Below are 57,671 nucleotides of genomic sequence, written 5' to 3'. Positions count from 1 at the left end.
AGCAACTTCAACTACCCGTTGCTGATCGGTGCCAAGGCCTTGCGCGAGTTCGGCGCGGCGGTGAACCCGGCACGACGCTTCACCGCTGACAAACCTGATTGCTGATCGAGCGTCGTGTCTCGCAAATGCTGTTCCTTTTTGACGGTGTCTGTTGCCGTCATGCTGCGTTGCCGCTCCTCGCCATAGCGGGCTATGACTCGTCGCGGCGCCTTGCCTGACGACAACAGCCACTCGTCAAAAAAGGAACGCATTTGTGAGACGCGACGCTGGTGGTCTCATTGACGTAACGCCGGGCTTGGGGCACCGTTCGCGCACTTAACCCACAGGCTCGGACGCCATGCCTCATATCCTGATTGTCGAAGACGAAGCGGCGATTGCCGACACGCTGATTTTTGCCTTGCAGGGCGAGGGATTCACCACGACCTGGCTGAGCCTGGGCGCGGCGGCGCTGGAGCATCAGCGCCAGACCCCGGCGGATCTGATCATCCTCGACATCGGCTTGCCGGACATCAGCGGCTTCGAGACCTGCAAACAGTTGCGTCGCTTTAGCGAAGTGCCGGTACTGTTCCTCAGCGCGCGCAATGCCGAAATCGATCGCGTGGTGGGCCTGGAGATTGGTGCCGATGATTATGTGGTCAAACCGTTCAGCCCACGGGAAGTGGCGGCGCGGGTCCGGGCGATTCTCAAGCGCATGGCGCCACGTCCGGTCATTGAGGCGTCCTCGGCGCTGTTTCGCATCGATCCCGAACGTGTGCAGATCAGCTATCGCGGCCAGCCCCTGAGCCTGACTCGCCACGAATTCCGTCTGCTGCAATGCCTGCTCGAACAACCCGAGCGCGTGTTCAGCCGCGAGCAATTGCTCGATGCGCTGGGCGTGGCGGCGGATGCCGGTTACGAGCGCAGCATCGACAGCCATATCAAAAGCGTGCGCGCCAAATTGCGTCTGGTGCGTGCCGAGGCCGAGCCGATCCAGACCCATCGCGGCCTCGGCTACAGCTACAGCCCGGGGCACAGCTGATGTCGCTGGGGCTGCGGATTTTCCTGGTGTACGTGCTGTTCATCGGCCTCACCGGGTATTTCGTGCTCAACACCGTGATGGAAGAAATCCGCCCCGGCGTGCGCCAGTCCACCGAAGAAACCCTGGTCGACACCGCCAACCTGATGGCGGAAATCCTGCGGGACGATTTCAAGGCCGGCACCCTCAACCAGAATCGATGGCCGGAATTGCTCCGCGCCTATGGCGAACGCCAGCCGAAGGCAACGATCTGGGGCCTGGCGAAAAACCAGGTCAACCATCGCATCTATGTCACCAACGCCAAGGGCATCGTGGTGCTGGATTCCAGCGGTGTCGCGGTCGGTCAGGACTATTCGCGCTGGAATGACGTCTACCTGACCCTGCGCGGCGAATACGGCGCACGCTCCAGCCGCAGTGACCCGAATGACCCGAACTCCTCGGTGATGCATGTCGGCGCGCCGATTCGCGACAACGGCGCGATCATCGGCGTGGTCACCGTGGCCAAACCCAACAGTTCACTGCAGCCCTATGTCGATCGCACCGAACGCCGCTTGCTCGGTTACGGCGCCGGATTGATCGGCCTCGGCCTGTTGCTTGGCGCCGTGCTGTCGTGGTGGCTCAGTCGCGCGCTGCACCGCTTGACCGTGTACGCCCAGGCCGTGAGCGAGGGCCGTCGGGTGGCGGTGCCGCACTATCGCGGCGGCGAGCTGGAGCAGTTGGCGACCGCCGTGGAACAGATGCGCACCCAGCTCGAAGGCAAAGCCTACGTCGAGCGCTATGTGCACACCCTGACCCACGAACTGAAAAGCCCGCTGGCCGCCATTCGCGGTGCCGCCGAGTTGTTGCAGGGCGAGATGCCGGCGGATCAGCGCCTACGTTTTGTCGGCAACATCGACAGTGAAAGTGCTCGGATGCAGCAGTTGATCGAACGCCTGCTCAATCTGGCTCAGGTCGAACAGCGGCAGGGTCTTGAGGAACGCGTCGCAGTGCCATTGGCGGCGCTGGTGGATGAGCTGTTACAGGCTCAAATGGCACGCATCGAAGGTCGGCAACTGCGGATCGAGCAAACCATCGCGCCGGATCTGGCGTTGATAGGCGAGCCGTTTCTGTTGCGTCAGGCGCTGGGCAATTTGCTGGAGAACGCACTGGATTTCACTCCGTCGCACGGTCTGCTGCGCTTCGGCGCCGAGAAAATCGGTGAGCGGGTCGAGCTTCGCCTGTTCAACGAAACCACGCCGATTCCCGACTACGCCTTGCCGCGCTTGAGCGAGCGCTTCTACTCCCTGCCACGCCCGGACAGCGGACGTAAAAGCACTGGTCTCGGGCTCAATTTTGTCGAAGAGGTGGTCAAGTTGCACGGTGGTTCGATGCGCATCGGCAACGTCGAAGCCGGGGTGGAAGTCGTTCTGCAGTTGTAGTCTCCACACAAACTCCACAGTCCTCCCACAAAACCCCCACATCCCCTTTGCAGACTCTGCCCACTGAAACAGGGAGAGTCCCATGAACAAAAGTCTGACGATAAAACTCGGGGCCATTGCCCTGCTGATCCTGGTGTTGCTGGTGCCGCTGTTGATGATCGACGGCATCATCGATGATCGCCAGCAACTGCGTGACGGCGTGCTGGAAGACATCGCCAGAAGCTCAAGCTACAGCCAGCAACTCAGCGGGCCGGTGATGGTTGTGCCGTATCGCAAAGTGGTACGCACCTGGAAAACCAAAGAGAAGAGTGACGAGCGATACCAGGAAATCGGTGAGGAACGTGGACGCCTGTATTTCCTCCCGGAGCGCTTTGAGCTCGACGGCCAGGTGCAGACCGAACTGCGGGCCCGGGGCATTTACGAAGCGCGGCTGTTCCATGCCGACAACCGCATCAGTGGGCATTTCTCGCTGCCGGCGCAGTTGGGGATCAAGGAAGACTTTGTCGATTACACCTTCGATGCGCCGTTCCTGGCGGTCGGCATCAGTGACATTCGCGGGATCGAAAATGCCCTGAAGCTGGAACTCGGCGCGCAACGCCTGGACTTCGTGCCCGGTACTCAGGTCGGCTGGCTGGGCGAGGGTGTGCGAGTGACGCTGCCGGCGCTGGACACCAGCAAAACCACGGAGCTGGCCTTCGGCTTCGACCTGCGCCTGCAAGGCACCGGTTCGTTGCAGGTGCTGCCGGTGGGCAAGACCAGCCGCGTGAACCTCGCCGCCAACTGGCCGCACCCAAGCTTCATCGGCAACTTCCTGCCGGCCAAACGCGAGATCAACGATCAGGGTTTCACCGCCGATTGGCAGACCTCGTTTTTCTCCACTAATTTGCAAGAAGCGATGAGCCGTTGTGTGTCGGGCAATGATTGCGAGGCGTTCAACGGGCGCAGTTTCGGCGTGAGCTTCATCGATCCGGTGGATCAATATCTGAAGAGTGACCGGGCGATCAAATATGCGCTGCTGTTCATCGTCCTGACGTTCGCCGGTTTCTTCCTGTTCGAAGTGCTGAAAAGCCTGGCGGTGCACCCGGTGCAATACGCGCTGGTGGGTGTGGCGCTGGCGTTCTTTTATCTGTTGCTGCTGTCGTTGTCGGAGCACATCGGGTTTGCCCTGGCGTATCTGTTGTCGGCCAGCGGTTGTGTGGTGTTGATCGGGTTCTATGTCTGCCACGTGCTGCGCAGCGTGCGCCACGGCTTGAGTTTTTCGGCGGGGCTGGCGGCGTTGTACGGCTTGCTTTACGGCTTGCTGAGCGCCGAGGATTACGCGCTGCTGATGGGTTCGCTGCTGCTGTTCGGTCTGCTCGGTGTGTTCATGGTGCTGACCCGCAATCTGGACTGGTACGGGATCGGGCAGAAACCGGCCAAATCGCTGGAGTTCGATATCGGAGCGGTGCAATGAGCCGGTTCGTTGGGTTGCGTGAGGAGCAGCGGGAGGCCGAGGTGTTGATGACGCTGATCTTTGCCTCGTTACCTCCCGCCCGGTGCGTCAAGCCTTCGGCATCGTCGCAATCATCGACGGCCGCTGGCTCACTTCAAAGAACCAGTTGGCCAGTTGCGGGTTGGCGTCACGCCAGGCTAGATCCGGAAAGCGCAGATCCAGATAACCCAGCGCACAGGCCACGCTGATCGAAGCGACGTCGAAGTGGCAGGTCAGTTCGGCAATCGCGTCGCGCTCCAGCAAGGCGAGGGCGCGGCGGATCTTCTCGCGCTGGGCCTCGAGCCATTCGTCCCAGTGCTTTTCCGGGGCGCGCAGCACTTGCTCGTAACGCACCATGACCGAGGCGTCCATGATCCCGTCGGCCATCGAGGCCAGGGTCAGGCGCCGCCAGCGGGCCGAGCCGTCGCGGGGGATCAGCGGGTTGCCGACGTGCTGGTGGTCGAGGTAGTCGAGGATCACCCGGCTGTCATGGATGACATTGCCGTCGGCCAGGCGCAGGGCCGGGATCTTGCCCAGCGGGTTGTCTGCGTTGAGGGCGGCGTCCGGGCTGACAGGGCTGAGTACGCAGTCCTGCAGCGCGACGCGATCCTGTTGGCCGGTCTCGTGCAGCAGCACCATGACTTTGCGCACGAACGGGGACAGGGTGTTGTGGAACAGGGTCATGCTGGGAGCGGACATCGGCAGGGTCTCGGTCAGGGGCAATGACGGGCAGCATAGCGCGTTGCCCGTCAGGCTCAAGCCGTTCAGCGATGTTGCAGCAATCCGCGCAGGGCAAGGGCTGCCGGAATGCCCAGACCAATCCAGCTCAAACCATCCCAGATCCCGTCGCCCAGCAACGCCGCGAACAGGCCCGCCGCACTCAGCAGCGCGATCACCAGCGGCGTGCTGAAGACTTTCCAGAAATTCGACTGACGCGGCTTCATGCAGAGGCCTCCGCCGGTTCCAGTACCGGTTTCGCGGCCTTGCGCCGCACCACCCACAGGTACACGCCGCTGGCGAGGACGATGATGGTCAGCACGTCCAGCGTGGCCCAGAGGATTTTCATCGGCATGCCGCCGTAGTCACCGAAGTGCAGCGGCTGCGACATGCCCATGGCGTCCATGTACCACGGTCGTTCTGCCACCGCCGTGACTTGCAGGGTGCTGGCGTCGATCAGCACCGGGGTCAGCAGGTGCGAGGTCAGGTGGGTGCCGCCCTTCATGAACACCGAGTAGTGGTGCTCGCTGGAGAAACGGGTCCCGGGGAAGGCGATGAAGTCCGGTTTCATGCCCGGTGCGACTTCGTTGGCGATATCCAGCAGTCGCGTGGCCGGGGCGAGGTGGATCAGCGGCGGGACATCGCGGTAGGGCGCGATCATGGCGTTGAGCGAATCGTTGCGCCATGCAGCGATGATCAAATCGGCGCAGGCGCTGATCACCCCGGTCACGCCGACCACCAGTGCCCAGGTCAGGGTGACCACACCGATCAGGTTATGCAGGTCGAGCCAGCGCAGGCGGGTGGATTTGTCCTGGCGCACCGTGCCGAACTTCAAGCGGCGCATGAACGGCAGGTACAACACCGTGCCGGACACGATCGCGACCACGAACAGCAAACCCATGAACGCCAGCAGCAGCTTGCCCGGCAGCCCGGCGAACATGTCGACGTGCAGGCGCAGGATAAACAGCATCAGCCCGCCGTTGGCCGACGGCATTTCCAGGGCTTCGCCGGTGCGCGCGTCGAGCATGAAGGTGTGCGAGGAGTTGGGCTCGGTGCCGGCGGTCCTGGCCATGATTGTCAGCACGGCATTCGGCTCGTCGTCTTCGAAGCCGAAATATTGCACGACTTCGCCGGGCCGATGCTTTTCCGCCGCTTCGACCAGTTGCGCCAGGTTCAGATGCGGCGTGTCCGCCGGCATCACCCGCAACTGGGGCGCATCGCCCAGCAGGTGGTCGATCTCGTGATGGAAAATCAGCGGCAGGCCGGTCAGGGCCAGCAGCAGCAAAAACACGGTGCAGATCAGGCTGGTCCAGGTGTGGACGAAGGACCAGCGGCGAATGGTTTTACTTTTCATTTCATGACCTTCAAAAACACCCAAGCCGTCCACGAGGGACGGCCTGGTTGCAGGGCCTGTTCAGCTCAGGCGCTTACCACTTGTAAGTGGCGCTGGCGACGACGCTGCGCTGGTCGCCGTAGTAGCAGTAGAAGCTGTCGCAGGTGGAAATGTAATCCTTGTCCAGCAGGTTGGTGGCGTTGAGTGCCAGCGACGCGCCTTTGAGGCTGTTGTCCAGACGGCCGAGGTCGTAATGCACGGCGGCGTCGAACACGGTGTACGCGTCCGCCTTACCCAGCCAGGTGTTGGCTTTGTCGCCGTAGGTGTTGCCGGTGTAGCGCGCGCCGGCACCGATGCCGAAGCCGTCGAGCACACCGCTGTGCCAGGTGTAATCGGTCCACAGCGACGCTTGCTGATTCGGCATCAGTTGCAGGCGGTTGCCCTTGTCGGCGCCGTTTTGCACTTCGGACTTGGCCAGGGTGTACGCGGCGATGACCTTCAGGTTGTCGGTAACGTCGGAGACGGCTTCCAGCTCCAGGCCTTTGACTTTGACTTCACCGGTCTGGCTGGTGATCGATACGCCGTTGACGAACGAGCTGACCGAGACATTTTTCTGGGTCAGGTCATACACGGCCGCAGTCAGCAGGGTCTTGCTGCCCGGTGGCTGGTACTTGATGCCCAGTTCCCACTGCTTGCCTTCGGTGGGTTTGAGTGATTCGGTCGACGAGGCGTCGGCGCCGGTGGTCGGCTGGAACGATTCGGCGTAGGACAGGTACGGCACGAAACCGGAATCGAACACGTAGCTGATCGCCGCGTTACCGCTGAACGCCTTGTCACGCTGGGTGTTGGTGGCGTCGCCCTTGTTGATGAATTGAGTGCTGGTGTGCACCCAGTCTTCACGACCGCCGAGGGTCAGGCGCCATTGGTCCAGGGCCATCTGGTCCTGAACGTAGAGGCCGGTCTGGTAGGTCTTCTGGTTATAGTCATAGAACGCGGTGGAGCGCGCCGGACGCACGATCGGCTGACCATGGATCGGATTGTTCACGTTGATCTCCGGCGCGCTGCCGAAGATCGAGGTGTAGTTGGTGTTGCTGCGCTGGTGATCCAGACCCAGCAGCAGGGTGTGGCGGATGTCGCCGGTGGCGAAGTCGGCCTGGAAGTTGTTGTCCACGGCGAACTGGCTGATGTCTTCGTCGACGATGGTCGTGGTACGGCCGACGTTACCGTCATTGTCCACTTGAGTGAACGGATACGAGCCGACGGTGATGCCCTGGAACGACAGATCCGACTTGGTGTAGCGCAGGTTCTGCTTGAACTGCCACACATCGTTCAGGCGATGTTCGAAGGCATAGCCCAGCGCGTAGTAGGTGCGGTCGTAATATTCCCAGTCCGGATCGCCCAGATTCTTGTGGTGGGAAACCTTGCCGAACGGCATGTCGATCTTGGTGCCCTGCACCGGCAGGAACTGGCTGGTGATGCCGGTATCGTCGCGGGTGAACTGGGTCAGCAGGGTGAATTTGGTGTCGTCGTCGATGTTCCAGGTCAGGCTCGGCGCGATGTTGTAGCGCTTGTTGTCGACGTGGTCGATCTGCGTGCCGCTGTCACGTACCACACCGCTGAGGCCGTAGAGAAACTGGCCGGCGTCGTCGATCTTGCCGGTGCTGGCGAAGTTGATCTGGCGGTGGTTGTCGCTGCCGTATTGCAGCTGGATTTCGCTGCTCTGCACATCGCTCGGGCGACGGCTGACCATGTCCAGCAGGCCGCCCGGCGGGGTCTGGCCGTAGACGGAAGAGGCCGGGCCGCGCAGCAGGGCGAGGCGGTCGAGGTTCCAGGTTTCCTGTTTCGGGTTGGCGTACACGCCTTTTGGCAGGGGCAGGCCGTCGAGGAACTGGGTCGGTTCGAAGCCGCGCACGCGCAGCCAGTCGGCGCGGGTGTCGCTGCCGTAGCTGCTGGCGGTAATGCCCGGCATGTAGCGCACGGCGTCATCTAGGCTGTGCACGCCTCGGTCTTCCATTTGCTGGCGCGTGGCGACCGAAATCGAACGCGGCGCTTCGACCAGTGCGGTGTCGGTCTTGGTGCCGGCGGCGGTGCGGGTGGCGGTGTAGCCTTCGACCGGGCCCCAGGCGCTTTCGAAGTTTTCCACGCCGATTACCGAGGTTTCCGGCAGGGCCATCGCGCCTTCCGGCACGGCGACCAGGGTGTAGGTGCCGGCGCCGCTCTGTTCCAGTTGCAGACCGGTGCCACGCAGCGCCGCGCGCAGGGCGCCGGCCGCGTCATATTGGCCGTTGACCGGCGCCGAGGTCTTGCCCGCCGCCAGCGACGGGTTCAGCGACAGCGTCAGGCCGCCCTGGCTGGCGATCTGGTTCAGGGTGGTCGACAACGGAGCCGGCGGCAGGTTGTAGGCGCGCACGCTCGATGCCTGTTCAGCGGCGATCAGTTGGCTGCTGGCCAGCGGAGTGCAGAGGGCAATGGCGACCGCCAGCAAACTGGGGCGCAACAAGGTGTCTAGCGAACGGGACATACGGCGGCTCCTGAATGGAAATATTTCTCAATTGCCTGTGTGCCGGACGAGATTCGAAAAGTGATAGGGCTGGATGAAAATAATTTCGATTAACGAACGACATCGCTGCGCAAGTCAGCAGAAAGTCCGTTTTCAGGGGTGTGGCAGGCGGCCTGTCGTGGGCAGGCAGTGCTGAATGTCAGGGCTTCGGATCCGCCTTGGCCACGGTCACCCACCATGGCGTGTGCTGCTCGATCTGCACCGGCAGGGTTGGCAGCAGGGCGTTCAGCGCCTTGTCGGTGTCGTGCAGCGGGAAGCTGCCGGTGATGCGCAGGTCGGCGACTTCCGGCGCGATGCCCAGATGGCCGCGACGATAGCGGCCAAGTTCATGCACCAGGTCTTCCAGGCGCGCGTTGTCCACCACCAGCATGCCGCGGGTCCAGGCATCGGCGCCGGGGTTGAGCGCCACCACCGAATCCAGACCGTTGTGGCGGATCAGCACTTGCTGGCCTTCGCGCAGGATCTGTTCCTGCGGATCGGATTGCGGATGAGCCGCCACCGCCGACTGCAACACGCTCAGACGCGTGCCGGCGTCTTCGCGTTTGACCAGGAACCGCGTGCCCAGGGCGCGCATGCTGCCCTCGGCGGTTTCGACGATGAACGGCCGCGCATCGCCGTGACCGGTTTCGACGAGGATTTCGCCTTCCTGCAGGACGATCAGCCGCTGCTTCTCATCGAAGCGGACATCCACCGCGCTGTGGGTATTGAGGTTGAGCACGGTGCCATCGGCCAGACGCACCGTACGCTGTTCGCCGGTGGCGGTGCGTTGGTCGGCGAGCCAGTAATCCAGCGGCAGATAACGTTCGCCGGCAAACAACGCCAGACCGACCACCGCCACGACACTGGCCAGCCCGCTGCCGAGCTTGCGCACCCGGCGGCGGATGCCTTCGCGCGATTGCAGCAACGCGCTGCGTGCCGGGCCGTTGGCCACGCTGAAACGCTGGTCGAGCATGCCCAACTGGCGCCAGGCGCGGGCGTGTTCTTCGTTGGCCGCGTGCCACTTGGCGAACTCTTCGCGCTCCAGTGGGGTGCTGGAATCGAGGGTCAATTGCCAGGCAATCGCCGCGTCCAGCACATGGGCCGGGACCGGTCTAGAACTGGCCGGGCTCATGTTGGCTCACCGTACAGCGCGATGTAGCACTGTCGAATACCCTGGGCCAGATACTGGCGTACGCGCGGGACCGACACGCCGAGTTTGTCGGCGATCTCGGCGTGGGTCAGGCCATCGAGGCGGTTATAGAGGAAAGCGGCGCGGGCCTTGGTCGACAGCTTGCCGAGCATGCGGTCGATGGCCTTGAGGTCTTCGAGGATCAGTTGCTGTTCTTCGACCGAGGGTTGTTCGCCCTCGGGGATCAGCATCAGTTCGGTCAGATACGCCTGTTCCAGCGCGGCCCGGCGGAAGTAGTCGAACAACAAGCCTTTGGCGATCGCCACCAGAAACGCCCGGGGTTCGCGGGGCGTCAGCAGTTCGTCGCGGCCGAGCAGGCGGACGAAGGTGTCCTGGCTCAGGTCTTCGGCGCGTTGCGGGCAAGCCACGTTGCGCCGCAGCCAGGTCAGCAGCCAGCCGCGGTGGTCGCGATACAACGCACCGACGAGCTCACTGTGAGGGCTTTGGGCTGAAGACACGACGACACCGACTGGGAAGTGTTAACTAACGAGAATTGTTCGCGATTGTGGCAGAGGTGGGAATGGTTAGCAATTGGCCACCGGTCGGGTTGTCGGGCGACAACCCGGATTCAGAACGAATGCGTCTGCTGTCGGCGCTTCCACTGACTCAGGCGTTGCTGCAGATTCAGCGGACTGTGGATCTGCTGCTGGCGTGCCCGGCTGAACAGGATCAGCGCCAGTTCCGCGGTAGCCAGAGCATCGGCGCTCGCATGGTGACGTTCGAACACTTCAAGCTTGAACCAGTCGATCCACTCGTCCAGCCCCGCCTCGCGAATGTGTGCCTGCGGGCAAACCAGCGGGGCGATCTGCGCCACATCGAGGAACACCGTCTGCAACTTGTGCCCCAGATGTTCTTTCAGCGCGCGGCCGAGCATGTGCTGGTCGAACGAGGCGTGAAACGCCAGCACCGGACTGTCGCCGATAAACTCCAGCAGCTCGACCAGGGCTTCGGTGGGCTCGCTGCCGGCGGCAATCGCGCTCGGTGCCAGACCGTGAATCAACACGCTCGGGCCGAGTTTCAGCTCGCGGCATTGCAGGGTGCGTTCGAATTGCTGGCTGAAGTCAATCGCACCGTCCTCGATCACCACCGCGCCGATCGACAGCACCCGGTCCTTGTTCAGGTTCAGCCCGGTGGTTTCCAGGTCCAGCACCACCCAACGTTGTTCGCGCAGACTGCACTCGCGCAGCTCGCCGATGGCCGGCAGTGTCGTCAGGCGCTGTTGCAGGTCGTCCGGCACAACGGGGCTGGCCGGACGCAGCCACGAAAACAGGCTCATAGCTGATACCGCAGGGTCAGGCTGCTTTGCAGGCGCTGGGCCTGGCGCAGGGATTCACGCAGGATGCGCCGGTCCAGATGATTGAGGCTGTCGGGATCGACCCGGTTCGAGTACGGCTGGTTTTCCCGGGTCTGCAGTTGATGCTGCTGCATGCGCGTCTGCTGGATGAAGTGGTAGGCCTCTTCGTACGCGGCGCCATCCAGCCGGTCGATGACTTCTTTATCCACCAGTTGGCGAAAGCGTTCGAGGGTGTTGTTGGCGTCGATGCCATGGGCCAGTGCGAGCAAACGCGCGCCGTCGACAAAGGGTGTCAGGCCCTGGATTTTCAGGTCCAGCGTGGCTTTCTCGCCGTTCTTGCGGGTCAGCACGAACTCACGGAATCGCCCAACCGGCGGACGGTTGCGCAAGGCGTTCTCGGCCATCATCCGCTGGAACAGACGATTGTCGCCGACCTGATCGAGAATCCCCCGGCGCAATTGCTCGCAACCCTGTTCATCACCCCAGACCACGCGCAGGTCGAAATAAATGCTGGAGCCCAACAGGTTCTCCGGCGTCGCCTCGCGAATGAACGCGGCAAAGCGACGGGCCCATTCGGCGCGGGACAGGCACAGCTGAGGATTGCCGGCCATGACGTTGCCCTTGCACAGGGTGAAACCGCATTGCGCCAGGCTGGTATTGATCTGCTGGGCGATGGGCAGCAGCTTGCCGCGAATCTCCGCCGCATGGGCCGCATCCCGCGCGTCGAACAGAATGCCGTTGTCCTGATCGGTGTGCAGGGTCTGCTCGCGTCGGCCTTCGCTGCCGAAGCACAACCAACTGAACGGTACGCCGGGGTCGCCTTTTTCGGCGAGGGTCAGTTCGATTACCCGGCACACGGTGTGATCGTTGAGCAGGGTGATGATGTGGGTGATCTGGGTCGACGAGGCACCGTGAGCCAGCATGCGCTCCACCAGTTGGCCGATCTCGCCGCGCAGGGTCACCAGCTGTTCGACCCGTTGGGCGCTGCGAATGGTCCGCGCCAGGTGTACCAGATCGACCCGTTGCAGCGAGAACAGATCCCGCTCGGAAACCACGCCGCACAGGCGTCGATCCTTGACCAGACACACGTGGGCGATGTGCCGTTCGGTCATGGCAATCGCCGCGTCGAAGGCGCTGTGATCCGGCGAAAGATAGAACGGCGAGTGCGTCATGTGGCGTTCGATCGGCTCGCTGAAATCGCCAGCCCCTTCAGCCACGACATGCCGCAGGTCGCGCAGGGTGAAAATCCCCAGCGGTGCCTTGTGCTCGTCCACCGCGACGATGCTGCCGACCTGTTGTTCGTGCATCAACTTCACCGCTTCGCGCAGTGGGGTGGAGGGGCTGCAGGTCACCGGATGGCGCATGGCCAATTCGCCGAGACGGGTGTTCAGCGAGTATTGGGTGCCGAGGGTTTCCACGGCTTTCTGCTGGACTTGCTGATTGACCTGATCGAGCAGGCTGCTGACCCCGCGCAGGGCGAAATCACGGAAGGTGTTGGAGAGGGCGAACAACTTGATGAACGCCAGTTTGTTCAGTTGCAGGCAGAAGGTGTCTTCGCCGGCCAGGTGTTCGGTGCGAGTCGCCCGTTCGCCGAGCAGCGCGGCGAGGGGAAAACACTCGCCGGTTGTGATTTCAAATGTGGTTTCGGTGCCGCCCTTGGCCGTGTGCGGCCGCTCGCCGACCACCCGGCCCTGCTTGACGATGTAGAAGTGTTCGACCGGCCCGTCGGCGGGTTTGATGATGCTTTCGCCCTGACCGTAGAAGCGCAGCTGGCATTGCTCCACCAGGTAGGCCAGGTGGGCGTGTTCCATTTGATTGAAAGGGGGGAAGCGCTGGAGGAATTGCAAAGTGCCCTGAATGTTCTGCAACACCGCGGTTTTCCCTGCCTGGGTGAAGGCGTCCGCTTTACTCATAACCATTACCGCAGTCTTTTTCGAATTGTTGTTGTCGGATCGTTGCAGCCATGGTCGACCCCATCGCGCGGGGTGCCCATTGGACGTAAGTCTAGGTTGGGCATGCCGTTGGGGAATTTTCGGATATGCCCTACAAAATCAGTCGGAAATTCTTCGGTTCGCCCCTTGGAAAAAAATCCGACGAAGTGCACATTGAAGCTCTGCCCAGCGATGTCTGACCACTGTGCCAGGGGATCGAATTGAAAACGTAGAGAACGCCATGTCCGACCACGATATTTTGAGCGACGCCGAGCGCGAAGCGCTCAGCGCTGTAATGCTCGAACCCGATCTGCCACCGCAGCGCGTATTGATCGTCGATGACGACAAGGACGCCCGGGAGCTGTTGTCGGAGATTCTCGGGTTGGACGGTATTCGTTGCATGACCGCGGCCAGCGGTGAGTCTGCGCTGAAGATGCTCGAGGAAAGGCCCTCCATCGGCCTGGTGATCACCGATCTGCGGATGGGCAATGTCGATGGCCTGGACCTGATTCGTCAGGTGCGTGAATCGGTACGGGCGGCGATGCCGATCATCATTGTTTCGGGCGATGCCGACGTGAAGGACGCGATTGCGGCGATGCATCTGAGCGTGGTGGACTTTTTGCTCAAGCCGATTGATACCGCCAAATTGCTTGGACTGGTCAAGCATGAGCTGGGCATCGAGCCTTAACGCCAAAGCCCCCTCACCCTAACCCTCTCCCGAAGGGAGAGGGGACTGACCGAAGTGAATGTTAGAGATACGCCGACCTGAAATATTGAGTCGAACTCAGGTTCTGAAAAGTCCCCTATCTGCTCCCTTTCCCCCTCTACCCCTTGGGGAGAGGGTTGGGGTGAGGGGTCGATCCAAAGCCCTTCACCAATCTCAAATTCACGAGCACAAAAAAAGCCCTGATCAAAAGATCAGGGCTTTTTCATGTCCGGCATCCGCGCAGGTTACAGGCCGTTGGCAGCCTTGAACTCGCGACGACGACGGTGCAGGACCGGCTCGGTGTAGCCGTTCGGCTGTTTGGTGCCCTCGATCACCAGTTCGACCGCCGCCTGGAAGGCGATGTTGCTGTCGAAGTTCGGGGCCAGCGGACGGTACAGCGGGTCGTTGGCGTTCTGACGGTCCACCACCGGCGCCATGCGCTTGAGGCTTTCCATCACTTGCGCTTCGGTGACCACGCCGTGGCGCAGCCAGTTGGCGATGTGCTGGCTGGAGATACGCAGCGTTGCACGGTCTTCCATCAGGCCGACGTCGTTGATGTCCGGCACTTTCGAGCAGCCCACGCCCTGATCGATCCAGCGCACCACGTAACCGAGAATGCCCTGGGCGTTGTTGTCCAGTTCGTTCTTGATCTGCTCCGGGGTCCAGTTCGGGTTGACCGCCAGCGGGATGGTCAGGATGTCATCGACCGAAGCGCGCGCGCGTTTGGCCAGCTCGGCCTGACGGGCGAACACGTCGACCTTGTGGTAGTGCAGCGCGTGCAGCGCAGCGGCGGTCGGCGACGGAACCCAGGCGGTGTTGGCGCCGGCCAGCGGGTGAGCGATTTTCTGTTCGAGCATCGCCGCCATCAGGTCGGGCATCGCCCACATGCCTTTACCGATTTGCGCACGACCTTGCAGGCCAGTGCTCAGACCGATATCGACGTTCCAGTTTTCGTAGGCGCCGATCCACTTCTCGGCCTTCATGTCAGCCTTGCGAACCACCGGGCCGGCTTCCATGGAGGTGTGGATTTCGTCGCCGGTGCGGTCGAGGAAACCGGTGTTGATGAACACCACGCGCTCGCTGGCCGCCTGGATGCAGGCCTTGAGGTTGACCGTGGTGCGGCGTTCCTCGTCCATGATCCCGACTTTCAGGGTGTTGCGTTTGAGGCCCAGCACGTCTTCGATGCGACCGAACAGTTCGTTGGTGAACGCCGCTTCTTCCGGGCCGTGCATCTTCGGTTTAACGATATACACGGAACCGGTGCGGGTGTTCTTGCGCGAAGTGTTGCCGCTCAGGTTGTGCATCGCCGCGAGGCAAGTTACCAGACCGTCGAGGATGCCTTCCGGCACTTCGTTGCCGTGCTTGTCGAGGATCGCGTCGATGGTCATCAGGTGACCGACGTTACGCACGAACAACAGCGAGCGGCCGTGCAGGGTCAGTTCGCTGCCGTCGACCTTGGTGTAGGTACGATCCGGGTTCATGGTGCGGGTGAAGGTCTGGCCGCCCTTGGACACGGATTCCGCCAGGTCGCCCTTCATCAGGCCGAGCCAGTTGCGGTAGATCACTACCTTGTCGTCGGCATCGACGGCAGCCACGGAGTCTTCGCAATCCATGATGGTGGTCAGCGCCGCTTCCATCAGGATGTCTTTGACGCCGGCCGCATCGGTCTGGCCGACCGGGGTGCTGGCGTCGATCTGGATTTCGAAATGCAGGCCGTTGTTTTTCAGCAGGATCGCGATCGGCGCATTGGCGTCACCCTGGAAACCGATCAGCTGTGCGTCGTTGCGCAGGCCGCTGGTGCTGCCGCCCTTGAGGGTGACGACCAGTTTGCCGTCAGCGATCTTGTAGCCGGTGGAATCGACGTGGGAGCCGGTCGCCAGTGGCGCGGCTTCGTCGAGAAACGCACGGGCGAAGGCGATGACTTTGTCGCCACGCACCTTGTTGTAGCCTTTGCCTTTTTCCGCGCCGCCGGCTTCGCTGATGGCATCGGTGCCATACAGCGCGTCGTACAGCGAACCCCAGCGGGCGTTCGAGGCGTTGAGGGCGAAGCGGGCGTTCATCACCGGGACCACGAGTTGCGGGCCGGCGGTACGGGCGATTTCGTCATCGACGTTTTGCGTCGTTGCCTGGAAATCAGCCGCTTCTGGCAGCAGATAACCGATCTCTTGCAGGAAGGCTTTATAGGCCACGGCGTCGTGCGGCTGACCGGCACGGCTCTGGTGCCAGCCATCGATACGAGCCTGGAAGTCATCGCGTTTGGCGAGTAGGGCTTTGTTCTTCGGCGCCAGGTCGTGAATGACCTTGTCGGCACCTTCCCAGAATTTGTCGGCGGTGAGGCCGGTACCGGGAATGGCTTCGTTGTTCACGAAGTCGAACAGGACTTTGGCGACCTGCAGGCCACCGACTTGAACGTGTTCAGTCATTGCTTGCCTCACTCTGCTCAGCTATTTCGCTTTTCAGCTCTTCAATTTAACAATGAAGCCTCTGGCCATTTAAACCACAAACCCCTCGACCAGTACATGCCATCGCTGGCGGCTGGGCTGGGACCAATCAACGGCTCGGGGGCCTTGCTGACGGGGCTTTCAGGGTTGCGAACGTGCCTTGGGCAGACATCGATCCAGCGTTATGTAGTGCGCGCTGCGGCATACTACATGATGAGTTGCGGTTGTGAAAATCAGACTAATTACGTCGTTCTGCGACCCCATGACGCATTGCGGTCACGGCGCGGAACGGGATGTTCTCAAAAAACCAATGGATTGTTCCAGTTAAATATAAAAAGTTGTACACGATTTGTGACTTCGAGCGTCTGAGGCGTCTGGGGAACGCTTGCCTATACTTGCTTTTCTATAACAAAAGTCATGACAAGAGGGCTGCGCCATGGATCACCTCGTACTCACCGTCTTCGCACCGGACAAGCCCGGGCAGGTCGAGCGCATCGCCCAATGCATCGCCGAACACGGCGGCAACTGGCTGGAAAGCCGCATGTCGCGCATGGCCGGGCAGTTCGCCGGGATCCTGCGGGTCGGCGTGCCGGCGGAGGCTTACGACGAATTAGTCGATGCCTTACAAGCTTTGTCGGCTCAGGGGATTCGCGTGCTGGTGGCGGAAAGCGGTATCGAACAGGCCTGCACCTGGAAACCGATCGCCATGGAACTGGTGGGCAATGATCGTCCGGGGATCGTGCGTGACATCACCCGGCTGCTGAGCGAGCAGGGCGTCAACCTCGAACGGCTGGTGACCGAAGTGCGCCCGGCACCGATGAGCAGTGAACCGCTGTTTCACGCCGAGGCGATTCTGGCGGTGCCGCTGACCCTGTCGCTGGACGTGCTGCAATCGCGCCTGGAAACCCTGGCCGATGACTTGATGGTCGAACTGGTGCTGCGCACTGATCCATGAGAGCGGAATGGGTTATCCAGTTTTAGCGTGCACCTGCCTGTGGATAACCTGTAGAGACTGAGCGCCAGGCCACGTCCGCCGTGGCTTGGCGAAGATTGATCAAAAAACCGCCAGCATTCAGTGACTTGCGCACAAACGGCGGGGATCACGCTGTGGATAACCTTGGGAAGGAACGATACAGGCCACGAGAACCGTGGCCTGTGGAGGTTTGTGCGTTTTTTGATCAGCTGCGCCGGCGCAAGCTCAGCCACGCATCGACGCTGTACACCGCCAGACCGGCCCAGATAAACATGAAGGCGATCAGCGTGCTGGACGACAAGTGCTCGCCGAACAGCAGCACGGCTTGCAGCAGTACCAACGTCGGCGCCAGGTATTGCAGGAAACCGAGGGTGGTGTAGGGCAGATGCCGTGCGGCCGCGTTGAAGCACACCAGCGGCACCAGCGTCACCGGGCCGGCCGCCACCAGCCACCAGGCTTCGGAGGTGGTCCAGAACTCGGCCTGGGCGCTGGTGGCGGTCGGATTGAACAGCAGCCACGCGAGGGCGATCGGCACCAGCATCCAGGTTTCCACTACCAGTCCAGGGAGTGCCTTGACCGGCGCCTGCTTGCGGATCAGCCCGTAGAAACCGAAGGTCAGCGCCAGCACCAGCGATACCCACGGCAGACTGCCGACCTGCCACACCTGCTGCGCAACACCGACCGCCGCCAGCCCAACCGCCAGCCACTGCATGCGCCGCAAGCGTTCGCCGAGGATCAGCATGCCCAGCAGCACGTTCACCAGTGGGTTGATGTAGTAACCGAGGCTCGCTTCCAGCATCCGGCCGTTGTTCACCGACCACACGTAGGTCAGCCAGTTGGCCGCGATCAAGGTGCCGCTGAGCGCAAGAATCGCCAGGCGTTTCGGGTTGTCGCGCAGTTCCTGCCACCAGCCGGGATGCTTCCACACCATCAACAGCAGCGCGCCGAACAGCGCCGACCACAGCACCCGGTGAATGATGATTTCCACCGCCGGCACTTCGGCGATGGCTTTGAAGTACAGCGGGAACAGTCCCCAGATGATGTAGGCGCTCAGGCCCAGAATGTACCCGCGACGCGGGTTGGCGGCTTGCATGCAGAATCCTTGCTTAGGCAGCTAACAAAGCAGCGATTGTACGGGCAGTTGTATAGACGTGTCGTGTCAGAAAAGCTTCAACGGCTCTTCGTTCAGCGCCGCCAGTTGCTCGCGCAACGCCAGCACCTGATCGCCCCAATACCGCTCGCTGCCGAACCATGGAAAGCTGCGGGGGAACGCCGGATCGTCCCAGCGCCGGGCCAGCCAGGCGCTGTAATGCATCAGGCGCAGGGCGCGCAGCGGTTCGATCAGCGCCAGTTCGCGCGGGTCGAAGTCATGGAATTCGTTGTAGCCGTCCATCAATTCCGACAGCTGCCCGAGACAATCCTGACGGTCGCCGGCGAGCATCATCCAGATGTCCTGCACCGCCGGGCCCATGCGGCAGTCGTCGAGGTCGACGATGTGGAACATCTCGTCGCGGCACATCATGTTGCCGGGGTGGCAGTCGCCGTGCATGCGGATGTTCTGGTGCGGCGTGTTGGCGTAGACGTCTTCCACACGCTTGAGCAGGTCGCGGGCGACGGACTCGTAGGCCGGCAGCAGGCTCTTGGGAATGAAGTTGCCTTCCAGCAGGGTGGTCAGCGAGTCATGGCCGAAGTTCTTCACGGCCAACGCTTCGCGGTGCTCGAACGGTTTGGTGCCGCCGACCGCGTGCATGCGCCCGAGCAACTGGCCGAGGCGATACAACTGATCGAGATTGCCCGGCTCCGGCGCCCGGCCACCACGACGGGGAAACAGGGTGAAACGAAAGCCGGCGTGTTCGTGCAGGGTTTCGCCGTTGTGGATAAGTGGCGCCACCACCGGGATCTCGACGTCTGCCAGTTCGAAGGTGAACTGGTGTTCTTCGAGAATGGCTTCGTTGGTCCAGCGCTGCGGGCGATAGAACTTGGCGATCAGCGGTTCCGAGTCTTCGATGCCGACCTGATAGACGCGGTTTTCATAACTGTTGAGCGCCAGAATGCGCGCGTCGCTCAGGAAGCCGATGCTTTCGACTGCATCGAGCACGAGGTCTGGGGTGAGGGTTTCAAACGGGTGGGCCATGCTGACTCCTGCGCGCAGCAGGCTGCCGCGTCCGGCTCAGCATGGTAGCGCAGACGGGCTGTCTTGAGTGGGATCGTTCCCGTGCAGTGCACGGAAACGATCAGAGCTTCGCCCGATCAGGCGCCAACGATCCCGCCATCCTCACGGGTAATCGCCATCACCGATGACCGCGGCTTGCCGTTCGGCAGGTGCTCGGGGAAGGTCGAACCGCCGTTCTCGCCCGGGTGCTGAATCCCGACGAACAGGGTTTTCTGATCCGGCGAGAAACTGATTCCGGTGACTTCACAGCCGATCGGCCCGACCATGAACCGGCGAATCTCACCGGTCGCAGGATCGGCGCAGAGCATCTGGTTGTTGCCCATCCCGGCGAAATCACCGGCGTTGCTCGAGTCGCCGTCGGTGAGAATCCACAACCGTCCGGCCTTGTCGAAGCCGAGGCCATCGGGGCTGTTGAACATGTTTTGCGGGGTGATATTCGACGAGCCGCCCTTCGGCGTACCGGCGTGGACGCCCGGGTTGCCGGCCACCACGAACAGGTCCCAGGCGAAAGTTTTCGCCGCGTGATCGTCGCGGTCGGTGCGCCAGCGCAGGATCTGCCCGTAGACGTTCTTCTCGCGCGGGTTCGGTCCGCCCACCGGTTGGCCGTCTTCGCCGCGCTTGGCGTTGTTGGTCAGGGTGCAATAGACCTGACCGTCTTTCGGGCTGACCACGATCCACTCCGGACGGTCCATGCGCGTGGCGCCAACCACGCTGGCGGCGAGTCGCGCATGAATCAGTACTTCGGCCTGATCGGCGAAACCGCTGCTGGCGTCGATGCCGTTCTTGCCGTGGGTCAGTTCGATCCACTGGCCTTGGCCTTTCGGGTGATCCGGATTGCCGTCGCCGGCATCGAACCTGGCGACGTACAGCGTGCCGTGATCGAGGATGTCGCGGTTGGCTTTGGCGTTGCGGTGGTTGATCTTGTCGCGGCTGACGAATTTGTAGATGAACTCGCCGCGTTCGTCGTCGCCCATGTACACCACAGCGCGACCGTCATCGGTCTCGGCCAGTGCGGCGTTTTCATGCTTGAAGCGGCCCAGCGCGGTGCGTTTGACCGGGGTCGATTGCGGGTCGAACGGGTCGATCTCCACGACCCAGCCGTGGCGGTTGAGTTCGTTGGGGTTCTTCGCCATGTCGAAGCGCGGATCGAACGGATGCCAGTTGATCTCACGGCTGGCGGCCGATACGCCGTAGCGCTTTTGCGCCGGGTCGAACTGTTGCTGGGCGTTGCTGCTGCCGAAGCAGTCGGTGAAGTTCTCTTCGCAGGTCAGATAAGTGCCCCACGGTGTCTTGCCGTTGGCGCAGTTCTGGAAAGTGCCGAGGACTTTTTTGCCGTGCTTGTCGGCGCTGGTTTTCAGCAGTTCGTGGCCGGCGGCCGGGCCGCTGAGGCGGATCGGGGTGTTGCCGTGGATGCGTCGGTTGTAGCGCGAACCCTGAACGAACTGCCACTGGCCGTTCTTGCGCTGCACTTCGATCACCGACACGCCTTCACAGGCCAGAGCCTTGCGCACGTCTTCGGCCGACTGCGGCATACCGCCGTGCGGATAGAGGTAGCGGTAGTTGGTGTATTCGTTGTTGATCGCCATCAGCGCGCGATTTTTCTCGCCCGGGAATTCGAACAGGCTCATGCCATCGTTGTTGTCGCCGAACTGCACTTCCTGTGCGGCCGCGGTGCCGTTGCCGCTCGGGTCGAAGGCCGGGCCGTTCTTGTGCAGCGGCTGGCCCCAACTGATCAGCACCGACGACTTGTAGCCTTTGGGCAAACTGATGGTGTCGGTGGTGGCCGCCGGAATGCTGTCGAAGCCGAGCAGACGGCTGTTGCCGGCGCTGACACTGGCGGCCAGCACGCTGCGGCTCAGCAGGTTGCCGCCGAGGAACATCGCCGCGCCGCACAGCGCGCCGGCGCTGATGAAACCGCGACGGCTCAGGCCGACCATTTTTTCCAGGTCTGTGGATTGGTTTTCTTCTAATAGGCTCACATCAGGCTCCCTGCATGGTTTTGGCAGCCACCTTAATGCGGGTCGATGACGCTTTCGTTGCAGTGCGCTCAGAGCGGTGTTCCGAGCAGCACATTGGACGGGGAAAACTGCACCTGCACCGGTTGCTCGACCTTCAGACCACGGCTGCGCAAGTCCAGCGGTTCGGCCAGCGCACACAAGGTCTGGCCGTTGGGCAGGGCGATGCGCACTTCGCTCGGGCCGTCTGCGGCGTCGAGAATCGCCTCGATCCGACCGTTCAACAGGTTGTGGCCGACGGCAGGCGTGGCCTCTGGCGCGAGCAGTTCGAGCCAGCCGGCCTTGATCAGCGCCACCACTTCGGTGCCCGGTTGCAGTTCCAGATGGACGGTGCTGTCGTGGGTGATCTGTGCGTCGATCGACAGGCCTTCAGCCAGTTCGAGGCGGATCAGGTCGTTGCGGCCCTGACCTTCGATCAGCACGACTTTGCCGTGCAGCTGGTTGCGTGCGCTGGTCCTGAGCATCAGCCGACCGAGCAGATCCAGATCGCTGGCATCCTCGGCCGCCTCCAGTACCTGAGCCTGCAAGGCTTGCAGCTTTTGATAGAGGCGCAGCACTCGCTCGCCCTCGCTCGACAGTTTGGCTCCGCCACCGCCCTTGCCGCCTATCGCTCGCTCAACCAGCGGTTTCTGCGCGAGGTTGTTCAGCTCATCGATGGCATCCCAGGCCGCCTTGTAACTCAGGCCGGCGCTCTTCGCGGCACGGGTGATCGAACCCTGTTCGGCGATGTGTTGCAGCAAGGCGATGCGCTGCGGACGGCGGACGATGTGCTGGGACAACAGACTGGGCAGGGACATGGCGGACGCTTTGTACTGAAGGGTTGAGGGAGGACGTTGGCGGCTCGAGGCGTATCCGTCAAGCCGCGTCGCCGGGTTTTGGCGTGCGGGCCAGGCAGTACACATCCACCCGCGCGGCACCGGCGTCCATCAGCAACCGGGCCAGCGCCTGGGCGGTGGCACCGGTGGTCAGCACGTCGTCGACCAGGGCCAGGTGCCGGCCTTTCACCTGGGCATCGGGACTGAGGGCGAAGGCGTTTCGCAGATTGCGTTTACGCGCTTTGGCGTTGAGGGCCTGCTGGGCGTCAGTATCCTGCACGCGCAAAAGACAGTGTTCCTCGCAAGGCAGGTCGAGTGACTTGCCCAGCCACTGCGCGAGCATCGCCGCTTGATTGAAGCCGCGCTGGCGCAAGCGTTTCGGCGCAAGCGGCACCGGTAGCAGGGCGTCCGGGCGAGACAGGTCTTCTTCGAAGCGATGTTGCAGAAACTCGCCGAGAACGTCGGCGAGCAAGTGGCCAAGCGGCCATTTGGCGTTGTGCTTGAAACGGGTGATCAGCGTGTCCACCGGAAAGCCATAAATCCAGGGCACAGCCACCTGTTCGAAGGCCGGTGGCTCCTGCAGGCAGCCACCACAGGTCAGGCCGGCGGCGAGGGGCAGGGCGCAGGTCAGGCATTGATCGCCCAGCCACGGCAAATCGGTTTCGCAGGCGGTGCAGATCGGGATTTGCGCGTCTGCCGGTTCGTCGCACAATAAGCAGTTATGTTTGTTTTTTAACCAGATGTAAGCCGGCCTTTCGTAGTGTGGTTGACAGCGCATGACTCTTCCTTAAATATGCCGAACATCCGTGTCGTGCCTGTGGGTATTTCGTTTTCCCAGGCACCAGCCAAGCATAACCAAGGAAACGCCCATGAGCGCCAGCACCACTGCCACCCTGCGTCACGACTGGACTTTGGCCGAAGTCAAAGCACTCTTCGTTCAGCCATTCAACGACTTGCTGTTCCAGGCGCAGACGGTGCACCGCGCGCATTTCGACGCCAACCGCGTCCAGGTTTCCACCCTGTTGTCGATCAAGACCGGGGCCTGTCCGGAAGATTGCAAATATTGTCCGCAGTCCGGTCACTACAACACCGGGCTGGAAAAAGAAAAGCTGATGGAAGTGCAGAAGGTCCTCGAAGAGGCTGCCCGCGCCAAGGCCATCGGTTCGACCCGTTTCTGCATGGGCGCGGCGTGGAAACACCCGTCGGCCAAGGACATGCCTTACGTGCTGAAGATGGTCGAAGGCGTGAAGGCCATGGGCCTGGAAACCTGCATGACCCTCGGTCGTCTCGATCAGGATCAGACCGAAGCGCTGGCAAAGGCCGGGCTCGACTACTACAACCACAACCTCGACACCTCGCCGGAGTTCTACGGCAGCATCATCACTACCCGCACCTATGCCGAGCGTCTGCAGACCCTGGCCTATGTGCGCGATGCGGGGATGAAAATCTGCTCCGGCGGCATTCTCGGCATGGGCGAGTCCCTCGATGACCGCGCCAACCTGCTGATCCAGCTGGCCAACCTGCCGGAGCATCCGGAATCGGTGCCGATCAACATGCTGGTGAAAGTTGCCGGCACGCCGCTGGAAAACGCCGACGACGTCGATCCGTTCGATTTCATCCGCATGCTCGCCGTGGCGCGCATCCTCATGCCGCAATCCCACGTACGCCTGTCCGCCGGCCGCGAAGCGATGAACGAGCAGATGCAGGCCCTGGCATTCTTCGCCGGCGCCAACTCGATCTTCTACGGCGACAAACTGCTGACCACCGCCAACCCGCAGGCCGACAAGGACATGCAACTGTTCGCGCGCCTGGGCATTCAGCCGGAAGCCCGCGAAGAGCATGCCGACGAAGTCCACCAAGCCGCCATCGAGCAGGCGCTGGTGGAGCAGAAGAGCAGCGAGCAGTTCTATAACGCGGCGGTCTGATCGCCCGTTCTTCTCAGGCGCTGCCTCGGGCGGCGCCTGCTGATTCATTTGCCACCCGTGAGGCTTGCATGTCTTTCGATCTCGCCGCACGCCTTGCTGCCCGTCGTGCCGAAAATCTCTACCGCCAGCGACCGCTGCTTGAAAGCCCACAAGGGCCGGAAGTGGTGGTCGACGGTCAGCCGTTGCTGGCGTTCTGCAACAACGATTACCTGGGCCTGGCCAATCATCCGCAAGTGATCGAGGCCTGGCGCGCCGGTGCGTCGAAGTGGGGCGTCGGTGGCGGTGCTTCGCATCTGGTGATCGGCCACAGCGGCCCGCATCACGAATTGGAAGAAGCCCTGGCGGATCTCACCGGACGGCCGCGCGCGCTGTTGTTCACTACCGGTTACATGGCCAACCTCGGCGCGGTCACCGCACTGGTCGGGCAGGGCGATACGGTGCTGGAAGACCGGCTCAATCATGCCTCGTTGCTGGATGCCGGATTGTTGTCCGGCGCGCGCTTCAATCGTTATCTGCACAACGACGTCGACAGCCTCGCCAAGCGCCTGGAAAAAGCCACCGGCAATACACTTGTGGTCACTGACGGCGTATTCAGCATGGACGGCGACCTTGCCGATCTGCCGACGCTGGCCCGGGAAGCCAAGGCCAAAGGCGCCTGGCTGATGGTCGATGATGCTCACGGTTTCGGCCCGCTGGGGGCGAACGGTGGCGGGATCGTCGAACATTTCGGTTTGAGCCAGGAGGATGTGCCGGTGCTGGTCGGCACACTCGGCAAAGCGTTCGGCACGGCGGGTGCGTTCGTCTCGGGCAGTGAAGAGCTGATTGAAAGCCTGATCCAGTTCGCCCGCCCGTACATCTACACCACCAGCCAACCGCCGGCGCTGGCCTGCGCAACCTTGAAAAGTCTGGAACTGCTGCGCAGCGAACACTGGCGTCGCGAGCATTTGCAGACGCTGATCCGCCAGTTCCGCCACGGCGCCGAACAGATCGGCCTGGAACTGATGGACAGCTTCACGCCGATCCAGCCGATCCTGATCGGCGATGCCGGTCGCGCCGTGCGTCTGTCGCAGATGCTGCGTGAGCGTGGGCTGATGGTCACCGCAATCCGGCCGCCGACCGTGCCTGCCGGCAGTGCACGGTTGCGGGTCACGCTGACCGCCGCCCACAGCGAGGCACAGGTGCAGCTATTGTTAGAAGGACTGGCCGATTCCTTTGCTCAACTTACGTCGGAGCCGAGCCATGCGTGATCGCCTGATTCTGTTACCGGGTTGGGGGCTCGGCGTTTCGCCGCTGGAGCCGCTGGCCGCTGCATTGCGCGGACTCGATGAACACCTGCAGGTCGACATTGAGCCGTTGCCGAAGCTGGACTCCAGCGATCTGAACGACTGGCTCGACGAGCTCGATGAGCGCATCCCCGAAGATGCCTGGCTTGGCGGCTGGTCGCTGGGTGGCATGCTCGCTTCCGAGCTGGCTGCGCGGCGTGGCGAACATTGCTGCGGCTTGCTGACCCTGGCGAGCAATCCTTCGTTTGTCGCCCATGAACAATGGCCGAGCGCGATGCCCGGCGAGACTTTCGATGCGTTTCTGGCCGGCTGCAGCGCCGACCCGCGCACGACCCTCAAGCGATTCTCTCTGCTGTGCGCCCAGGGCGCGCAAGATGCGCGCGGCTTGTCGCGGCTGTTGCTCGGCGGCGCGCCGAATACCTCGCCGGCCGCTTTGATGGCCGGTCTGGAATTGTTGGCGCAGATCGATACACGCGAAGCCTTGCAGGCATTTCGCGGCCCGCAACTGCATTTGTTTGGCGGGCTGGACGGGCTGGTGCCGGCGGAGGCCGCGGGCGAGTTGTTCGCGTTGCTGGCGGATGTCGAGGTCGGTCTGATCGAGCAGGCCAGCCATGCGTTTCTTCTGGAAGACCCCCACGGTGTGGCGGGTGCGATCCAGGCGTTTTTGAGTGAGTGCGGTGATGACTGATTTGTCTGTTGCGGCGTTGCCCGGCGGCTTGCCTGACAAGCGCCAGGTCGCAGCTTCTTTTTCTCGCGCAGCGGCCAGCTATGACAGCGTCGCCGAGTTGCAGCGCGATGTCGGTACGCAGTTGATGAATCGCTTGCCGGTGGATTTTCTGCCGTCACGCTGGCTGGATCTCGGCTGCGGCACCGGGTATTTCACCCGGGCGCTGGCCGAGCGATTTGGTGAGGGGCTGGCGCTGGATATCGCCGAGGGCATGCTCAATCACGCGCGGCCGTTGGGTGGGGCCATGCACTTTATTGCTGGCGATGCCGAACGTTTGCCGTTACAGGATTCGACCTGCGATCTGATCTTCTCCAGCCTCGCCGTGCAGTGGTGCGCGGACTTCGAAGCGGTGCTCGGCGAAGCGTTTCGGGTGCTGAAACCGGGGGGGATTTTCGCGTTTGCTAGTCTTTGTGTAGGGACGCTGTACGAATTGCGAGACAGCTGGCGTCAGGTCGATGGTCTGGTGCACGTCAACCGCTTCCGCGAATTCGCCCGCTATGAGCAATTGTGCGCGGCCAGTGGTTTGCGCAGTGTTTGTCTGGAGAACCGGCCGCATGTGCTGCATTACCCGGATGTGCGCAGCCTGACCCACGAACTCAAGGCACTGGGCGCGCATAACCTGAACCCTGGCCGGCCGGGTGGATTGACCGGGCGGGCGCGGATTCTGGGGCTGGTCGAGGCTTACGAGCAGTTCCGTCAGCCTCAAGGGCTGCCAGCGACCTATCAGGTGGTCTACGCCGTGTTGGAGAAACCCTTATGAGCGCAGCCTATTTCATCACCGGAACCGACACTGACGTCGGCAAGACCACCGTCGCCGCCGGGTTGCTGCACGCTGCGCGCTCGGCGGGGCTGAGTACCGCGGCGGGCAAACCGGTGGCGTCCGGTTGTGTGGTAACGCCCAGAGGTTTACGCAATTCCGATGCGCTGGCGTTGCAGGCCGAATGCTCGTTGCCGCTGACCTATCAACAGGTCAACCCGGTGGCGTTTGAGCCGGCCATCGCGCCGCATCTGGCAGCGCGTGAGGCGGGTGTGGCGCTGACCGTGCAATCGCTGCTGGCGCCGATGCGCGAGATTCTGGCCATGAACGCCGACTTCACGTTGATCGAAGGTGCGGGCGGCTGGCGGGTGCCGTTGGCGGATCAGGACAATTTGTCGGATCTGGCGATTGCGCTGAAGCTGCCGGTGATTCTGGTGGTCGGCGTGCGCCTGGGTTGCATCAGCCATGCGTTGCTGACGGCCGAGGCGATTGCCCGGGACGGGCTGCAACTGGCGGGGTGGGTGGCGAACATCATTGATCCGAAGACGTCGCGGCTGGAGGAAAACCTGGCGACACTTGCCGAGCGGATTCCGGCGCCGTGCCTGGGGCGGGTGCCGAAGCTCAAGGCGGTCAGCGCCGAAGCGGTCGCCGATCACTTGCAACTGGATCTGCTCGACTGATTTTGGCTATGACAAGGCACTGTGCCATTAGTGTTTTTGACGGGTGTTTTTCTGACGCCTCTGGTTCAATGGCACCCATTGATCCTTCCCAAGGATGAGAGCTCCCATGGAAATCTCCGGAAACACAGCTTTTTATGCAGGTCTGAGCACCATTCAGACCGGGCAGAACCGCGTCGATCAGGCCGCCAGCCAGATCGCCAGCAGCACCATCGAGCGTTCGGTCACCAGCCAGTCTTCGGAAGTACAGGTCGATCGTCTGCGTTCCGTGGATCGCGCCCAGCAATCGGACCTGGCGAGCAACATGGTCGAAATGGCCCAAGGCAAGTTTCAGGCGGAACTGGGCGTGAAAGTCGCCAAGGCTTCCGATGAAATGCTCGGTACGATCATCGATACGTTTGCCTGATCGTTTGACTTGGCGACATATCGATATCCCTTCATGCTTAAGTTCAATAGCTGCGCCCATTGAGCGTACGAGCGTGGCAGAAAAAGGTATCAGGCGCCCAAGCGGCCCCATATTCTTGGAAAGCGAGTGCTGTGATTATTCCCGGAACTCCCTGAAATGATAACTCGCCCTCCCGGTTGGATCGTCACATCAGTACAGGTACCGATACTGTATCCGCTCCAGAAATTCTCTCTTACTCCGTTTTTGCTAATCCGCTCGTAAACTTCCATTAACGTGCCTGCGAGGTTACCGCTGCCCACGGCCACGATTTTGCCATTCGGATCTATCCCGATCGAGTAAAAGTCCATGGCATCCATTGAGCCAGAAATTAGCAGAGGTACCCCCTTATTGAAGTTTTCATCAATGCTGCCGTCTTTTTCGAGTCTGGCAAGTAGACCCCTGTTGTTCCCGTCAGAGCCCTTCGCATAGCCGGCGATGATGATTTTGTCATCATCCTGGATAGCAACCCGAGAGACGATATCGGCCCAGACAAGCTCCTGAATCTGCGATTCGGTTCCTCGTTCGCCGGCCACTACGACATCGGTATAGCCTGCCTGGCCAAAGGTATAGTCCAGAATGCCCTCATCCGTGTAACGAGCCACGGTGCGTGTCCTCTGTTGTTGATCGACGTATCTCCAGCTACCTGCCACGATAATGCTGCCATTGCCTTGGATCTGGACATTGTTGGCATAACTGTCGAGTCCGTGGAGCCTGATATCGATGAATCCGCTGCCACCGCCAAAACTCTTGTCAGTCTCGCCATCAGCTTGCAGACAAAAAAGCCTGCTCAAAGGGCCTGACGGAAGTGTGTAGGTCGCTGCAATAAGTATCTTCTGACCTTTTTGCAGGCAGCCATCTGCAAACTTGTAGGGTGACCGTGAAGGGGTTGCACCTTCTGGACCAGTAGTAATGACTCTGCGGCCGAACACCAAATCGGGACTACCGCTGGGGTTGAAAAGGGTGACAGCGGGTCTCACGGCGTCGGCTTTCAGCGACTCCCCGATGACCAGAATTTTTCCATCTTCCTGGAGCAATACACGCTGCGGCGTGGATTGGTCGCCATCTTCGAAGTTCCAGGTCCTCTCCTCGAATGAGTCATCTTTAGTGCCGTCGACGAGGTAACGCGACAGGCGAAACCGGTCGCTGATATGTGAGACAACAACCAGTTTGCCGTCTTTATCGGAGATGGTTGAGTTTGCTGTACCTCTTTCGTCGATCTCGATGCGGCCTTCGGTTCCGAAGGTAAGGTCGAGATTACCGGGAGCGTGAGTGTGATTGTTATCACCAGCCTTGATTTCCATTTTGTTCTCCTACTGAAAGATTTCCTCAGGCCACCATGTCTAGAGAGGTGTCCGCGATAGTCAGTACACAGGTTTTGGAACGATTTTTATCCTGTAAAAACTGACAGTCCGACATTCTTTCGGAGCCAATAAATATGCTTTTGAGGCCGATGGCGGGTAGTTTCATCCGGACGAAGGCTTTACGCCTGACGAACGGCAAAAGGGCGACGCTTGACAAGATTTCGGCGTAAACGTATGTTTCAAACAACTGTTTGACCGTCACAACAAATCAACGCGGTCTTTCATTCCCGGTTACATCAGCAGAGGTTTATCGCTATGCCTGACTACAAGGCCCCCTTGCGTGATATTCGCTTCGTTCGTGACGAACTGCTCGGCTACGAAGCGCACTATCAGAGCCTTCCAGCGTGCGCAGAAGCAACGCCGGACATGGTTGACGCCATTCTCGAAGAGGGCGCCAAGTTTTGTGAGCAGGTGCTGGCACCGCTGAACCGCGTGGGTGACACCGAAGGCTGCACCTGGAGCGAGTCCGGCGTGAAAACCCCGACCGGCTTCAAAGAGGCCTACAAGCAATTCGTGGAAGGCGGCTGGCCAAGCCTGGCCCATGACGTCGAGCACGGCGGTCAAGGCCTGCCTGAGTCGCTGGGTCTGGCAGTCAGCGAGATGGTCGGCGAAGCCAACTGGTCGTGGGGCATGTACCCGGGCCTGTCGCACGGCGCGATGAACACCATCTCCGAGCACGGCACCCCAGAGCAGCAGGAAGCCTATCTGACCAAACTGGTCTCCGGCGAATGGACCGGCACCATGTGCCTGACCGAACCGCACTGTGGCACCGACCTGGGCATGCTGCGTACCAAGGCCGAACCTCAGGCCGACGGTTCCTACAAAGTTTCCGGCACCAAGATCTTTATCTCGGCCGGTGAACACGACATGGCCGATAACATCGTCCACATCGTGCTGGCCCGCCTGCCGGACGCACCGGCCGGCACCAAGGGCATCTCGCTGTTCATCGTTCCCAAGTTCCTGCCGAACGCCGACGGCACCGTCGGTGCACGCAACGCCGTGACCTGCGGTTCGATCGAACACAAGATGGGCATCCACGGCAACGCGACCTGCGTGATGAACTTCGACGGCGCGACCGGTTTCCTGATCGGCCCAGCGAACAAGGGTCTGAACTGCATGTTCACCTTCATGAACACCGCACGTCTGGGCACCGCGCTGCAAGGCCTGGCCCACGCCGAAATCGGCTTCCAGGGCGGCCTGAAATACGCTCGCGATCGCCTGCAAATGCGTTCCCTGACTGGCCCGAAAGCGCCGGACAAGGCCGCTGACCCGATCATCGTTCACCCAGACGTACGCCGCATGCTGTTGACCATGAAGGCATTCGCCGAAGGCAACCGTGCGATGGTGTACTTCACGGCCAAACAGGTCGACATCGTCAAATACGGCGTGGACGAAGAAGAGAAGAAGAAAGCCGACGCACTGCTGGCCTTCATGACTCCGATCGCCAAAGCGTTCATGACCGAAGTCGGTTTTGAATCCGCCAACCACGGCGTGCAGATCTACGGTGGCCACGGCTTCATCGCCGAGTGGGGCATGGAGCAGAACGTTCGCGACAGCCGCATCTCGATGTTGTACGAAGGCACCACCGGCATCCAGGCACTCGACCTGCTGGGCCGTAAAGTGCTGATGACTCAAGGCGAGGCGCTCAAAGGCTTCACCAAGATCGTCCACAAGTTCTGCCAGAACAACGAAGGCAACGAAGCCGTCAAAGAATTCGTCGCACCGTTGGCTGCACTGAACAAAGAGTGGGGCGAACTGACCATGAAGGTCGGTATGGCCGCCATGAAAGATCGCGAAGAAGTCGGCGCGGCCTCCGTGGACTACCTGATGTACTCCGGTTACGCCTGCCTGGCCTACTTCTGGGCTGACATGGCGCGTCTGGCTGCTGAAAAACTGGCTGCCGGCACCACCGACGAGGCGTTCTACACCGCCAAGCTGCAAACCGCGCGCTTCTACTTCCAGCGCATCCTGCCGCGTACCCGTACGCACGTGGCCACCATGCTGTCGGGCGCCAACAACCTGATGGACATGAAAGAAGAAAACTTCGCACTGGGCTACTAAGCCTTAACGCAGTCCTTCAAAAAACCGCTGCTCCTTCGGGGGCAGCGGTTTTTTTGTGCCCGGATTTCCCCAATCCCGGGGCTGATTCCCCAGCATTGATGAAGCCAGTGCTCGGCCGAATCCCTGCGCTTATTGATTCAAAATGTTTCCAGAAGAGTGGCCAATTAATTGCACTGCCCGATTTACCGGTGCTAACCAGAACTGCCTGCTCAAAGAAGCAAGACGCCCGGCACTTAACAACAACAGTCAGGGTGAAGCCTATGAACATCAGTCGACTCGCTCGTTTGACCTTCTGGTTACCCGTTGCGCTGGCAGTCCACAGCGCATGGGCTGCCGACCCCGCCGTGGTCGATCCTCCCGTGCCGGAGGTGCCTTCGTTGCAATCGTTGCGCGGGATGGTGCCCCCCGATCCGTCCGGGACCGAAGGCGGACGCAAGGTCGACCTTATGACCGACTACGTGCTCAACCGTCAGGCTGCGATCCTGCTGGGCAAGGCGTTGTTCTGGGACATGGAGATCGGCAGTGATGGCTCCACGGCCTGCGCGTCCTGCCACTACCACGCCGGCGTCGACCACCGCATCACCAACCAGCTCAACCCCGGCCAGGCGCACACCAACGCCAACGTCGCGTCGATCTTCAACAAACCGTTTGTGGCGTCGGACATTCCCGGTGACGTGGCGTCCTACGCGACCTTGTCCGGCGGCAAGGGCGGCCCGAACTACACGCTGAAGAAAACCGACTTCCCGACCCACGTGCTGAGCAATCCTCTGGAGCGCAACTCGCCCATCGTGTACTCGACGGACGATGTGGTCGGCTCGCAAGGCGTGTTTGACGCCAACTTCGTCAAACCCAATCAGGCGCGTTTCGACAAATGTACTCAGCAGCCGGACGGTATTTTCCAGGTCGGTGGCATCAACGTACGTCGCAGCACCGGACGCAACGCGCCGTCGGTAATCAACGCCGCGTTCAACGTGCGCAACTTCTGGGACGGTCGGGCCAACAACGTGTTCAACGGCTTCTCGCCGTTCGGCAATCGCGACCCGGATGCCGGGATCTACGTGACCAGCGAACGCAGCACGGTCGCCACCAAAGTGCGGCTGGCGCTCAATGACGCGTCAGCTGCCTCGCAAGCCGTCGGTCCGCCCGGCAGTCCGGTGGAAATGTCCTGCGGTGGCCGCACCTTTGCCGACATTGGCCGCAGGATGCTCGACACGTTGATGCTCAAGCAGCAGCGGATCTCGTCCACGGATTCGGTACTGGCTCCGGTGTCTGGCGCACGGCGGCCGACCTATCGCGAGCTGATCAAGAACGCCTTCCAGCCCCGGCTGTGGAACGCCACGCAAAACGTTCTGGTGGGCGGCGCGCCGTATACCCAGATGGAGGCCAACTTCCCGCTGTTCTTCGGCCTGGCGATCCAGATGTATGAGGCCACGCTGGTGTCCGATCAGGCGCCGATCGATGCCTATTTGCAAGGCGATCACACGGCAATGAACGCGCAACAGGTCGAGGGCATGAACCTGTTTCTCGGCAAAGGCAAATGCGTCAATTGCCACGGCGGGCCGGAGCTGACCAACGCCGCCAGCCGCCTGCTGATGCATCCGCGCGAACGCATCGAGCGGATGGTGATGGCCGACAACCTGACCACTCTTTACGACAACGGCTTCTACAACACCGGTGTGCGCCCGACCTCGGAAGACCTGGCCCTCGGCGGCGCGGATGCCTGGGGCAATCCATGGTCGTTCACCCGGCAGTACAACAGTGTGTTGCAGGGCGGCCGCTCGGTCGATCCGCTGGACGTCGATGTCTGCACGTTCGAAGCGCCATTGAGTGCGGCGATTCCGTGCGATGCGACGCTCAAGCCGAACGTCGGTTTCCGCGATTCGGTCGACGGCGCGTTCAAGACGCCGACCCTGCGCAACATCGCCCTGACCGGCCCGTACTTCCACAACGGCAGTCGCTCGACGCTCAAGCAGGTGATGGAGTTCTACAACCGTGGCGGTGACCGGCGCGGCGAAGACGCCAACAACACCAGCGGCTTCGAGCATCCGGCGGTGAACCAGCACAACACCTCCAACCTCGACCCGGACATGACGGCGCTGAACCTGACGCCCGATGAAATCGACGCGCTGGTGAAATTCATGGAGGTCGGCCTGACCGATCCGCGCGTGGCCTGGGAGCGCGCACCGTTCGATCATCCGTCGCTGGTGATCCCGCAGGGCCATATCGGCGACGAGAATACCGTCACTCAACGCCCGGCCAGTCCGAAAGTCACGACCCGTCAGGCGATGGACGCATCGCTCTATCTCAAGCCTTACGGTGCTGAAGGCCGGCCAGCGGCAGAGGGGCCATTGCAGCCGTTCTACAACGATCTCTGAGCAGAAAAACACACCATGGCCATCAAGAATGATGGCCATGGTGGCCGTCTAGCGGCCGTTGCGCAAAAAACCTTACTGAATCCCTCAGCAACCGCCGATTTCGGCCGTTAAAGAGACAGCCTGTGATCTGGATCACATTATGTGTGCTTAACTGGCCACATTGCAGGCACAATGCCATCTCTTTGCCATGACGGGTCGGAGCTTTTACCCTTGCCGCGTTCTTCCGCTGTACGTTTCAGTCATTTCCTGCCTTCACTGCTGTTGTTGCTCGCGGGGTTGGCGGCTGCGTACGTCAAAGATCTCAACGTGTTCTTCACCTCGCTGTTTAACGTATTGCCAACCTTGGTGCTGCTGTTGGGCGGTTCGTACTGTGCGGTTTACCGACGCCAGCGCGAGCTGTTTCTGATGGTCACGGTGTACATCGCCTACTTCCTGCTCGATACCCAGACCGACTATTACCGCGACAACGGCAAGGTGCGTGAAGACGCGGCCGTGGTGTTCCACTTGGTCTGTCTGTTGCTGCCGTTGCTGTTCGGTCTGTTCGCCGCATGGCAGGAACGCACGCATCTGTTTCAGGACATGGTCGCGCGCTTCGCCGTGCTGCTGGCCTTTGGCAGCGTGGCGCTGGGGCTTGAGCAAAGCTACCCGCAGGCCTTGCTGATGTGGCTTTCCGAGATCCGCTGGCCGGCGCTGCATGGCGCATGGATGAGCCTGATTCAGTTGTCGTATCCGGTGTTCATCTCGGCGTTTCTGCTGCTGGCCTGGCAATACTGGCGCAACCCGCGGCCGCTGCACGCGGCGCAACTGGTGGGGTTGCTCGGGGTGTTCTGGATGCTGCCGAAAACCTTCATCCTGCCGTTCACCCTGAACATCATGTGCAGCCAGGTGATGCTGATGATTGCGGCGGCGGTGGCGCACGAGGCTTATCAAATGGCCTTCCGCGACGAGCTCACCGGCCTGCCCGGCCGCCGCGCACTCAACGAGCGCATGCAGCGTCTGGGGCGCAACTATGTGCTGGCGATGAGCGACGTCGATCACTTCAAGAAATTCAACGACACCCACGGTCACGACGTGGGGGATCAGGTCTTGCGCCTGGTCGCCAGCAAACTGTCCAAAATCAGCGGCGGCGGTAGGGCGTATCGCTACGGCGGTGAGGAATTCGCCCTGGTGTTTGCGGGCAAAACCCTTGAAGAGTGCATGCCGCATCTGGAAGTCATCCGCGAGTCGATTGCGTCTTACAACATTCAGCTGCGCAATCAGGAAAGTCGCCCGCAGGATGATCAGCAGGGCCGCCAGCGGCGTTCGGGTTCGGGCGCGTCCAGTGTGTCGGTCACGGTCAGCATCGGCGTGGCCGAACGTCTGGAACAGCGCACCCCGGAAGAAGTGTTGAAATCCGCCGACCAGGCGCTCTACAGCGCCAAGGGCGCGGGGCGAAACTGCGTGATGGCGTTCGGTCAGAACCGCCGTGGCGCGGTGCGCATGGACAATGCCGCAGGTTGAGTGATGACGGCGCATTCAGCGTCTGGACAGTGATTGTGGGGCAGGGTGGCCGGCAGTAGGTTGAAGCAATCTGCTGAAGGAGAAGCCACCATGCCCGAGTACAAAGCTCCCCTGCGCGACATGCGCTTTCTGATCGACCACGTCTTTGACTTCCACACTCAGTACGCGGCCCTCGGCGCCCACGACGCCAGCCCGGATATGATCAACGCGATCCTTGAAGAGGGCGCGAAGTTCTGTGAGAACGTGCTGGCACCGCTCAATCGCAGCGGCGACGAAGAGGGCTGCCATTTCGACAATGGCGTGGTGACAACGCCTACAGGCTTCAAGCAAGCCTTCGCACAATACGTGGAAGGTGGCTGGCACGGTCTGGCGGCAGATCCGACCTACGGTGGCCAGGGCCTGCCAAGTTCGCTGGGGCTGGTGATCAGCGAAATGGTCGCCTCCAGCAATACCTCGTGGGGCATGTACCCGGGCCTGACTCATGGCGCCATGTCGGCGATTCACGCCCACGGCACCGAAGAACAGAAAAACACCTATCTGCGCAAACTTACTGCGGGCCAGTGGACCGGCACCATGTGCCTGACGGAAGCCCATTGCGGCACCGATCTGGGCATCATCAAGACCCGCGCGGTGCCTCAGGCCGACGGCAGTTATGCAGTGACCGGCAGCAAGATTTTCATCTCCGCCGGCGAGCACGACATGAGCGACAACATCATTCATCTGGTGCTGGCCAAACTGCCGGACGCACCGGCCGGGACCAAGGGGATTTCGCTGTTCATCGTGCCGAAATTTCTCCCGGACGCATCCGGTGAGGCGGGCGAGCGCAACGGCGTTTCCTGCGGTTCGATCGAACACAAGATGGGCATCAAGGCCTCGGCCACCTGCGTGTTGAACTTCGACGACGCCAAAGGCTTCCTGATCGGCGAGCCGAACAAAGGCCTGAACTGCATGTTCACCATGATGAACCACGCGCGCCTCGGCACGGGAATGCAGGGCCTGTGTCTGGGCGAAGCGAGTTTTCAGGGCGCAATCAAATACGCCAACGACCGCTTGCAGATGCGTGCCTTGACCGGCGCCAAAGCTCCGGACAAACCGGCCGACCCGATCATCGTCCACCCGGACGTGCGACGCATGCTGCTGACCATGAAAGCCTTCAACGAAGGCAACCGCGCGCTGACCTATTTCACCGCGCAAATGCTCGATGTCGCGCACCTGAGCGCGGACGCCGAGGCGCGTCAGCAGGCCGAAGACTTGTTGGCGTTCCTGACCCCGATCTGCAAGGCGTTCATGACCGACACCGGCCTGGAAGTGACCAACCACGGCATGCAGGTGTTCGGCGGCCACGGATTTATCCGCGAGTGGGGCATGGAGCAACTGGTTCGCGATTGCCGGATCGCGCCGATCTACGAAGGCACCAACGGTATTCAGGCGCTGGATCTGTTGGGGCGCAAAGTGCTGGGCAGCCAGGGAAAGCTGCTGCGCAACTTCACCAAAATCGTCCACAAGTTCTGCGCCGCCAACGCCGGGCATGCGCAACTGGGCGGGTTTGTTGCGCAGCTCGATGGTCTCAACCAGCAGTGGGGCGAGCTGACCATGAAGGTCGGCATGGCGGCGATGAAAAATCCGGATGAAGTCGGCGCCGCGTCGGTGGATTACCTGATGTACAGCGGTTACATCGTTCTCGGCTACCTGTGGCTGCGCATGGCTCTGGTTGCCCAGGCGCAGCTGGAGTCGGGCGAGGGGGATGGCGATTTCTGCCAGGGCAAACTGGCGACGTGCGAGTTTTACTTCAAGCGGTTGCTGCCGCGCACCGCTGCGCATCGTGCGGCGATCGAGGCGGGTAGCGATTGCCTGATGAAACTGCCGGCGCAGTTGTTCTCGCTGTAACACGCCACTGTTAAACAAATGAGCCCGCTGATTGCGGGCTTCTTTATGATTGATTGCTGGTGACTAAAAATAACAAATCAGTCACCGCCTGACCCTATGTGTCGCAAAAGTTGTTGGGTTACACTCCAGCTCAACGAAAACACCCTTCCACGAATCACCTGTTTAGATCTTTGCGAGGTTTGCCATGGCTGACTACAAAGCGCCGCTGCGCGATATGCGCTTCGTCCTCAATGAAGTGTTCGAAGTCGCCAAACTCTGGGCGGAACTGCCGGCACTGGCCGAAACAGTGGACGCGGAAACCGTCGAAGCCATTCTCGAAGAGGCCGGCAAGGTCACCAGCAAAAGCATCGCGCCCCTGAGCCGTGCCGCCGACGAAGAAGGCTGCCACTGGGCCGACGGTGCCGTCACCACGCCGGCCGGTTTCCCACAGGCTTATCAGACTTATGCCGAAGGCGGCTGGGTCGGTGTTGGCGGTGATCCGGCCTACGGCGGCATGGGCATGCCAAAAGCCGTATCGGCCCAGGTCGAAGAGATGGTCAACTCCGCCAGCCTGGCCTTCGGTCTGTATCCGATGCTGACCGCCGGCGCTTGCCTGTCGATCAACGCCCACGCCAGCGAAGAACTGAAAGCCGCTTACTTGCCGAACATGTACGCCGGTGTCTGGGCTGGTTCCATGTGCCTAACCGAGCCACACGCCGGCACCGACCTGGGCATCATTCGCACCAAGGCCGAACCTCAGGCCGACGGTTCCTACAAGGTCAGCGGCACCAAGATCTTCATCACCGGCGGTGAGCATGACCTGACCGAAAACATCATCCACCTGGTGCTGGCCAAACTGCCGGACGCACCGGCGGGGCCGAAAGGCATTTCGCTGTTCCTGGTGCCGAAGTTCATGGTCAATGCCGATGGCAGCCTGGGCGCGCGCAACCCGGCGAACTGCGGTTCGATCGAACACAAGATGGGCATCCAGGCCTCTGCCACCTGTGTGATGAACTTCGACGAAGCCGTGGGTTACCTGGTCGGCGAGCCGAACAAGGGCCTGGCGGCGATGTTCACCATGATGAACTACGAGCGTCTGGGCGTCGGCATCCAGGGCCTGGCTACCGGCGAGCGCTCGTACCAGAACGCCATCGAATACGCCCGCGACCGCCTGCAAAGCCGTTCGCCGACCGGCGCGCAGAACAAGGACAAGGTGGCCGACCCGATCATCGTCCATCCGGACGTGCGTCGCATGCTGTTGACCATGAAAGCCTCGAACGAAGGCGGCCGTGCGTTCTCCACTTACGTGGCGATGCAGCTCGACACCGCCAAGTTCAGCGAAGACGCCGCGACCCGCAAGCGTGCGGAAGATCTGGTGGCCTTGCTGACGCCAGTGGCCAAGGCGTTCCTGACCGATCTGGGACTGGAAACCACCGTCCACGGCCAGCAGATCTTCGGCGGCCACGGCTACATCCGCGAGTGGGGCCAGGAGCAACTGGTGCGGGATGTGCGCATCACGCAGATCTACGAAGGCACCAACGGCATTCAGGCGCTGGACCTGGTGGGTCGCAAGATCGTCGGCAGCGGCGGCGCGTTCTACAAGCTGTTCGCCGACGAGATCCGCCATTTCACTGCGACCGCCAGTGCCGATCTGGGCGAGTTCACCAAACCGCTGAATGACGCTGTCGACACCCTCAACGAGTTGACCTCATGGCTGCTGGACCGGGCGAAAACCAACCCGAACGAAATCGGTGCGGCATCGGTCGAGTATCTGCAAGCGTTCGGCTACACCGCTTACGCGTACATGTGGGCGCTGATGGCCAAGGCATCGCTGGGCAAAGAAGCGCAGGACGATTTCTACGCGAGCAAACTCGGCACGGCACGGTTCTATTTCGCCCGTCTGCTGCCGCGGATTCACTCGCTGAGCGCGTCGGTCAAGGCTGGCAGCGAGTCGCTGTTCCTGCTGGACGCTGCGCAGTTCTGATGATGTAACGTCATGTAAGCGATCGCTTACATGACGTGCTGCTGTTCTCCCATAGGCGTGGATTGGATCCAGAGCTAATCTACTTTCCATGGACGTCGCGCAGGAAGCGCAAAGCAACAACACGGACACGTAGGATTCTGCCAGGGTGGCGGAGTGAAATGGATGTCAGGGAAACAGTCTGCAAAGCCCCGCTTCGGCGGGGTTTTCTTATGCCCGCAGAAAAGTTTTCAGCTCAGCGCGTCCAGCGGCGGCGCACCTTTCAGCGGTTTGTCCTCACGCTGCATCACCTCTTCCAGCAACGTTCGCAGCAAGGCCAATGGCGCCTGCTGGCGTTGCACATCGCGACACACCAGCCCGACCTTCAACGGTACACGCGGCTCACTCAACGGTTTCCACAACAGATCCTGATCGTCGTACTCCTTTTGCGAACGACCGGGTAGCACCGTCGCCAGACGCGTATGCGGCAGGCTGTCTAGAATCCCCACCATGTTGTTCAGCTCGGCCTGCACTTGCGGGCGACGTCCGAGGCTGGCCAGTTGGGCCTGCCAGATCTGACGGATCTGAAATTCTTCGCCTAATAGCAGCATCGGCAATTCGGCGGCCTGGCTCATCGAGACTTTCTTGAATTCCCGCAGCGGATGATCCGCCGGGATGACCAGCGTCAGCTCATCTTCGTACAGCATCACGCCGTGCAGACCGGGTTGGCGTGGCGGCAAATAGCTGATGCCGATATCCAGTGAGCCGTTGAGCAGGCGCCGCTCGATCTCAAGCCCGGTCAATTCATAAATCTGTACCACCAGATGCGGCTGGGCCTTGCGCACTCGCTCGAGCATTTGCGGCACCAGGCTGGTGTGCACGGTCTGTAGCACGCCTATCGCCAATGTGCGCAGTGCCTGACCCTTGAAGTTGCCCAGCGCCTCGCGCGCCCGCTGCATGCCGTCGAGCAGCGGCAGGGCGTGGTTGTACAAGGTATGGGCGGCGAGGGTCGGCAACAGGCGTTTGCTGCTGCGTTCGAACAGGGTGACGTCGAGGTTTTGTTCCAGGTGGCGAATCTGCTGGGACAGCGCGGGCTGAGAGATCGACAGGCGCTCGGCGGCGCGTCCGACATGCCCTTCTTCGTAGACCGCGACGAAATAACGCAGTTGTTTGAAATCCATAAGTAACACTTATCGAAAATGCTGGGAAATCGAAATGGCCCGATGCCGTGAACCGGCCTAGTCTAACCGCATTCACAAGGCTTACAGGGCCGGAAAGCGCCATGACCAGCGTTTGTTTCGAAAGTCTTTACATAGGCAGTTCAAAAAACCTCGAGCGAGGTTTTTTTCAATGAATCTGTTCAGTTTGCGGCGCCAGACGCCGAGCCTAGATGACCTGGCTTTTGAAACCCAAGAATCGAACGTCGCTGATGGCCTGAATGCCGAGCGTCTGATGCCCAGCGTCGAGCGCCCGCGGCAGGTATTCGTTCGCGGCCAGGGCTCCTGGCTATGGGACAGCTATGACCGCGCCTACTTGGACTTTTCCCAGGCCGGCGGCGCCAACAGCCTCGGCCACAGCCCTTCGGTGCTGGTCAAGGCTATCGCCAGCCAGGCCCAGGCCCTGATCAATCCCGGTTTCAATCTGCACAACCGCGGCATGCTCAGCCTTGCCGAGCGCCTGTGTGCCAGCACTGCCAGCGATCAGGCGCACCTGCTCAACAGCGGCAGTGAGGCCTGTGAAGCGGCGATCAAACTGGCGCGCAAATGGGGTCAACTGCATCGCGGTGGCGCTTCGCGGATCATTGTCGCCAGACAAGGCTGTCACGGACGTAGTCTGGCGACGATTTCGGCGTCGGACAGTTGCAACCTGCACAACCGCTTCGCGCCGCTGCTGCCGGGTTTCGATCTGGTGCCATTCAATGACCTGCCGGCGCTGCACGCAGCTGTTGATGCGCAGACTGTGGCAATCATGCTTGAACCGATCCAGAGCGATGCCGGAGTAATCCCGGCGACCGAGCATTACCTCAAGGGTGTCGAACGTCTGTGCCGGGAGCTGGGGATTCTGCTGATTCTCGACGAGGTGCAGACAGGCATCGGCCGCTGCGGCACCTTGCTCGCCGAACAGTCCTACGGCGTGCGCGCCGATATCGTCGTGCTCGGCAAGGGCCTCGGTGGTGGCGTGCCACTGGCGGCGTTGCTGGCGCGAGGCAGGGCCTGCTGTTTCGAACCCGGCGAATTGGGCGGTACGCATCACGGCAACGCGCTGATGACCGCCGCCGGCCTGGTGGTGCTCGATAGCGTGCAGGACCGCGCCTTCCTCGAACAGATCCGGGACAACGGCCAGCATCTGCGCGAAGGGCTCGCCCGTCTGGCCCATCGTTATGAACATGGCGAGTTGCGCGGGCAAGGGCTGTTCTGGGGACTGACCCTGTCGGAAGACTCCGCCGAGGCCGTCGTCAAAGCAGCGCTTCACGAAGGCTTGCTGCTCAACGCCCCGCAAGCCGACTGCCTGCGCTTCACCCCGGCGCTCAACGTCAGCAAGGCCAACATCGACGAAATGCTCCTGCGTCTGGCCCGCGCCTTCTCCCGGGTCCGCACCGCGCAATTGCAATGCCGCAAGGGAATTGCCGTCTGAGCTGAAGTTTCCCACCCGAATTCAAGAACCGTCTCGCGGTATAACGCACGCCCCACGCCTGATTCTTTTGGCGTGGGGCGTTTTTTTGTGGCCGGATTTTTCCATTGCGGTTTATTGCTTGAGGGACCGCCGCTGCAGTGTTTATTTAGCCGGCTTCGGCAAGGATTGCCGAAGCCGGCAGAACACCCTCGTCGAAAGACAGGCTTTGTAATCTATACCACTGAGTGGTATGTTTTTTTGGAAGGGATACCGATGTCGTTCAGGTTGTTCAAGACAAAAGGTTTTGCGATACAGGCCAGCAAAGCATGGATCACCGACGACGAGCTTCGCGAGGCTTTTGCCGAGATGCTTGATGGGCAGGCGGACAATCTGGGAGGCGGAGTCTGGAAGAAGCGCCTGAAAGAAAATCGCTACCGTTCGATCGTTCTGGCCAAAGGCGGGCGTTCGTGGAGATAACTCATGAGTAAAAAATTCAAGAGTGACGTATTTGAATCAGTGCACGAGTCGGCCAGTGCTCTGCATGCAGTCGGCGCTATCAGCAAGGCAACGATGCGTGAGTTTGATGAGTCGTGCCTTGCAGCGGTCCCGGATGCGATTCCTGCGGAGCAGATCAAGGCGTTGCGTGAGCGCAACAATGTCAGCCAGCCAGTGTTCGCACGTTATTTGAACACCAGCGCATCGACCGTCAAACAATGGGAATCAGGGGATAAGCATCCAAGCGGAATGGCTTTGAAGCTGCTCAGCATTGTGCAGAAACACGGTCTGCAAATACTGGCTTGAGTGGTCTTGCGCACTCTGTCTGGCGATAGCACTGAACCCTGACAAACGGCACAGGTCGATTAGCTTGTATGGCTCAGGTGAGTCAACCCCCAATCAGGAGCTGCCCCATGGACTTTATCCGCATCATCATCGCTATTCTATTGCCGCCACTGGGTGTGTTTCTGCAGGTCGGGTTCGGCGGCGCGTTCTGGCTGAACATTCTGCTGACGTTGTGCGGTTACATCCCGGGGATCGTGCACGCGGTGTACATCATCGCCAAGCGCTGAGTCTCAATCCGTCAGGCCCATCACTCGCTGGTAGAACCGCCATTCCTGCTCCAGCGCATGGGCCTGATTGGCGGCCCGGCGGAAGCCGTGACGTTCATCGGCGTAGTAATGCGCTTCGACCTCAATGCCGTTTTGCTCCAGGGCCGCGACCATGTCGCGGGTCTGTTGCGGCACGACCACGGCGTCCAGCTCACCTTGGAAGAAGATCACCGGTACGCGAATGTTGCCTGCGTGCAGCAACGGCGTGCGGGCGGTGTAGCGTTCTGCATCTTTCTCGGGATCGCCGATCAGCCAGTCCAGGTAATCGCCTTCGAACTTGTGTGTCGCCCGGGCGAGGGCTACCGGGTCGCTGACGCCGTACAGACTGGCGCCGGCGCGGAATACCTGATGGAACGCCAATGCACAAAGCGTCGTGTAACCACCGGCGCTGCCGCCACGGATGAATGCACGATCACCGTCGATCATGTCGCGATCATTAAGGTAGGCCACGACCGCACACGCGTCCTCGACATCCACCGCGCCCCAACTCAGATGCAGCGCCTGCCGATACTCCCGCCCATAGCCGCTGCTGCCACGGTAGTTGAGGTCGGCGACGGCGAAGCCTCGTTGTGTCCAGTACTGAATGCGCGGGTCGAGCATCGGGTAGCAGGCTGATGTCGGGCCGCCGTGGATGAACACCACCAGCGGCGGTTTCGCATCGCCATTCGTGGCCGGGTAAAAGAAACCGTGTGCTTCACCCGAACCGCTGGGGTAGCGCAGGGTTTGCGGGCGGCTGATGCGCTCGGCTGGCAGCGGTGCGACACCGCCAGCCAGGACATTCACCTCATGAGATTCGCGATCAATGGCGATCACCGCTGAAGGGCTGACCGGTGAGGCGGCAATGCAGTAAACAAATTGATCATCGACAGCCAGATGACGGAAGCGGCTGTAATCACCGGTGAAGTCTTCGCCGTTGAGCGCCAGACGACCGAAACCGCCTTCGCTCCAGCTCGCCAGAAAGCTTTCGCCGGCGGGCAGCCAGGTGCAGCCGCCAAGTTGCCATGGGGCTGGAGCGTGATCGGCTTCGGCGCTGGCTAACGGTTGCAAGCCGTTTGCCGACTCGACCCACGGTTGCCAATAACCAGCACGATCGGTCAGACAGCCCAGTCGGCCATTGGCATCAAAACGCGGTTGCTGGATCGACTCTTCAAGGGTTTGACCCGCCACGCAACGCGGGGCGGAAAATCCATTGGACGAGCGCTCGGCGAGCATCAGTCGTGTGGATGTCCACGGCTGATGCGGACGGCTCCACTCGATCCACGCCAGGCGCTGACCGTCCGGACTGATGATCGGCGACGCGTAAAAATCCGCGCCTTCAACCAGCATTTGGCGGTCGCCATTCGCCAGATCGATAGCCACCAGCCGATGGCGATCACCGTTCTCTTCAACGGCCAGCACCTGCCCGTCGGCGTAGTTCAGATCGCCATAACGACACTCGCCAGACGTCAATGCCACGGGCTGGCCATCCAGCGTCTGGCGATACAACTGCTGATCCGCCTCGTTGACGAAAACCACCCCGTCAGGCGTCAGACAAAACGCCCCACCGCCATATTCGTACACCCGGCTGCGCACGCTGAAACCCGCAGGCGTCAGACATTTCGCCACGCCATCGCACCAATGCCAGATCCGGCACGCGGCGTCTGTCGGGCGATATTCATTCCAGAACAAACCATGGGCGCCGAGCTGCAATTCGGCGAAGTCCACGCCGGCGGCAACCGCGGCGGTGGCGCTGAAAGGCTCAGCCTTTGGCGATGAGGCGCGAGTTTCGTTCATTGCGAAAGGCCAGTTGTTCGATGGTCTGGGTGGCGTGCTCGGCTTCTTCGCGGGCCTTGAGAATCACGCCGTGATGTTCTGACTTGCTGCACACCGGGTCGGCATTGCTGGCATCGCCGGTAAGCATGAAGGCCTGGCAGCGGCAGCCGCCGAAGTCCTGCTCTTTTTCGTCGCAGGAGCGGCACGGCTCGGGCATCCAGTCATAGCCGCGAAAGCGGTTGAAGCCGAACGAGTCGTACCAGATGTGCTGCATGCTGTGGTCGCGCACATTGGGAAATTGTACCGGCAGCTGTCGGGCGCCATGACAGGGCAGGGCGGTGCCGTCCGGTGTGACCGTCAGAAACAGACTGCCCCAGCCGTTCATGCAGGCTTTCGGGCGCTCTTCGTAGTAGTCCGGGGTGACGAAAATCAGCTTGCACGGATGCCCTTCGGCTTCCAGTTTGGCGCGATATTCGTTGGTGATGCGTTCGGCGCGAACCAGTTGTTCCCTGGTCGGCAACAGGCCGACACGATTGAGCTGCGCCCAGCCGTAGAACTGGCAGGTGGCGAGTTCGACGAAATCGGCCTCCAGCGCGATGCACAGCTCGATGATGCGGTCGATCTTGTCGATGTTGTGCCGATGGGTGACGAAGTTCAGCACCATCGGATAGCCGTGGGCCTTTACGGCACGGGCCATTTCCAGTTTCTGCGCGAAGGCTTTTTTCGAGCCGGCGAGCAGGTTGTTCACTTGCTCGTCGCTGGCCTGGAAACTGATCTGGATGTGATCGAGTCCGGCCTTCTTGAAGTCGCTGATCTTCTGTTCGGTCAGGCCGATGCCGGAGGTGATCAGGTTGGTGTAGAAACCCAGCTGACGCGCTTCACGGATCAGCTCGGCGAGGTCCTGGCGCACCAGCGGTTCGCCGCCGGAAAAGCCCAGTTGCGCCGCGCCCATCTCCCGCGCCTCGCGAAACACCTTGATCCACTGCTCGGTGCTCAGCTCTTTGCCCTGCTCGGCGAAGTCCAGCGGATTGGAGCAGTACGGGCATTGTAGCGGGCAGCGGTAGGTCAGCTCGGCGAGCAGCCACAGCGGCAGGCCGACTTCCGGTTTGGCCGGGACTTGCACCGATGACTCAGGCAAGTTCGATCCAGTGTTGCGCACGGGCAACCTCCATGAATTGCTCGATGTCGTCACCGAGCTCGGGCACGCCGGGGAACTGTCTGTCGAGTTCGGCGATGATTGCCGCGACATCCCGTTCACCGTCGATCAGACCGCCGATCAGCGCGGCACTTTCGTTGAGCTTGATCATGCCTTCCGGGTACAGCAGCACGTGGCCTTTCTGGGCCGGTTCGTACTGGAAACGGTAGCCGGGACGCCAGGTCGGGGTCTTGCTGCGGTCGAAACTCATAAGGCGATTCCTTTATGCCAGACCCGTTGATCGGTGACGCTGTGATACGGCGGGCGGTTCAGTTCGTAGGCCATGCTCATGGCATCGAGCATGCTCCAAAGGATGTCCAGTTTGAACTGGAGAATTTCCAGCATGCGCTCCTGACCTTCGAGGGTCTTATAGTGCTCCAGCGTAATCGCCAGACCATGCTCGACATCGCGCCGGGCCTGACCGAGACGGGTGCGGAAATATTCGTAGCCGGCCGGGTCGATCCACGGGTAATGCTGTGGCCAGCTGTCGAGACGCGACTGGTGGATCTGCGGCGCGAACAGTTCGGTCAAAGAGCTGCTGGCAGCTTCCTGCCAACTGGCGCGGCGGGCGAAGTTGACGTAGGCATCGACGGCGAAACGCACGCCGGGCAGCACCAGTTCCTGGGAACGCAATTGATCCGGATCGAGACCGACGGCCTGGCCCAGACGCAGCCAGGCTTCGATGCCGCCGTCTTCGCCGGGGGCGCCGTCGTGGTCGAGCAGGCGCTGAATCCATTCGCGGCGGATCTCGCGATCCGGGCAGTTGGCGAGGATCGCCGCGTCTTTCAGGGGAATGTTCACCTGATAGTAGAAGCGGTTGGCGACCCAGCCCTGGATCTGCTCGCGGGTGGCCCGGCCTTCATACATCGCCACGTGATACGGGTGATGAATGTGGTAGTAGGCGCCCTTGGCGCGCAGGGCCGCTTCGAATTCGGCGGTGGACAGCGGGGTGTCGGTCATTGCGGTTCTCCGGGCCATTCGTTACAGGACGATGCTCATGCCGTCATACGCCACTTCAACATTGCGCCGCACCAGTTCCGCGCGCTCCGGGGAGTCTTCGTCGAGAATCGGGTTGGTGTTGTTGATGTGGATAAGCACCTTGCGCTGTTCGGGAAGCTGCTCCAGCACTTCGAGCATGCCGCCAGGGCCGTTCTGCGCCAGGTGGCCCATTTCGCGGCCGGTGCGGGTGCCGACGCCACGGCGCTGCATTTCATCGTCGTCCCACATCGTCCCGTCCACCAGCACGCAGTCGCTGCCGGCCATGATTTCCAGCAACGGCGCATCGACCTTGCCCAAACCCGGCGCGTAGAACAATTTGCCGCCGGTGCCGAGGTCTTCGACGATCAGGCCGATGTTGTCGCCCGGATGCGGGTCGAAGCGGTGCGGCGAGTAGGGCGGTGCGGCGCTGCGCAACGGCAGCGGGGTGAAGCGCAGGTTCGGGCACGCGGCGACGGTGAAGCTTTGGTCGAGTTCGATGCGGTTCCAGTCCAGCCCGCCGTTCCAGTGCTTGAGCATGGTAAACAGCGGGAAACCGGTGCTCAGGTCTTCGTGGACCATGTCCGTGCACCAGACCTGATGCGGGCAGCCCTCGCGCAGGCTGAGCAGGCCGGTGGTGTGGTCGATCTGGCTGTCCATCAGGATGATCGCGCTGATGCCGGTGTCTCGCAGGGCGCGGCCCGGCTGCATCGGGGCGAAGCTCTGAAGCTGCGCGCGGATGTCCGGCGAGGCATTGCACAGCACCCAGTTCACGCCGTCATCGGAAATCGCGATGGACGATTGGGTACGGGCCTGGGCATTCAGGCTGCCATCGCGAAAACCGGCGCAATTGACGCAGTTGCAGTTCCACTGCGGAAAACCGCCACCGGCGGCCGAACCCAGAATCTGGACGAACATGAACGCTCCATCATTTCAACGCTGAAAATAAAACGCCCCGGCGAGCCGAGGCGTTGCACTGCAGTGTTCTGCTTGAGGCAGGACTCAGCGGCTGGCGAAGTACATGGTGACTTCGAAGCCGATGCGCAGGTCGGTGTAAGCAGGTTTGGTCCAGGCCATCGGGTGACTCCTTTTTCAGGTGGGTGGGATAGCGCTATCCATAGGTATAGTCCACGGCAGCGCAGGGATGTTCCAAATAGTTAGGTGGCTATGTTACTCAAAATTTCAGGGGGGTTGCCCGTGAATCTTTGAGAAAGCTCCTTGCAGCCCCGGTAATGATCAATTTGCCGCTTGCCACGGTGCGCCCGGCGAAGGGCTGTTGGCCAGGACGTGCCAGCCGCCTTCGACGCGGATTAAACAGTGTGCGGCGGCCAGCAATGCCTCGCGGTCAAGCTGACTTATGGCATTGCGCAGTTGAATCAGGTAATCCGACGAGTGGCCAGAAAGTTTTGCCTGCCACAGAAGTTCGGCAGCCTCCTTGCCGGGCAGAATGCTGGCATCCAGGTGTACGGCGAGTATCTGGCGCTGCTCGACGAGGAAGGCGTCATCGAAGTTTTCGATCAGCGCGGGGATGCCTTCGATGAACTGTTGAACGTGATCGAGCAGTTGCGCGGGAGTGGCGGTCGGCGATTGCACGCCGAACTGCCATCCACCCTGGCCGTGTACCTGTCTGAAAGCACTGAACACCGCGTATCCCAGTTGCAATTCACCTCGTAGCCGCTGATAGAACGGCGTGTGGCACAGGTGCGCAAGGAAGCGCCACGCGGCTTCGCTGGGAATGTCCGGTCTGGCGGTCGGGCAGAACAGCAGTAATGCGTGTTCGCTGGAGTCGGTGTCGAACTGATCCCAGCGAAGTTGTGCGTGGAATGCCGGCAGGGTCGGTAATTCATTGGATGGCTTGCCGGGAATGCGGCTCAGGGCCAGTCCCATGGCCGATTGGGTGTGGGCATCGAGACCCAGCGCCAGACCATCCCAACGGGAAGTTGTCCACAGCTGCTTGGCATCATCGGATTGCGCAACCACGGGCAGGCAACGCTCCGGCCATGCCTTGAGCAATTGACGGATCAGCATCGACGGCACTGGCGGCTCACCGCTTGGCGAGTCGGCATCGACCTGCGTCAGATATTTCAGCGCATGTTCCAGCACAACCGGCAGTGTGTCCTGCAGGCCGGTCAATTTCAGCAGCCACTGATTACCCGTAGCGCTGAAGGACAACTCCACCCCGGCCTGACGCGTGTCGTCAGACACCTCCCGCAGGCTGCGTTGCAGTTTCGCTTGCAGCTCGGCCGTGGCCGCCGCTTCCGTCTGCCAGCGCACATACACCGCGCCTTCGTCGCCGTTATCCGGCAGCGCCTGGCTGAATTGCATCGGCGAGCGTTCGCGGCGGCTGCGCGAGCGATCCTGAGCGAATGTGCGCAGGCCTCGGTGGGCGCTGGTCTGGCCGCGGATCAGACCGGCGTTGGCCAGCGGCTCGGCTGTGCGCAGAAGCGGGTTGGCAGCGGGCAGATGCCAGTGACTGCTGAAGTTATCCACAGTGCCGATTTTGCCGAGAATTACTTTGAGCGCCGTAACGGCCGCGTCGGACAGGCCGCTCTCGAGTTGTTCGCTGTCGAGTCGCGCCCGTTGCAGCGCGCCGCTGACCTGCTGCTGACGCTGAAACTGTGCCGAATATTCCTCCCGCAAAGTCGGCCAGTCCTGCTGGGCTGCGAAGAAGCTCAACCAGTCGAGAAACTGCGCGCGGATGGCGTCGAGTGGACCGGATGGCGTCGTGAATTGAAGGTGCAGCAAAGCCTGCTCAGCAAATTGGTAGGGCACACAGGCCTGTAAACCTTCCGCCAGACCCTGCTGCTGCAAATGGGCGAGCAAGCCACCGGGTTTGGCGCTGTTCAACCCGTGGCAGAGAAACGCCAGCGCTTCGGCTGACGACTCCGGTAACTCCTCCAACGCAAACAGCAGATTGCCGCGATGCTCGCCGGCCTGTTGATAACTTTCCTGCGCGTTACCCATCAAGCGTACGGGGGCTGCCTGTGCAGTTTTATCCCCAGGCGTCAGCGTGGCGGCAAACTGTTCGGCCAGCGTGCGCAGCTCTTCAACACTCTGCGGCCCGACCAGGCTCAGGGTCATCTGCCCGGTGCGGTAGAACTGCTGGTGGAAGTCTTTCAATGCCTGTTGAAAGTCCGCTTGCTCCACCGGCAGGCTGTCGCGGTTTCCGGCGTGGAAACCGCGCAACGGATGTTCCGCTGACAACCCTTCGAACAGCGCTTCTTTCTGCTGAGCCGCAGCATCCTGCGTCCACGCGACAAACTCCGCCTGCAACACTTCCCGTTCCCGCAACTGATCGTCCGGATTCATACGCGGATGGGCGAGCATGTCTGACAGACGCTCCAGCCCGGCGCTGAACGACGCTGGCGGCAATTCAAAGAAGAAATCGGTGGTGCGCTCGCGGGTGCTGGCATTCACCTGGCCGCCGTGACCTTGCACGTAGGCCATCAGCCCTTGCTGTGCAGGAAATCGCTCGGTGCCGAGAAACAGCAGATGCTCAAGGAAGTGCGCCAGCCCCGGCCATGCCAACGGCACGTCATGACTGCCGGCCGCCACTCGCAACGCAGCGGCGCTGCGTTTCAGGCCGGGCACGTGGCGCAGGGTCACGCGCAAGCCGTTGGCCAGGGTTTCGGTGTGGGGGCGGGGGTGAGTCGACGCAGGCATGGGCACTTCCAGAACAGTGAAGTGCCAATGCTAGCGGATTAGCGCTTGTTGAGCGCGTCGTAAAGTTCGGGGCGGCGGTCGTTGAAGTAACGGTTGGCGCTGCGCGAGTCGACCATCAACTGGCGATCCAGCTCGCCGACGATCAAGGCTTCGTCCAGTCCGGCCTGAGCAATGCGGCTGCCATCCGGCGCGGCGATGCTGCTTTGCCCGCAGTAATGGATGTCGCCCTCGTGGCCGCAGTAGTTGGCGTACGCCACGTAGCACTGGTTTTCGAAAGCCCGGGAGCGCACGGAGACGTCGGCAATGAAATCGAAAGGAATCATGTTCGCTGTCGGCACCAGAATCAGTTCGGCACCTTCAAGGGCCAGGCGCCGGGCGTTTTCCGGGAACTCCAGGTCGTAGCAGATCAGGAACCCGAGCTTCCAGCCGTTGAGCTCGACGATGGGAAACTCGCCATCGCCGGCGCTGAACATCGAACGATCCAGATCGCCGAACAGATGCGTCTTGCGGTAATTGCACAGGCGCTCGCCGTTTGAGTCGATCAACTGCACGGCGTTGTAGATCTGTCCTTCGGCGGTGCGCTCAGGGTAACCGTAAAGAATCGCCAGGCCGGCAGCCTTGGCGATCCGTCCGACTTGCTGCGCCCACTCACCGTTGTAGACCTCGGCCAATGTGGCGACCGCCTCCTTGCCGATGTTGTAGCCGGTGAGAAACATCTCCGGCACCACCAGCAGATCGGCGCCTTTGGCCTCCATCGCCAGTTGATGCAGGCGCTGAAGGTTGGCGGCGGGTTCCAGTGGCAGCGGTGGACATTGGTAAAGGGCTACGCGCATCGGGGATTCCTCTTACTCGGGCAGGGCGATCGGGCCGATGTCGTTGAACACATCGCCCGGGCCGGGGTTCTCTTTATGTGTGGACCCGCCGAAGTGCTTCATGATTCCCCACACCGCGTTGAGCGACGTTTGCACCGCGCCTTCAACCCAGGCCGGCGTCCACGACACGTCGTCACCGGCAATGAAAATCCCGCGCTGCTCCGGCGGCATGTCGTCCTGCATGAAGTGCGCGTACATGCGCTGGTTGTAGCGATAGTGGCCGGGCAGGGCGCCCTTGAACGCGCCGAGGAAGTGCGGGTCGGCTTCCCAGGACACGGTGATCGGATCGCCGATGATCCGCGCGGCGATGTCGACCTTCGGGTAGATCTTCTTCAGCGCATCCAGCGCCAGTTTCACGCGTTTTTCCACCGGGTGCGGGAGCATCTTGAGCGCATCGCTCATCCACGAGTACGACAGGCAGATCACGCCCGGTTTGTCGTCGCCGTTGTCGAACAGGTAAGTACCACGGGTCAGGCGATCAGTGAGGGTCATGCTCATCAGGTCGCGGCCGGTTTCCGGATCCTTGTCCTTCCAGAACGGGCGGTCGACCATCACGAAGGTCTTCGACGATTGCATGTAGCGAGTGCGGTCCAGCGCCATCCACATCTTCTGCGAGAACAGGGTTTCGTCGCATTCGATCTGGGTGGTCAGCAGCCAGCTCTGGCAGGTGGTGAGCACGGCGGCATATTCGCGGATGTCGCCGTTGTTGTCGGTGACTGCGAAACGTCCGTCAGGCGCGTGGGCGATTTTCTTTACCCCGGAGCGCGGGGCGCCGTGGTGCAGCGATTTCAGGCTGGTGCCTTGCGGCCAGTGTACGCAGCGTTCCGGCGCATGACGCCAGATGCCTTGCGGCACTTGTTCCACACCGCCGACCACCAGATGCTGGTGATCGTCGCAATTGGTCATCACCACGCGGAAGATTTCCAGCATCGAGTTGGGGAAGTCCGAGTCCCAGCCGCCGGTACCGAAACCGACCTGACCGAACACTTCACGGTGATGGAACGACAGTTTGGCGAAGGCTTTCGAGGTGGCGACGAAGTCGTAGAAGGTGCGGTCGTCCCACAGCGGCACCAGGGTGTTCCACAGTTCCTTGAGGCGTGGCACGTCGCGGTCGCGGATCGCCTGCTGGATATCGGCGAACTGCGAGCCGGCCTCCAAAGCGTCGGCCCAAGCGTCAGCCACTTCCTGGAACAGCGCAGGAAGATCCTTCAGGCTCTGTGCGTAATGGGTTTTGCCTTCCAGGTCGATCACGGTGCTGCCGGAGGCCGGCGTCAGCGGGTTGGGGAAGGGCCTGGTCTCGAGGCCGAGTTTGTCGACGTAGTGATAGAACGCGGTGGAAGACACCGGGAAGCGCATGCCGCCGAGCTCGGCGACGATGCCGTCGGTACCGTTGAACGCTTGCGAACGCAGGCGTCCACCAAGCTTCGAGGCCTCATACACGACCGGTTTCAAGCCGAGCTTCATCAGCTCGTAAGCCGCCACCAGACCGGCGATACCGGCCCCGACGATCGCCACTTCGGCACCGTGGTTGTGCTCGGGAATGCTGCCCAGACCAGCCGGGTGTTCGATCCAGTCGTCGAAGGCGAAAGGGAAGTCCGGACCGAAAATGGTGATCGGTTTCTTACCGTCTGCAGGATGGCGATTGTGCTTGTTCATGGCTGACCTTGCTGGCGACCCGACGCTGGAGGCGCGTCTGAGTATAGGAAAAGATGCCAGCCATTCTAGGGAGCGTAGAACACGTTAATAAGACGCAATGTGTCGTCGTTTTGAGTGTTTGAGCTGCAATGTGACGATGGTGATGATCAAACTGGATGCCCGCGATCAATCTTGCTGCTGAGGATGATCGACGTCGTGGTCTTCTCCACGCCGTCTACGCTGCCGATCTGATCCAGAAGCTGATCGAGTTGTTCCGGTGAATCGGTCCGCAGCCAGGCTACGTAGTCAAATTCACCACTCACCGCGCACAATTGCTGCACTTGGGCCATCGCGCTCAACCGGCGCAGCACCTCTTTGCCGGAGCGTGGCTGCACTTTGATTCCGACGTAAGCCTGCAGCCCGCCATCTACCACACGCTGGCCCAGACGCACGCCGTAACCAGTGATGACCTTGGCCTTTTCCAGTCGCGCCAGTCGTGAAGTCACGGTGGTGCGGGCGATCCCTAATTGCCGGGCCAGCATCGCCACGCTTTCGCGGGCGTTGATTTGCAGGGCAGCGATCAGCTGGCGGTCGATTTCATCGAGCACGGGTGGGCGGTTGTCGGACAAAGAGGTTCTCCATGGCGTGCGGATTACTGGTCCGTATGTTACAGGCTCGTTTGGCGAGACGCTTGTGAGAGGCCACTGGGCAGTTGGTGGTGTGTGGCCGTTGTCGAATAGAGGGAAATGCTGAGTCGACAAAGCCGCGGTTTACGCGGCTTTTTACATCTGCGGATTCAGACTTCTGATTTTTTACATTGCCTGCTCAGGACATGTTCGATGAGTTCGACTTGAAAGCGATAGCGAGCGCTGACTTGTTTAAGTAACAACGCACCCAGAGACAGGCCTAGCACCATGGCAATGATCATCAACAGTGCAGTATTTCCCCAATTACCCAACACAAAACCGGCTTCAAGGGTTTTGCCAAGCCATGGAAAACCACCAAACTCCTTGGCGCAAACATAAGCTGTTCCCAGCAGGGCGAGCCCTGCCGTTTTTTCTCCAAAGAAATAAGCGACCCTTGCTTCTGCTCGGGTGATCTTTAGCTGCAGCCAGTATTTCGCTTCTTGTAGCACCGAAATCGCATGGTGCTGGAGTGAGTCGACCAACGTATTTTCATGCCTTATATCGTCGATCATGTTTTTCAGACTGATAGTTTTCCATCGTTTGAGAATGCAGATTTGCGCCACGATGGGAGTCAGGAACGAGAGCAGTACAGACACCGTCGAGGTAAAAATTAACACCAGTGCCAGGTCTTTTCCCCACATGGGAAGTGATTTGATGGAGCTATGCCAATAGGCCATGCAGCCCGCCAACGCAATTCCTCCCGCTCCGAAGCCTAGGAACAAGTTGGTCAATCTGTCGGCATTGACTTCCAGTTTGGTCCTGCGTGCTTTCGCTTTGAGCGGTTCGCAGGTATTCAGGTATTCGAGAACCTTGATGGTCTGTTCGATAGTGTTCTCTGGAATTTCCTTTTCCATGTTGCTCATTTTTTGCTCCAGTTGATGCAAGAGTCCGTCTTGGCATTGATGCAATGCCAGATGGGGCTTGAGTGCTTCCAGTGCACTTATGTTCCAAATACAAAAAAAGGTTTATGCCGTTGGCATAAACCTTTGTCTTGTTTGGTGGGCCCACACGGACTTGAACCGTGGACCAAAGGATTATGAGTCCTCTGCTCTAACCAACTGAGCTATAGGCCCTCAGTAGGCCGCGGATTATAGCGACGGTTTCTCGGCTGTGCTATCCGAAAAATCCGATACGGCTATACGAAGAAACGTCGCGGCGAACTCTTCTGGTGGCAGCGGCAGGCTGACGATGTAGCCCTGGATCTGTTCGCAGCCTTCGGCGGCGAGGAACTGTTGTTGGGCCTGGGTTTCCACGCCTTCGGCAATTACTGTGAATTGCATGCTGCGGCCGAGAGCGATGATGGCGCGGACAATCGCCGCGTCGTGCGGGTCGTCGGGCAGGCCGCGAACGAACGACTGGTCGATCTTGAGGATGTCCAGCGGCAGGCGTTTGAGGTAACTCAACGAGGAATAACCGGTGCCGAAGTCATCGATGGCCAGTTGCACGCCGAGTTGTTTGAGCTGGTGCAGCACTGCCAGCGCTTCTTCAGCCTGGCTCATGATGAAGTTTTCGGTAATTTCCAGTTGCAGTAATTCCGGCTGCAGGCGGTTGTCCTTGAGCAGTTGCTCGATGCGTCCCAGCAGATTCGGTTGACGCAGTTGTGCGCCGGCGAGGTTCACCGACAGCGGGCCGAGGGATTCATAGATCTGGCCCCACTCGAACATCTGCCGGCAGGCGGTTTCCAGCACCCAGTCGCCGATTTGCAGAATCATGCCGTTCTCTTCTGCCAGCGGAATGAAATGCTCTGGCGGCACTTCGCCGAAGTTCGGGTGGCGCCAGCGGATCAGGGCTTCGGCGCCGACCAGATTGTGATCGTCGAGGCTGATTTTCGGCTGGTAATAAAGGTACAGCTCCTCGCGCTCGATGGCCCGGCGAAGTTCGTGTTCCAGTGCTACGCGTTCGCTGGCCTGGGCGGTGAGATCGCGGGTGTAGCTTTCGACCCGGTTGCGGCCCTTGGCCTTGGAGCGGTACATCGCCGCGTCTGCGTTCTTGATCAGGGTCGCGACATCGCAGCCGTCGCGCGGGTAAAGGCTGGTGCCGATGCTGGCGCTGATGAAGAACTCATGCTCGCCGGCCTGGAATGGCGCGCCAAAGCAGTTCAGCAGTTTGGTGGCGATGTTGTCGGCATCGCCGGGTTGTTGCAGGCCGGGCAACAGAATGATGAATTCGTCGCCACCCAGCCGCGCGACGGTGTCGATGTCTCGCAGTTGCTCCTTGAGGCGTACGGCGATGCCCTTGAGCAGCAAATCGCCGACCGGGTGACCGAGGCTGTCGTTGATGTGCTTGAAACGGTCGAGGTCGAGGAAGAGCACAGCGCCCTGGCCGCCGTTTTCCTGCTGACTGTTGAGTGCCGTCAACAGACGGCTTTCGAACAGCGTACGGTTTGGCAGCCCTGTGAGCGGGTCGTGATGGGCCTGGTAGTCGAGTTTGGCCTGGGCGTGCTTGAGGCTGGAGATATCGGCAAACACCGCGACGAAGTGGGTGATGAACTTGTCGCGGTTGCGCACGGCGCTGATGGTCAGCCAGCTCGGGTACAGCTCGCCATTTTTACGCCGGTTGGAGATCTCGCCCTGCCAGTGACCTTCGTCGGTCAATTGATGCCACATCGCCGCGTAAAACGCGCTGTCGTGCAGTCCGGAGGCCAGCAGGCGCGGAGTGTGACCCAGTGCTTCGCTTTCGCTGTAGCCGGTGATTTCGGTGAAGGCCCGGTTCACGGCGCTGATGTGTTGCTGGGTGTCGGTGATCAGCACGCCTTCGGCAGTGCTCTCGAACACGGTCGCAGCTTGCTGCAGTTTTTCCTGCATCAAGTGGCGCTCGGTGATGTCCCGGGCGATGGTCAGCATGCAGTCTTCGTCGCCGATGGGCAGCGGACGGCTGGAGACTTCGCAGAGGCGGATCTGCCCGTCGCTGCGGCGGATATGGCAGCTGAAGTCGCGAACGAACCCGTCGCGGTGCAGCAGATCGAGCATTTGCTTGCGCTCGTTGAGGTTGACCCAGATGCCCAGGTCCAGCGCCGAGCGATCCACCGACATGGCGCTGTTGAAACCAGTGATACGACTGAAACCTTCGTTGACCTCCAGCAGCAGGCCATCGCTCTGGCGCGACAGCAGCAGACCGTCCGGCGAGGCGTGGAAGGCCTTGGCGAACTTTTCTTCGGAGGTTTGCAGTTGCTGCTGGGTTTCCTTGAGCTGGGTGATGTCGCGCACCACCACGACCAGCGCCGGTGTGGTGTCGAGCTCGAAGGGTTCAGCGGAAATCAGCCCGGTGAACACTTGACCATTGTTGCGGCGAAAGGGCATCTCCAGGTTGCGAATGCTGCCGGCCTGCAGCCGCTGAAGCAGGCCGGGACCAACACCGGGAATGCCCCAGATGTTGAGTTCGGTGGCGGTCTGGCCGATGACTTCTTCGGCCTTGAGCCCGATCTGCTCCTCAAAGGCTTCGTTGACCTCCAGCAGGCAGCCGTCGGAGAGCCGTGCAATGACCAGGATGTCCGGGCATTGCTGGAATACCGACGCGAACTTCTGTTCCGACAGGCGCAACGCCTCTTCAGTGCGCTTGGTTTCGCTGATGTCGATCATCAGGCCGCGCATTACCGGTTCATGGCCATGTTCGATCAGGCTGACGATGTCGCGCACCCACAGGCAGCGGCCGTCAGCGGTGATCACCCGGTAATCGAGGCTGTGGTCGCGTCCAGCCAAGACTTCGTGATCGCAGAAGCTCTGGGCGCGGGTCAGATCCGCCGGGTGAATGATGTTGCGCCAGAAGCCCGGAATCAGCCAGTGAGACAGCGGATAACCGAGCAGATCTTCGGCGTGGGGCGAAACATAGCTGTAGGTGAAGTCACTGATCCGCGCTTCCCAGGCGATGGCCGAAAGACTCTCCACGAGTCCGCGATAGTGGTATTCGCTGCTGCGCAGTTCCTGTTCGAGGTCGATGCGGCGGGCGATTTCCGAACTGAGGCGGCGGTTGATGCGGATCACCACCGCCAGCACGATGACCAGAAGCGAGAGACCCGGTAAGCCGTAAACCAGCAGATCGGACCAGAATGTCCGGTGATCGAGGACGTTGCCCACCCAATGTTCCTGAATGCTGCTGATTTCCTCCGGGGACATATCGGCAAGCACCTTGTCCAGAATCCCCACCAGCATTTTGTTGTCCCGAGGAACGCCCATCGCCAGTTGGTAGCGATAAGGGGTTTCGCCGCTGA

Annotated in this window: 48 protein-coding genes, 1 tRNA gene and 1 pseudogene (2 of these 50 only partly in view); 21 read left to right on the top strand and 29 right to left on the bottom strand. The window is 61.1% G+C overall.

The window, feature by feature from the left end; genetic code table 11:
- The 4 genes from rloA2 to creD form a co-directional block, all read left to right on the top strand.
- Positions 1 to 105 carry the end of a retropepsin-like aspartic peptidase RloA2 gene (gene rloA2, locus AC07Y2_RS02055; RefSeq protein WP_007959815.1) on the top strand. The gene continues 399 nt to the left of window position 1, outside the view, so the window shows 105 of its 504 coding nt (coding positions 400-504); its start codon lies beyond the left edge, outside the window; it ends in the stop codon at positions 103 to 105.
- 232 nt (positions 106 to 337) lie between these two features.
- Positions 338 to 1,018: a two-component system response regulator CreB gene (creB, locus tag AC07Y2_RS02050; protein WP_007959816.1), complete on the top strand. Its 681-nt coding sequence runs from the start codon at positions 338 to 340 to the stop codon at positions 1,016 to 1,018.
- On the top strand, positions 1,018 to 2,433 hold the full coding sequence (gene creC / locus AC07Y2_RS02045) for a two-component system sensor histidine kinase CreC (RefSeq protein ID WP_103385393.1): 1,416 nt from the start codon (positions 1,018 to 1,020) through the stop codon (positions 2,431 to 2,433). Before creB ends, creC begins: the two co-directional genes overlap by 1 nt.
- 82 nt (positions 2,434 to 2,515) lie before the next feature.
- Positions 2,516 to 3,886 carry a cell envelope integrity protein CreD gene (gene creD / locus AC07Y2_RS02040; protein ID WP_103385394.1) on the top strand — a complete coding sequence of 457 codons (1,371 nt, stop codon included), beginning with the start codon at positions 2,516 to 2,518 and terminating at the stop codon, positions 3,884 to 3,886.
- 87 nt (positions 3,887 to 3,973) lie between these two features.
- On the opposite strand, the gene AC07Y2_RS02035 is transcribed toward creD, so the two are convergent.
- The 8 genes from AC07Y2_RS02035 to AC07Y2_RS02000 form a co-directional block, all read right to left on the bottom strand.
- A complete protein-coding gene (locus tag AC07Y2_RS02035; protein WP_103385432.1) occupies positions 3,974 to 4,603 on the bottom strand; it encodes a glutathione S-transferase in 630 nt (209 codons plus the stop codon).
- Between the two features lie 65 nt (positions 4,604 to 4,668).
- On the bottom strand, positions 4,669 to 4,848 hold the full coding sequence (locus tag AC07Y2_RS02030) for a hypothetical protein (protein WP_039768028.1): 180 nt from the start codon (positions 4,846 to 4,848) through the stop codon (positions 4,669 to 4,671).
- Complete coding sequence (locus tag AC07Y2_RS02025; protein ID WP_103385395.1) at positions 4,845 to 5,975, bottom strand: PepSY-associated TM helix domain-containing protein; 1,131 nt, start codon at positions 5,973 to 5,975, stop codon at positions 4,845 to 4,847. Before AC07Y2_RS02025 ends, AC07Y2_RS02030 begins: the two co-directional genes overlap by 4 nt.
- Before the next feature lie 73 nt (positions 5,976 to 6,048).
- The gene (locus tag AC07Y2_RS02020) at positions 6,049 to 8,475 is read right to left on the bottom strand and encodes a TonB-dependent siderophore receptor (protein WP_103385396.1); all 2,427 of its coding nucleotides are present in this window, start codon (positions 8,473 to 8,475) and stop codon (positions 6,049 to 6,051) included.
- A gap of 178 nt (positions 8,476 to 8,653) precedes the next feature.
- The gene (locus tag AC07Y2_RS02015) at positions 8,654 to 9,625 is read right to left on the bottom strand and encodes a FecR domain-containing protein (RefSeq protein WP_103385397.1); all 972 of its coding nucleotides are present in this window, start codon (positions 9,623 to 9,625) and stop codon (positions 8,654 to 8,656) included.
- Complete coding sequence (locus tag AC07Y2_RS02010) at positions 9,622 to 10,140, bottom strand: RNA polymerase sigma factor (protein ID WP_103385398.1); 519 nt, start codon at positions 10,138 to 10,140, stop codon at positions 9,622 to 9,624. Before AC07Y2_RS02010 ends, AC07Y2_RS02015 begins: the two co-directional genes overlap by 4 nt.
- A 110-nt stretch (positions 10,141 to 10,250) precedes the next feature.
- A complete protein-coding gene (locus tag AC07Y2_RS02005) occupies positions 10,251 to 10,958 on the bottom strand; it encodes a 3'-5' exonuclease (protein WP_039768033.1) in 708 nt (235 codons plus the stop codon).
- A complete protein-coding gene (locus tag AC07Y2_RS02000) occupies positions 10,955 to 12,895 on the bottom strand; it encodes a putative nucleotidyltransferase substrate binding domain-containing protein (RefSeq protein WP_103385399.1) in 1,941 nt (646 codons plus the stop codon). The genes AC07Y2_RS02005 and AC07Y2_RS02000 overlap by 4 nt, the downstream gene beginning before the upstream one ends.
- A gap of 253 nt (positions 12,896 to 13,148) precedes the next feature.
- On the opposite strand from AC07Y2_RS02000, the gene AC07Y2_RS01995 reads away from it, so the two are divergent.
- Positions 13,149 to 13,595: a response regulator gene (locus tag AC07Y2_RS01995; protein WP_039768035.1), complete on the top strand. Its 447-nt coding sequence runs from the start codon at positions 13,149 to 13,151 to the stop codon at positions 13,593 to 13,595.
- Between the two features lie 263 nt (positions 13,596 to 13,858).
- On the opposite strand, the gene AC07Y2_RS01990 is transcribed toward AC07Y2_RS01995, so the two are convergent.
- Positions 13,859 to 16,036: a malate synthase G gene (locus tag AC07Y2_RS01990; RefSeq protein ID WP_103385400.1), complete on the bottom strand. Its 2,178-nt coding sequence runs from the start codon at positions 16,034 to 16,036 to the stop codon at positions 13,859 to 13,861.
- A gap of 454 nt (positions 16,037 to 16,490) precedes the next feature.
- Between AC07Y2_RS01990 and AC07Y2_RS01985 the strand changes: the two genes are divergently transcribed.
- Positions 16,491 to 17,009 carry a glycine cleavage system transcriptional repressor gene (locus AC07Y2_RS01985; protein WP_007959830.1) on the top strand — a complete coding sequence of 173 codons (519 nt, stop codon included), beginning with the start codon at positions 16,491 to 16,493 and terminating at the stop codon, positions 17,007 to 17,009.
- Between the two features lie 223 nt (positions 17,010 to 17,232).
- Here AC07Y2_RS01985 and rarD read toward each other — a convergent pair whose 3' ends face one another.
- The 5 genes from rarD to AC07Y2_RS01960 form a co-directional block, all read right to left on the bottom strand.
- On the bottom strand, positions 17,233 to 18,120 hold the full coding sequence (gene rarD, locus AC07Y2_RS01980; protein ID WP_007959831.1) for an EamA family transporter RarD: 888 nt from the start codon (positions 18,118 to 18,120) through the stop codon (positions 17,233 to 17,235).
- A gap of 66 nt (positions 18,121 to 18,186) precedes the next feature.
- The gene (locus AC07Y2_RS01975; protein ID WP_007959832.1) at positions 18,187 to 19,161 is read right to left on the bottom strand and encodes a serine/threonine protein kinase; all 975 of its coding nucleotides are present in this window, start codon (positions 19,159 to 19,161) and stop codon (positions 18,187 to 18,189) included.
- Between the two features lie 116 nt (positions 19,162 to 19,277).
- The gene (locus tag AC07Y2_RS01970; RefSeq protein ID WP_103385401.1) at positions 19,278 to 21,179 is read right to left on the bottom strand and encodes a PhoX family protein; all 1,902 of its coding nucleotides are present in this window, start codon (positions 21,177 to 21,179) and stop codon (positions 19,278 to 19,280) included.
- Positions 21,180 to 21,247: 68 nt separating this feature from the next.
- Entirely contained in the window at positions 21,248 to 22,012 is a 765-nt protein-coding gene (locus AC07Y2_RS01965; RefSeq protein ID WP_103385402.1) for a TOBE domain-containing protein, read from the bottom strand.
- 58 nt (positions 22,013 to 22,070) lie between these two features.
- Entirely contained in the window at positions 22,071 to 22,808 is a 738-nt protein-coding gene (locus tag AC07Y2_RS01960; RefSeq protein WP_103385403.1) for a ComFC family protein, read from the bottom strand.
- Between the two features lie 91 nt (positions 22,809 to 22,899).
- On the opposite strand from AC07Y2_RS01960, the gene bioB reads away from it, so the two are divergent.
- From bioB to AC07Y2_RS01930, 6 genes are all read left to right on the top strand, one after another.
- Positions 22,900 to 23,955 carry a biotin synthase BioB gene (bioB, locus tag AC07Y2_RS01955; protein WP_011336244.1) on the top strand — a complete coding sequence of 352 codons (1,056 nt, stop codon included), beginning with the start codon at positions 22,900 to 22,902 and terminating at the stop codon, positions 23,953 to 23,955.
- A 68-nt stretch (positions 23,956 to 24,023) separates the two neighbouring features.
- Positions 24,024 to 25,202 carry an 8-amino-7-oxononanoate synthase gene (gene bioF / locus AC07Y2_RS01950; RefSeq protein ID WP_103385404.1) on the top strand — a complete coding sequence of 393 codons (1,179 nt, stop codon included), beginning with the start codon at positions 24,024 to 24,026 and terminating at the stop codon, positions 25,200 to 25,202.
- The gene (locus AC07Y2_RS01945; RefSeq protein ID WP_103385405.1) at positions 25,195 to 25,926 is read left to right on the top strand and encodes an alpha/beta fold hydrolase; all 732 of its coding nucleotides are present in this window, start codon (positions 25,195 to 25,197) and stop codon (positions 25,924 to 25,926) included. Before bioF ends, AC07Y2_RS01945 begins: the two co-directional genes overlap by 8 nt.
- Positions 25,919 to 26,725 (top strand): malonyl-ACP O-methyltransferase BioC, encoded by an 807-nt coding sequence (bioC, locus tag AC07Y2_RS01940; RefSeq protein ID WP_039768045.1) that lies wholly within the window; start codon positions 25,919 to 25,921, stop codon positions 26,723 to 26,725. Before AC07Y2_RS01945 ends, bioC begins: the two co-directional genes overlap by 8 nt.
- Positions 26,722 to 27,402 (top strand): dethiobiotin synthase, encoded by a 681-nt coding sequence (gene bioD, locus AC07Y2_RS01935; RefSeq protein ID WP_007959854.1) that lies wholly within the window; start codon positions 26,722 to 26,724, stop codon positions 27,400 to 27,402. Before bioC ends, bioD begins: the two co-directional genes overlap by 4 nt.
- 106 nt (positions 27,403 to 27,508) lie before the next feature.
- Positions 27,509 to 27,805, top strand: coding sequence for a hypothetical protein (locus AC07Y2_RS01930; RefSeq protein ID WP_007959856.1), 297 nt, complete (start codon positions 27,509 to 27,511; stop codon positions 27,803 to 27,805).
- An 89-nt stretch (positions 27,806 to 27,894) separates the two neighbouring features.
- On the opposite strand, the gene AC07Y2_RS01925 is transcribed toward AC07Y2_RS01930, so the two are convergent.
- Positions 27,895 to 29,145 (bottom strand): hypothetical protein, encoded by a 1,251-nt coding sequence (locus AC07Y2_RS01925; protein ID WP_103385406.1) that lies wholly within the window; start codon positions 29,143 to 29,145, stop codon positions 27,895 to 27,897.
- Positions 29,146 to 29,460: 315 nt separating this feature from the next.
- Here AC07Y2_RS01925 and AC07Y2_RS01920 point away from each other — a divergent pair, with 315 nt between their 5' ends.
- The 5 genes from AC07Y2_RS01920 (at position 29,461) to AC07Y2_RS01900 (ending at position 38,991) form a co-directional block, all read left to right on the top strand.
- A complete protein-coding gene (locus AC07Y2_RS01920; protein ID WP_103385407.1) occupies positions 29,461 to 31,266 on the top strand; it encodes a phenylacyl-CoA dehydrogenase in 1,806 nt (601 codons plus the stop codon).
- 260 nt (positions 31,267 to 31,526) lie between these two features.
- Positions 31,527 to 33,641, top strand: coding sequence for a cytochrome-c peroxidase (locus tag AC07Y2_RS01915; protein ID WP_103385408.1), 2,115 nt, complete (start codon positions 31,527 to 31,529; stop codon positions 33,639 to 33,641).
- Positions 33,642 to 33,851: 210 nt separating this feature from the next.
- A complete protein-coding gene (locus AC07Y2_RS01910) occupies positions 33,852 to 35,141 on the top strand; it encodes a GGDEF domain-containing protein (protein ID WP_007959861.1) in 1,290 nt (429 codons plus the stop codon).
- A 90-nt stretch (positions 35,142 to 35,231) separates the two neighbouring features.
- Positions 35,232 to 37,028: an acyl-CoA dehydrogenase C-terminal domain-containing protein gene (locus tag AC07Y2_RS01905; RefSeq protein ID WP_103385409.1), complete on the top strand. Its 1,797-nt coding sequence runs from the start codon at positions 35,232 to 35,234 to the stop codon at positions 37,026 to 37,028.
- Positions 37,029 to 37,212: 184 nt separating this feature from the next.
- A complete protein-coding gene (locus AC07Y2_RS01900; protein ID WP_103385410.1) occupies positions 37,213 to 38,991 on the top strand; it encodes an acyl-CoA dehydrogenase C-terminal domain-containing protein in 1,779 nt (592 codons plus the stop codon).
- 227 nt (positions 38,992 to 39,218) lie between these two features.
- On the opposite strand, the gene AC07Y2_RS01895 is transcribed toward AC07Y2_RS01900, so the two are convergent.
- On the bottom strand, positions 39,219 to 40,148 hold the full coding sequence (locus AC07Y2_RS01895; RefSeq protein WP_064380308.1) for a LysR family transcriptional regulator: 930 nt from the start codon (positions 40,146 to 40,148) through the stop codon (positions 39,219 to 39,221).
- Positions 40,149 to 40,317: 169 nt separating this feature from the next.
- Between AC07Y2_RS01895 and AC07Y2_RS01890 the strand changes: the two genes are divergently transcribed.
- The 4 genes and pseudogenes from AC07Y2_RS01890 (at position 40,318) to AC07Y2_RS01875 (ending at position 42,647) form a co-directional block, all read left to right on the top strand.
- Positions 40,318 to 41,601: an aspartate aminotransferase family protein gene (locus AC07Y2_RS01890; RefSeq protein WP_103385411.1), complete on the top strand. Its 1,284-nt coding sequence runs from the start codon at positions 40,318 to 40,320 to the stop codon at positions 41,599 to 41,601.
- Positions 41,602 to 41,853: 252 nt separating this feature from the next.
- Positions 41,854 to 42,051: pseudogene (locus AC07Y2_RS01885) on the top strand (type II toxin-antitoxin system RelE/ParE family toxin); the annotation flags it as partial.
- A 9-nt stretch (positions 42,052 to 42,060) separates the two neighbouring features.
- Entirely contained in the window at positions 42,061 to 42,381 is a 321-nt protein-coding gene (locus AC07Y2_RS01880) for a helix-turn-helix domain-containing protein (protein ID WP_039768053.1), read from the top strand.
- Between the two features lie 107 nt (positions 42,382 to 42,488).
- Complete coding sequence (locus tag AC07Y2_RS01875) at positions 42,489 to 42,647, top strand: YqaE/Pmp3 family membrane protein (protein ID WP_003228885.1); 159 nt, start codon at positions 42,489 to 42,491, stop codon at positions 42,645 to 42,647.
- A gap of 3 nt (positions 42,648 to 42,650) precedes the next feature.
- Here AC07Y2_RS01875 and AC07Y2_RS01870 read toward each other — a convergent pair whose 3' ends face one another.
- The 13 genes from AC07Y2_RS01870 to AC07Y2_RS01810 form a co-directional block, all read right to left on the bottom strand.
- Positions 42,651 to 44,459: a S9 family peptidase gene (locus AC07Y2_RS01870; RefSeq protein ID WP_103385412.1), complete on the bottom strand. Its 1,809-nt coding sequence runs from the start codon at positions 44,457 to 44,459 to the stop codon at positions 42,651 to 42,653.
- Positions 44,425 to 45,597, bottom strand: a complete 1,173-nt coding sequence (gene pqqE, locus AC07Y2_RS01865; RefSeq protein WP_103385413.1) for a pyrroloquinoline quinone biosynthesis protein PqqE — start codon at positions 45,595 to 45,597, stop codon at positions 44,425 to 44,427. The genes AC07Y2_RS01870 and pqqE overlap by 35 nt, the downstream gene beginning before the upstream one ends.
- Positions 45,569 to 45,844: a pyrroloquinoline quinone biosynthesis peptide chaperone PqqD gene (gene pqqD / locus AC07Y2_RS01860; protein ID WP_007959876.1), complete on the bottom strand. Its 276-nt coding sequence runs from the start codon at positions 45,842 to 45,844 to the stop codon at positions 45,569 to 45,571. The genes pqqE and pqqD overlap by 29 nt, the downstream gene beginning before the upstream one ends.
- Positions 45,841 to 46,593: a pyrroloquinoline-quinone synthase PqqC gene (gene pqqC, locus AC07Y2_RS01855; RefSeq protein ID WP_103385414.1), complete on the bottom strand. Its 753-nt coding sequence runs from the start codon at positions 46,591 to 46,593 to the stop codon at positions 45,841 to 45,843. Before pqqC ends, pqqD begins: the two co-directional genes overlap by 4 nt.
- Before the next feature lie 21 nt (positions 46,594 to 46,614).
- Positions 46,615 to 47,526: a pyrroloquinoline quinone biosynthesis protein PqqB gene (gene pqqB, locus AC07Y2_RS01850; protein ID WP_039768057.1), complete on the bottom strand. Its 912-nt coding sequence runs from the start codon at positions 47,524 to 47,526 to the stop codon at positions 46,615 to 46,617.
- Positions 47,527 to 47,610: 84 nt separating this feature from the next.
- Positions 47,611 to 47,685, bottom strand: a complete 75-nt coding sequence (pqqA, locus tag AC07Y2_RS01845; protein WP_003444522.1) for a pyrroloquinoline quinone precursor peptide PqqA — start codon at positions 47,683 to 47,685, stop codon at positions 47,611 to 47,613.
- 159 nt (positions 47,686 to 47,844) lie between these two features.
- A complete protein-coding gene (gene pqqF / locus AC07Y2_RS01840) occupies positions 47,845 to 50,271 on the bottom strand; it encodes a pyrroloquinoline quinone biosynthesis protein PqqF (protein ID WP_103385415.1) in 2,427 nt (808 codons plus the stop codon).
- A gap of 38 nt (positions 50,272 to 50,309) precedes the next feature.
- Complete coding sequence (locus AC07Y2_RS01835; RefSeq protein WP_085646887.1) at positions 50,310 to 51,104, bottom strand: carbon-nitrogen hydrolase family protein; 795 nt, start codon at positions 51,102 to 51,104, stop codon at positions 50,310 to 50,312.
- 12 nt (positions 51,105 to 51,116) lie between these two features.
- On the bottom strand, positions 51,117 to 52,799 hold the full coding sequence (locus AC07Y2_RS01830; protein WP_074692213.1) for a flavin monoamine oxidase family protein: 1,683 nt from the start codon (positions 52,797 to 52,799) through the stop codon (positions 51,117 to 51,119).
- A gap of 146 nt (positions 52,800 to 52,945) precedes the next feature.
- A complete protein-coding gene (locus tag AC07Y2_RS01825) occupies positions 52,946 to 53,407 on the bottom strand; it encodes an Lrp/AsnC family transcriptional regulator (RefSeq protein ID WP_039768063.1) in 462 nt (153 codons plus the stop codon).
- A 167-nt stretch (positions 53,408 to 53,574) separates the two neighbouring features.
- A complete protein-coding gene (locus AC07Y2_RS01820) occupies positions 53,575 to 54,327 on the bottom strand; it encodes a YuaM family protein (protein WP_052266542.1) in 753 nt (250 codons plus the stop codon).
- A 133-nt stretch (positions 54,328 to 54,460) separates the two neighbouring features.
- Positions 54,461 to 54,537 (bottom strand) — tRNA-Ile (locus AC07Y2_RS01815).
- 15 nt (positions 54,538 to 54,552) lie between these two features.
- Positions 54,553 to 57,671: the 3' portion of a bifunctional diguanylate cyclase/phosphodiesterase gene (locus AC07Y2_RS01810; RefSeq protein WP_039768065.1), read on the bottom strand. Its footprint extends 628 nt past the window's final position; 3,119 of the gene's 3,747 nt are visible here — the last part of the coding sequence; its start codon lies off the right edge, out of view — the gene reads right to left on this strand; its stop codon occupies positions 54,553 to 54,555.

It is taken from the genome of Pseudomonas sp. GW456-12-1-14-TSB6, assembly GCF_059424205.1.
The sequence above is the reverse complement of the archived record's forward strand: the minus strand, read 5'-3'. Positions and strand labels throughout refer to the sequence as shown.

Coding starts and splice junctions, on each gene's coding strand:
- AC07Y2_RS01895 (WP_064380308.1), bottom strand. CDS start 40,148: ATGGATTTCAAACAACTGCGTTATTTCGTCGCGGTCTACGAAGAAGGG.
- AC07Y2_RS01930 (WP_007959856.1), top strand. CDS start 27,509: ATGGAAATCTCCGGAAACACAGCTTTTTATGCAGGTCTGAGCACCATT.
- AC07Y2_RS01925 (WP_103385406.1), bottom strand. CDS start 29,145: ATGGAAATCAAGGCTGGTGATAACAATCACACTCACGCTCCCGGTAAT.
- AC07Y2_RS01820 (WP_052266542.1), bottom strand. CDS start 54,327: ATGAGCAACATGGAAAAGGAAATTCCAGAGAACACTATCGAACAGACC.
- AC07Y2_RS01915 (WP_103385408.1), top strand. CDS start 31,527: ATGAACATCAGTCGACTCGCTCGTTTGACCTTCTGGTTACCCGTTGCG.
- creB (WP_007959816.1), top strand. CDS start 338: ATGCCTCATATCCTGATTGTCGAAGACGAAGCGGCGATTGCCGACACG.
- bioF (WP_103385404.1), top strand. CDS start 24,024: ATGTCTTTCGATCTCGCCGCACGCCTTGCTGCCCGTCGTGCCGAAAAT.
- bioB (WP_011336244.1), top strand. CDS start 22,900: ATGAGCGCCAGCACCACTGCCACCCTGCGTCACGACTGGACTTTGGCC.
- pqqB (WP_039768057.1), bottom strand. CDS start 47,526: ATGTTCGTCCAGATTCTGGGTTCGGCCGCCGGTGGCGGTTTTCCGCAG.
- pqqC (WP_103385414.1), bottom strand. CDS start 46,593: ATGACCGACACCCCGCTGTCCACCGCCGAATTCGAAGCGGCCCTGCGC.
- AC07Y2_RS02005 (WP_039768033.1), bottom strand. CDS start 10,958: ATGAGCCTGTTTTCGTGGCTGCGTCCGGCCAGCCCCGTTGTGCCGGAC.
- AC07Y2_RS01875 (WP_003228885.1), top strand. CDS start 42,489: ATGGACTTTATCCGCATCATCATCGCTATTCTATTGCCGCCACTGGGT.
- AC07Y2_RS01945 (WP_103385405.1), top strand. CDS start 25,195: ATGCGTGATCGCCTGATTCTGTTACCGGGTTGGGGGCTCGGCGTTTCG.
- rarD (WP_007959831.1), bottom strand. CDS start 18,120: ATGCAAGCCGCCAACCCGCGTCGCGGGTACATTCTGGGCCTGAGCGCC.
- AC07Y2_RS01960 (WP_103385403.1), bottom strand. CDS start 22,808: ATGCGCTGTCAACCACACTACGAAAGGCCGGCTTACATCTGGTTAAAA.
- pqqD (WP_007959876.1), bottom strand. CDS start 45,844: ATGAGTTTCGACCGCAGCAAGACCCCGACCTGGCGTCCCGGCTACCGT.
- AC07Y2_RS01965 (WP_103385402.1), bottom strand. CDS start 22,012: ATGTCCCTGCCCAGTCTGTTGTCCCAGCACATCGTCCGCCGTCCGCAG.
- AC07Y2_RS02025 (WP_103385395.1), bottom strand. CDS start 5,975: ATGAAAAGTAAAACCATTCGCCGCTGGTCCTTCGTCCACACCTGGACC.
- AC07Y2_RS01985 (WP_007959830.1), top strand. CDS start 16,491: ATGGATCACCTCGTACTCACCGTCTTCGCACCGGACAAGCCCGGGCAG.
- bioD (WP_007959854.1), top strand. CDS start 26,722: ATGAGCGCAGCCTATTTCATCACCGGAACCGACACTGACGTCGGCAAG.
- AC07Y2_RS01880 (WP_039768053.1), top strand. CDS start 42,061: ATGAGTAAAAAATTCAAGAGTGACGTATTTGAATCAGTGCACGAGTCG.
- AC07Y2_RS01905 (WP_103385409.1), top strand. CDS start 35,232: ATGCCCGAGTACAAAGCTCCCCTGCGCGACATGCGCTTTCTGATCGAC.
- AC07Y2_RS02020 (WP_103385396.1), bottom strand. CDS start 8,475: ATGTCCCGTTCGCTAGACACCTTGTTGCGCCCCAGTTTGCTGGCGGTC.
- AC07Y2_RS01990 (WP_103385400.1), bottom strand. CDS start 16,036: ATGACTGAACACGTTCAAGTCGGTGGCCTGCAGGTCGCCAAAGTCCTG.
- AC07Y2_RS02030 (WP_039768028.1), bottom strand. CDS start 4,848: ATGAAGCCGCGTCAGTCGAATTTCTGGAAAGTCTTCAGCACGCCGCTG.
- AC07Y2_RS01835 (WP_085646887.1), bottom strand. CDS start 51,104: ATGCGCGTAGCCCTTTACCAATGTCCACCGCTGCCACTGGAACCCGCC.
- AC07Y2_RS02000 (WP_103385399.1), bottom strand. CDS start 12,895: ATGGTTATGAGTAAAGCGGACGCCTTCACCCAGGCAGGGAAAACCGCG.
- AC07Y2_RS01975 (WP_007959832.1), bottom strand. CDS start 19,161: ATGGCCCACCCGTTTGAAACCCTCACCCCAGACCTCGTGCTCGATGCA.
- pqqF (WP_103385415.1), bottom strand. CDS start 50,271: ATGCCTGCGTCGACTCACCCCCGCCCCCACACCGAAACCCTGGCCAAC.
- AC07Y2_RS02015 (WP_103385397.1), bottom strand. CDS start 9,625: ATGAGCCCGGCCAGTTCTAGACCGGTCCCGGCCCATGTGCTGGACGCG.
- bioC (WP_039768045.1), top strand. CDS start 25,919: ATGACTGATTTGTCTGTTGCGGCGTTGCCCGGCGGCTTGCCTGACAAG.
- creD (WP_103385394.1), top strand. CDS start 2,516: ATGAACAAAAGTCTGACGATAAAACTCGGGGCCATTGCCCTGCTGATC.
- AC07Y2_RS02035 (WP_103385432.1), bottom strand. CDS start 4,603: ATGTCCGCTCCCAGCATGACCCTGTTCCACAACACCCTGTCCCCGTTC.
- AC07Y2_RS01890 (WP_103385411.1), top strand. CDS start 40,318: ATGAATCTGTTCAGTTTGCGGCGCCAGACGCCGAGCCTAGATGACCTG.
- AC07Y2_RS01870 (WP_103385412.1), bottom strand. CDS start 44,459: ATGAACGAAACTCGCGCCTCATCGCCAAAGGCTGAGCCTTTCAGCGCC.
- AC07Y2_RS01920 (WP_103385407.1), top strand. CDS start 29,461: ATGCCTGACTACAAGGCCCCCTTGCGTGATATTCGCTTCGTTCGTGAC.
- AC07Y2_RS01900 (WP_103385410.1), top strand. CDS start 37,213: ATGGCTGACTACAAAGCGCCGCTGCGCGATATGCGCTTCGTCCTCAAT.
- AC07Y2_RS01995 (WP_039768035.1), top strand. CDS start 13,149: ATGTCCGACCACGATATTTTGAGCGACGCCGAGCGCGAAGCGCTCAGC.
- creC (WP_103385393.1), top strand. CDS start 1,018: ATGTCGCTGGGGCTGCGGATTTTCCTGGTGTACGTGCTGTTCATCGGC.
- AC07Y2_RS01830 (WP_074692213.1), bottom strand. CDS start 52,799: ATGAACAAGCACAATCGCCATCCTGCAGACGGTAAGAAACCGATCACC.